Genomic DNA, 55,333 nt, shown 5'->3' on the forward strand with positions numbered 1-55,333 from the left:
CCGAGAAGCAGCTGGCCAGCCTGGGCGCCGGCAGCGACGCCAAGGAAAAGGAGCTGATCGCCCAGGTGCGCGACACCGAGCTCAAGTTCCTGGCCGCCGCCGCCAAGTTCCGCAAGGTGGCCGAGGCCGGCAATCCGGACGAGTCGCGCGAGAGCCTGATCACCGACGTGCGCCCCGCCCAGACCGCCTACCAGAACGGCCTGAAGGGGCTGGTCGATCTGCAGTTCGACAACGCCCGCAACCTGGCCGTCTCCGGCGGCGAACTGGCGCGCAACTCGGTGCTGGTGACCCTGGTGCTGGTGGTCGCGGCGGTGGCCATCGGCGGCGTCGGCGGCTTCACGATCGCCCGCTCCATCGTGCTGCCGGCCCGCAAGGCCCAGACCGCCGCCCAGGCGATCGCCGCGGGCGACCTGACCCAGCGCATCGAGGTCGAGGGCAGCGACGAGCTGTCGCAGATGCTGGCCGCGATGCGCGACATGCAGGTGGCGCTGTCGGGCGTGGTGCAGAGCGTCAGCTCGGCCGCCGGCGAGGTGGCGCACAACTCCGGCCTGATCGCCGGCAGCAACCAGGACCTGTCGGACCGCACCGCGCGCTCCGCCTCCAGCCTGCAGAACACCGCCGCCTCGGTGGAGCAGATCGCCTCGAACCTGAACGGCGCCAGCCAGCTGACCCGCAAGGCCGCCGGCATCGCCAACAAGGCGCGCCAGTCGGCCTCGGCCGGCGGCGCGGTGGTGACCGAGGTCGTCACCACGATGCAGGCGATCAGCCAGAGTTCCAAGAAGATCGGCGACATCATCGGCGTGATCGACGGCATCGCCTTCCAGACCAACATCCTGGCGCTGAACGCCGCGGTCGAGGCGGCGCGCGCCGGCGAGCATGGCAAGGGCTTCGCGGTCGTCGCCTCCGAGGTGCGCGCGCTGGCCTCGCGCAGCGCCCAGGCCGCCAAGGAGATCAAGGTGCTGATCCAGGAATCGTCCGTCAAGGTCGAGGCCGGCACCGAGCTGGTCAACAACGCCGGCGCGACGATCCGCTCGGTGGTCGACGAGGTCAACAACATGGGCCAGCTGATCGAGGAGATCTCGCATTCGGCCCAGGAGCAGGCCGCCGGCGTCGGCGTGGTCAACAGCGCGATGAACGAGCTGGACCAGACCACCCAGCAGAACACCACGCTGGTGGACGAGCTGAGCCGCTCGACCGACGAACTCAAGCAGAGCTCCTCGCGCCTGCTGGACGCGGTCGGCTTCTTCCGCGCCACGCCCACGTCCGCCTGAACCGACACCCCCGGATTTTTCATCGCACTCACGAGCTCCCGCATGAAACAACAGTTCTCCACGCTCAAGTTCCTGGCCGCCGCCGCGCTGGCCGTCGGCCTGGCCGCCCAGGCCTCGACGCCCAAGGTCGTCAAGAAGGTGCCGCCCGAGTTCCCGCGCGAGGCCGCGCAGCAGTCGATCACCAGCGGCGTGGTCAAGGCCAAGCTGTCGATCGACGGCGAAGGCAAGGTCACCGAGGTGGCCATCGTCGAAGCCGAGCCGCGCCGCGTGTTCGACAAGGCCGTGACCCGCGCGCTGATGGACTGGCGCTTCGAGGCCAGCGGCGAGAAGCAGACCCATGAGGTCAAGCTGGTGTTCCGCAACGAGGACTGACGCTCGGCACCGGCGTTCCGCCGGCAGGGCGGCGCCGAGCCCAGCCCTTTCACGAGGCCCGCCCATGGCGGGCTTCGTCGCTTTGCAACAAAAAGTATTTGTCGTGCCCCATGACGCGCCGCTATGCTCGCGCTGCGCATGCGATGGGCCACAGAGCCCGCATGCGCCACCGGACAGCTTTCGCCGCGCTCCGCGGTACGGCAACAGGGGGTGTCTTCATGCGCAACAATGGGCCCGTGACCCAGCGGGAGTTCCCGTTCCCGACCGGCGAGACCCTGGTCTCCACCACCGATCTGCAAGGGCGCATTCTTTACTGCAACAGCGCCTTCGTCGTGGTCAGCGGCTTCCCGCGTGACGAATTGCTGGGCCAGCCCCACAACATGATCCGCCACCCGGACATGCCGCCCGAAGCCTTCCGCGACATGTGGGAAACCATCCAGAGCGGCCAGCCCTGGTCGGCCATGGTGAAGAACCGGCGCAAGGACGGCGATCACTACTGGGTGCAGGCCAATGTGACGCCGCTGCTGGACGAGCGCGGCCAGCCCAACGGCTTCATGTCGGTGCGCACCGAGCCCGAGCGCCAGGACGTGGAGGCCGCCGAAGCGCTCTATGCGCGCATGCGCCAGCAGGGCGAACAGGGCGCGCTGAAGCTGCGCCAGGGTCAGTTGGTCGACGGCTCGCTGGGCGGCCGGCTGCGCGAGGCGCTGCGCCTGAGCCTGGGCACGCGCATGAGCTTGACCGTGCTGCTGGCCGGGCTGATGGGGCTGTCGCTGGGCCTGTGGCTGGCCGGTACGGGCTCCTGGGCCGTCGGTGCCGGCGCCCTGGGCCTGGCGGTGCTCGCCCTGCTGGGCGGCTGGTACCTGCGCGGCGCCGCGATCGCGCCGATCGAATCGCTGGTGCGCTTCGCCAACCGCATCGCCGCGGGCGATCTGACCCAGCACATCAAGAGCACGCGGCGCGACGAGATCGGCCGTGCCACCGCGGCGCTGGCCCAGCTCAACGTCAATCTGATGTCCATCGTGCGCGACGCCCGCATCGGCGTGATGCAGGTGCGCCAGGGCTCGCAGGCCATCTCGGCCGGCAACCAGGACCTGTCGGGCCGCACCGAGACCCAGGCCAGCAATCTGCAGCAGACCGCCTCCTCGATGGAGCAGATCACCAGCACCGTGCATGCCAGCACCGAGATGGCCGCCAATGCCGCCGCCCAGGCCGGCGCGGCGCGCGAGGTCAGCCAGCGCAGCGCCGCCGCGGTGCAGGCCGTCGCCGCCACCATGCAGAACATCAACGAGGCCTCGGCCCGCATCGCCGACATCATCCAGGTGGTCGACAGCATCGCCTTCCAGACCAACATCCTGGCGCTGAACGCCGCGGTGGAGGCGGCGCGCGCCGGCGAGCAGGGGCGCGGCTTCGCGGTCGTCGCGGCCGAGGTGCGCACGCTGGCGCAGCGCACCTCCGAGGCCGCCAAGGAGGTGCGCGGCCTGATCCAGGCCTCCAGCGAGCGCGTCTCCGAGGGCGGCACCCAGGTGCAGAACGCCAGCCGCGCGATGGGCGAGGTGCAGCATGCGGTGGAAGAGGTGCATGGCCTGATCACCCGCATCAGCCAGGGCATGAGCGAGCAGATGCAGGGCATGGACCAGATCAATACCGCGGTGGCCCAACTCGACAGCCTGACGCAGCAGAATGCCGCGCTGGTGGAGCAGGTGTCGGCCGCGGCCCTGGGGCTCAACGAGAAGGCGCAGGAGGTGGCCAACTCGGTCAGCGTGTTCCGTCTGCAGGGCCAGTCCAGCGACACCCCGCCCGACGCCGTGGCCCTGCGGCGCGCGGCGCGTCTGGCGCGCGGCTGAGGCCGGCGCGGCCAGAGGCCCGGCGACTCCTCCGGGGCCCGCACGCTGCGCGGGCCGCGCCGGACCCGCGCGGTGGTGCAACAAATTGCACACCGCTGCCGCGCAATGGAAACCGACTCGCCGATCGACACGCCAATTGCTGGCATGCTCGCGGCCGTGCTGAAAACGATCCCCACTCACCAGCTGCGCCTGGGCATGTTTCTCCACCAGCTGAGTGGCTCCTGGATAAGCCACCCCTTCTGGCGCTCCCGCTTCATGCTGCGCGACGCGCGCGACATCGAGCGCATCCGCGAGGCCGGCATCGCCGAGGTGGTGATCGACACCGACCAGGGCCTGGACGTGGCGCCCGAGCCCGCCGAGGCCACGCCGCCACCGCCGGGCAGCGCGGCCGCCCCCGCCGAGCCGGCCGCTGCGCTGCCACCGGCCCATCCCGCCATCGCCAGCGCCGGCCCGCAGTACAGCGCCGCGCTGGACGTCAGCCGGCGCTCGCTGGGCGCCGTGGTGGAGCTGTTCCAGCAGGCCCGCCTGGGCCAGGCCCTGGACGCCCGGACCTGCGTGCCGGTGGTCGAGGACGTGATGAGCTCGGTCAGCGACAAGCCCAGCGCGCTGATCAGCCTCGCACGGCTCAAGACCGTGGACGACTACACCTATATGCACGCGGTGGCCACCTGCGCGCTGATGGTGGGTCTGGCGCGCCAGATGGGCCTGCCCGACGACAAGGTGCGCGAGGCCGGCCTGGCGGGCCTGCTGCTGGACACCGGCAAGGCGGCCATCACCGCGGTCGCGCCCGAGCTGCTGAACAAGCCAGGCCGGCTGAACGACGAGGAAATGGCCCTGCTGCAGACCCATGCGCGGCGCGGCCACGAGATGCTGCTCAAGGAGGGCGGCTTCAGCGCCGCCGTGCTGGATGCCGTGCTGCACCACCACGAGCGCATGGATGGCAGCGGCTACCCCGACGCGCTGCCCGGCGCCAAGATCGCGCCGCTGGCGCGCATGGCGGCGATCTGCGATGTCTACGACGCCGTCACCTCGCGCCGCCCCTATCGCGCGCCCTGGGACCCGGGCGAGGCGATGCGCCATATGGCCCAGGCCAAGGGCCAGTTCGACGCCCAGATCTTCCAGCACTTCGTCAAGGCGGTCGGCATCTACCCGGTCGGCTCGCTGGTGCGGCTGCAGTCGGACCGGCTGGCGGTGATCGTCGCCCAGGGCAGCGCGTCGCTGCTCAAGCCCAGGGTCAAGGTGTTCTACACCGTCGAGGACCAGCACCGGCTCAGCCCGGCCTTCGAACTGGACCTGGCCGACCCGGCCGCGGCCGACAAGATCGTCGGCGTGGAGCCGCCGGCCTCCTGGCGCTTCCAGGACCTTGAGCAGCTGTGGCTGGATCGGTAGCCGCAAAGACAAAGGGCCCGCACTTGGTGCGAGCCCCTGACTTATAAAGTAAGTATCTACTTACTGTTCGGCGAAGGCACGTTCGATCACGAAGTCGCCAGGCTTCTGCGTCGAGCCTTCCTCGAAGCCGCGCGCTTCCAGCATCACCTTCAGGTCCTTCAGCATGCCGGGGCTGCCGCAGATCATCACGCGGTCGTTGGCCACGTCCAGCTTGGGCAGGCCCAGATCGGCCTCGATCTTGCCCTGCTCCAGCAAGGTCGTGATGCGGCCCTGGTTGCGGAAGGGCTCGCGGGTCACGGTCGGGTAGTACAGCAGCTGCTGGCTGGCGAACTCGCCCAGGAACTCGTGCTCGTGCAGCTCCTTGGTGATCAGGTCCTGGTAGGCCAGCTCGTCCACATGGCGGCAGCCATGCACCAGGATGACCTTCTCGAAGCGCTCATAGGTGGCCGGATCGCGGATCAGGCTCAGGAAGGGCGCCAGGCCGGTGCCGGTGGCCAGCAGCCAGAGGTTCTTGCCGGGGTGCAGGTAGTCGGTCAGCAGGGTGCCGGTGGGCTTGCGGCCGATCAGCAGCTTGTCGCCCGGCTGCAGATGCTGCAGGCGCGAGGTCAGCGGGCCGTCCGCCACCTTGATGCTGAAGAACTCCAGATGTTCCTCGTGATTGGCACTGGCCACGCTGTAGGCGCGCAGCAGCGGGCGACCCTCGACCTTCAGGCCCAGCATCGTGAAATGCCCGTTCTGGAAACGGAACGCGGTGTCGCGGGTGGTGGTGAAGCTGAACAGCCGGTCGGTCCAGTGACGGACGCTCAGCACCTGTTCTTCGTTGAAAGCACTCATGAGCGGGCCTTAAGTAATAACCCGCGATTTTAACGAAGCCCGCCGCGCCGCAGCAAATAGCCGCTTCTTATAACCTTAAGCCTTGATGTCGAGCAAAGTTCCGTCGGCCCGGATCTGAGTTTGCAATACGCGCAGATTGGCCACGAAGCTGTAGGTGGCGCTGCGCTGCTCCACCAGCTCCCGCTCGGCCGACACCTCGACCTGCTGCGCGCGTTCGGTACGGGTGGCCACGCCGCCCTCGTCCGGCAGGCTGCTGGCCGCCACGCGCTCCGACCGGAAGCCGGGCGTCTGCAGATTGGCCACATTGTGGGCCGAGGCGCGCAGCCGCTCTTGGGCGGCGGACATGCCGGACAAGGCGGTGGACAGGCTGATGGCCATGGCGAAAGCTCCGTGGTCGGCAGGCGGGATGCCCGGATTCTTGCCTCGATATCGGCCGCGCCGCGCCGAACTTGAGAAAAGAAGCCGCTTCCCAGCCCAATTTCACACGCCGGGCCGGGGACAATCGGCGCTTTCCTATCCCAGCCGAGCAGACAGACGATGGCCATCCAGTGGTTCCCGGGTCATATGAATTCGACCCGTTACGCGATCAAGGACCGCATGAAGGCGGGGCTGGACGTGGTGATCGAGCTGCTGGACGCCCGCCTGCCCGGCTCCAGCCGCAACCCGCTGCTGGCCCAACTGACCGAGGGCAAGCCCAGCCTGAAGCTCTTGAACAAGCAGGACCTGGCCGATCCGGCGCGCACGGCCGAGTGGCTGGTCTACTACAACGCCCTGCCCGCGACCCGCGCGATCGGGCTGGACGCCAGCATCGTCGCGCCCGCCAAGGCCCTGATGAGCGCCTGCCGCGAGCTGGCGCCGAACCGCGGCGGCATGGCCAAGCCGCTGCGCGTGCTGATCTGCGGCATCCCCAATGTCGGCAAGTCCACCCTGATCAACACCCTGATGGGCAAGCGCGCCACCAAGACCGGCGACGAGCCCGGCATCACCAAGGTCGAGCAGAAACTGGTGCTGGAGAACGACTTCTACCTGTTCGACACGCCCGGCATGCTGTGGCCCAAGATCACCGTACCCCAGGTCGGCTTCAACCTGGCCGCCAGCGGCGCGGTGGGCCGCAACGCCTTCGTCGAGGAGGAAGTGGCGGTGGAACTGCTGGCCTATCTGCGCCGGCATTACGCGCCGCTGCTGCTGGAGCGCTACAAACTGGAGGTCGACCCGGCCTGGGCCGACGAGGAACTGCTGGAGCAGCTGGGCAGGAAGCGCGGCGCCGTGCTCAGCGGCGGCCGGGTCAATCTGCAGAAGGCGGCCGAGATTCTGATGTACGAGTTCCGCCAGGGCACGCTGGGCCGCATCACGATCGAGACGCCCGAGGAGTTTGCCGCCTGGAGCGCCGCCGGAGAGCTGGCCGAGGCCCAGCGCCTGGAAGAGCAGAAGGCGCGCAAGGCGGCGCGCAAATCCGGCCGCTAGTTCAGCCCCAGCAGCGCACGCGCCTCGGCCGGGTTGGCGACCGCGCGCCCGGCACGGCGCGCGCAGGCCGCCAGGGCCTCGATCAGCTCGCCATTGCCGCGCGCGCGTTCGCCGTCCGGCAGATAGAAGCTGTCCTCCAGGCCCGTGCGCAGCATGCCGCCCAGCTCGGCGGTCTTCTGGTGCACCGGCCAGATCTCGGCGCGGCCGATCAATGTCGTCTGCCAGACCGCGCCGGGCGCCAGCCAGCGCGGCAAGAGGGCCAGCAACTCCGCATCGCAGGGCATGCCCGAGGCCACGCCCATCACGAAGTTGTACTCGGGCACGCCCGCGAACATCCCCGCCTTCAGGTACATACCCACCGAGCGCAGGATGCCCAGGTCGAAGCATTCGAACTCGGGATGCGTGCCGCACTCGGCCATCACATCCAGAAAGGCCTGCACCTTGTCCACCGGGTTGTCGAACACCATCGGCGGCCAGGCCCAGCGGCCATCGTCCTTTAGCTTCAGATAGTTGAGGCTGCCGGCATTGCAGGCGGCGATCTCTGGCCGCACGCGCCGGATGCAGGCGGCCGGGCCGGCGATGTCGGCGCCGATTACGCCGGTCGTCAGGTTGATGATGACGCCGGGGCAGGCGGCGCGGATCGCAGCGACCACGGCCTCGGCCAGGTCCGGGTCCCAGCTGGGCAGATGACCCATGCCCTCCTCCTGGCGGCGCAGATGCACATGCATCACCGCGGCGCCGGCCTCGAAGGCGGCGCGCGCCTCGGCCGCCATCTGGGCCGGCGTCACCGGCACCGGATGCTGGCGCGGGTCGGTCAGAACGCCGGTCAGCGCGCAAGTCAGGATCGCCTTGTCCATGCCTGTCAGTCCTCAAGTTCGACCAGCAGCGCGCCGGCCGCGACCGCGTCGCGCGGGCCGACATGCACGGCCCTGACGCGGCCGGCGCGGCCCGCTGTCAGCCACATCTCCATCTTCATCGCCTCGACGCTAAGCAAGGCCTGGCCCTCGGCCACGGTGTCGCCCACCCGCACCATCAGCTGGGCCACCAGGCCGGCCACCGGCGCCCGCGCACGGCCGGGATCGGCGGCGCCGCGGGTCCCGGGACAGGCCGAGGGCTCGCTGAAGACGAAGACCGCAGCATCCGCGGCGGCCAGATGCAGCTCGCCCGTGCGGCGCAGCGCGACGCGCTTGCAGTGCAGCCCGTCCAGCGCCAGGATCTGCCGGCCCTCGGCGTCCCGGCCGAGCAGCTCGACCCGGTGCGTCCGCCCCTGCGCCACCAGCGTGACCATGCGGCCCGCCGTGCTGGCGCGCCAGCGGCGCCGCTCATCGCCGCAGCACAGCACCAAGTCGTGAAACGCGACCCCCGCCGGCCGCGCCACGGCCGGCGCATCGCCGGGCAGGGCCAGCAGCGCCGCCGCGATCAGCCAGTCTTCCGCGCCGGGCCGCGGCGCCCGCAGGATGCCCGTCTCGGCCCATTCGTCCAGGCTGCGCGTGTGCAGGCGCGCCGCGCGGAAGTCCGGATGCAGCAGTAGCTCGCGCAGGAAGTGGCCGTTGCTGGCCACACCCAGCAGCGGAGCATCCTCCAGCACGGCAACCAGCCGGCGGACGGCATCCGCCCGATCACAGCCATGGACGATCAGCTTGGCCACCATCGCGTCGTAGCAGGGCGTGACCTCGTCGCCCTCGGCGACACCATGATCGATGCGCACGCCGGGCCGGCACGCGGCGATCTCGGGCCGCCACCAGGCGATGCGGCCGGTCTGCGGCGCGAAGCCTGCATAGGGGTCCTCGGCATAAAGCCGTGCCTCGATCGCATGGCCCATGAAACGGACCTCGTCCTGCTGCAGGGGCAGCGGCTCGCCGGCCGCGACGCGCAGCTGCCACTCGACCAGGTCCAGGCCCGTCAGCGCCTCGGTCACCGGATGCTCGACCTGCAGCCGCGTATTCATCTCCAGAAAGAAATGCGCGCCACTGTCCGCGTCGAGGATGAATTCCACCGTGCCGGCGCCACGGTAGTCAACCGCCCTGGCCGCCGCTACCGCATCGCGTCCCAGCGCCTCGCGCTGCGCGGCGCTCAAGCCCGGCGCGGGCGCCTCCTCGATCACCTTCTGGCGCCGGCGCTGGCTCGTGCAGTCGCGCTCGCCGAGATGGACGATATGGCCATGCGCGTCGGCGAAGACCTGGACCTCGACATGCCGGCCGCGCGTGATCAGGCGCTCCAGCATCAGGCGGCCGTCGCCGAAGGCGCGTTCGGCTTCGAGGCGAGCATCCCGCAGCGCCGCCGGCAGCTCCTCGGCCCCCTGCACCAGTCGCATGCCGCGCCCGCCGCCACCGGCCACCGCCTTGACCAGCAGCGGAAATCCGACCGCCCCTGCCTGCGCCGGGTCCTCGCTGCCCGGCACGCAGGGCACGCCGGCTGCCTGCATCAGGCGCTTGGCGCGCGCCTTGTCGCCCATCGCCGCGATGCTGGCGGCGGCTGGCCCGATGAAGACGAGGCCCTTCTCGACGCAGGCTGCCGCAAAGTCGGAGCGCTCCGACAGGAAGCCATAGCCCGGATGGAGCGCATCGGCAGCACTGCGCCTGGCGGCCTCCAGGATCGCGCCGATGTCCAGATAGGACTGCGCGGCCGGCGCCGCGCCGATGCACAGCGCCTCGTCGGCCAGGGTCACATGGGGCGCCCGGGCATCGGCTTCGCTGAATACCGCCACCGTGCGATAGCCCAGCGCCCGCGCCGTGCGGATCACGCGGCAGGCGATCTCGCCCCTGTTGGCAATCAGGATCTTGTGAAACATGACCCGCCCGTCATCATTCAATGCCCACCCTTGGGCAGGGTGCCCTCGAGCTTGCAGATGATCGAGAGCATCACCTCGTCCGCCCCGGCGCCGATCGACACCAGGCGGCCGTCGCGGAAGCTCCGGCCGATCGGGTTGTCGCGGGTATAGCCCATGCCGCCCCAGTACTGCAGGCAGCTGTCCGCCACCTCGCGGGACAGGCGTCCGCACTTCAGCTTGGCCATCGAGGCCAGCTTGGTGACGTCCTGGCCGGCCACATAGGCCTCCACCGCGCGGTAGCTCAGCGCGCGCAGCGCCTCCACCTCGGTGCGCAGCTCGGCCAGGCGGAAATGCACGACCTGGTTGTCGAGGATGGCCTTGCCGAAGGCCCGGCGCTCGCGCGCGTAGGCGATCGTCAGGTCGATCAGCCGGTCCAGGTTCGCCAAGGTCGAGGCCGTGCCCCACAGCCGCTCCTCCTGGAACTGCAGCATCTGCAGGCCGAAGCCCTGCCCCTCCCGGCCGATCAGATGGCGCCGCGGCACGCGCACATTGTCGAAGAACAGCTGGGCCGTGTCCGACGCGTTCATGCCGATCTTGTGGATTTTCTGCCGCGTGATGCCCGGCGCATCCAGCGGCACGATGATCAGGCTCTTGTTCTGGTGCACCGGGCCTTCGGAGGTATTGGCCAGCAGGCAGCACCAGTCGGCCTGCATGCCGTTGGTGATCCACATCTTCGTGCCGTTGATCAGGTAGTCGCCGCCGTCCTGCGTCGCCCGGGTCTTGACGGCCGCCACGTCCGAGCCGCCGCCGGGCTCGGAGACGCCCAGGCAGCCCACATAGTCGCCGGCGATCGACGGGGCCAGGAACTCGCGCCGCAGTTCGTCCGAGCCGAAGCGGGCCAGCGCCGGCGTGCACATGTCGGTGTGCACGCCGATGCCCATCGGCACGCCGGCGCAGTCGCAGGTTCCCAGGGCCTCGGCCATCACCATCGAGTAGCCGAAGTCCAGGCCCTGGCCGCCGTATTCCGCCGGGTACTTCAAGCCCAGGAGGCCCAGGTCGCCGAGCTTCCTGAAGACCTCATGGGCCGGGAACTGCTCGGCCAGCTCCCAGGCCGGCACATGGGGATTCAGCTCCTTGGCGACGAACTTCGCCACCATGTCGTAGAGCGCTCGATGTTCTGCGGTCCATTGCATGATGCCTGCCTCCTTGTTCCTTACAGCCGGGCCACGCCGAAGCTGTTGGGCCTGAGATCCCGCGCCGCCGCCTCGCGCGCCAGCGTGAGGCACAGGGCCAGCAGCGCGCGCGTGTCGCGCGGGTCGATCACGCCGTCGTCCCACAATCGCGCGGTGCCGAACAGCACATGGGATTCGCGCTCGATGCGCGCGCGCAGCTGTTCGCTCTGCGCGGCCAGGGCCGCCAGCGACGCATCGGCGACCGGCAGGCCCTGCCTCTCCAGCTTGCTGCGGTTGACGATCTCCATCACCTGGGCCGCCTGGGCCCCGCCCATCACCGCGGTGCGGGCCGAGGGCCAGCTGAAGATGAAGCGCGGATCGAAGCCGCGGCCGCACATGCCGTAGTTGCCGGCGCCGAAGCTGCCGCCGACGACGATGCTGAACTTGGGCACCCGCGCATTGGCCACCGCCTGGATCATCTTGGCGCCATGCTTGATCGCGCCCTGGGCTTCGGCCTCGCGGCCCACCATATAGCCGGTGGTGTTCTGCAAGAAGACGAGGGGCAGGCCGGCCTGATCGCAGAGCTGGATGAACTGCGCGGCCTTGGTCGAGCCCTGCGGCTGGATCGGGCCGTTGTTGGCCACGATGCCCACCGCCTGGCCCTCGATGCGGGCATGGCCGCAGAGCGTGTCCGCGCCGTACAGCGCCTTGAACTCCAGCCAGTCCGAGCCGTCCACCAGGCGGGCGATGATCTCGCGCGCGTCGTAGGGCTCGCGCTCGTCCTGCGGCACCACGCCCAGCAACTCCTCGGCCGGGTACAAAGGAGCCGGCGCCGCAGGCGCCGGCGCGGCGCAATCCCAGGGCAGCTTGTCCAGCAGCTCGCGGGCCAGCGCGATCGCGTGCGCGTCGTCCTCGGCCAGGTACTCGCCCAGGCCGGTGATGCGCGCGTGCAGCTCGGCGCCGCCCAACTCCTCGTCCGTCGCCGCCTCGCCGATCGCGGCCTTCACCAGCGGCGGGCCGGCCAGATAGATGCTGGAGCGCCCCTTGACCAGGATCACGTAGTCCGACAGCCCCGGCAGGTAGGCGCCGCCCGCGGTGGAGGAGCCATGCACCACCGCGATCTGCGGGATGCCGGCGGCCGACAGCCGCGCCTGGTTGGCGAAGCTGCGCCCGCCCTCGACGAACATCTCGGCCTGGTACAGCAGATTGGCGCCGCCGCTCTCGACCAGGTAGATCAGCGGCAGACGGTTCTCCAGCGCGATCTGCTGGGCGCGCAGGGCCTTCCTCAGGCCCATCGGCGGCACCGTGCCGCCCTTGATCGCGCTGTCGCTGGCCGAGACCAGCACGCGCTTGCCCGCCACCAGACCGATGCCGACGATGGCACCGCCGCCCTGCACGGACACCCTGCCGTCGTCGTCGTGCATGCCCAGCCCCGCCAGGCTGGACAGCTCCAGGAAGCCGCTGCCGCGGTCCAGCAGCCGCGCGACGCGCTCGCGCGGCAGGAGCTGGCCCTTGGCCTCGAACTTGTCGCGCTTGCGCTCCGATTCGGCGACGACCTTGGCCTCCAGCGCCCGCACTTCGGCCAGGCGCTCGGCCATGCGCCGCGCATTGGCCTGGAAGGCGGCAGACTTCGGGTTCAGGCTGGAGGCGATCACGCTCACTTCAGCACCTCGGGCGTCACGGCGCGGTGGAAGCCCTCGAAGGGCCGGGAGCGCTGATGGTCCTGCGATGGAAACACCGCGCTCGCCAGCGCGGCGCCGCCGTCGATCTGCAGCGTGACACCGGTGATGAAGGCCGCCGCCGGCGAGAGCAGGAAGACGATGGCCGCGCTGATCTCGGCCTCGCCGGCCAGGCGGCGCAGCGGCACATGGTCCTTCAGCCGGCGGATCATCGGCCGCAGCGCCTCGCCATAGCTGTCCATGCCGCTGGACGCCACCCAGCCCGGCGCCACCGCATTGACCCGCACACCGCTGGCCGCCCATTCGACCGCCGCGCTCATCGTCAGATTGCTCATGCCGGCGCGCGCCGCGCCGCTGTGCGCCATGCCGGGCATGCCGTTGCGGAAGGCGGCCGTCATGTTGACGATGGCGCCGCCCTGCGCCTGCAGGCATTGCGTGAACAGCTCGCGCATCATCAGGAAGCCGCCGGTCAGGTTGCTCGCGACCACGGCCTCGAAACCGCGCTTGCTGATCGCCGCCAGCGGCGCGGGGAACTGGCCGCCGGCGTTGTTCACGAGCCCCGTGATCGGCCCGCCCCGCGCCAGCGCGGCGGCGACATTGGCCTTCACCGCCTCCTCGTCGCGGATGTCGAAGGCACGCCATTCGCAGCTGCCGCCATCCTCGGCAATCTCGGCCGCCACGCGTTCCAGCTTGTCGGCGCTGCGCCCCGAGATCAGCACCCGCGCGCCCAGGGCCGCCAGCTCATGCGCGACGCAGCGGCCTATCCCCGAGCCGCCGCCGGTGACCCAGAGGCGCCGACCGGCGAACAGGCCCGGCTTGAACACGCTGCGGTACCGCTCAAGATCCATGCCGGCTCCTGATTGCCCTTCGTGGCCTCGAGCTTCCGTTAACGTCACCTTGCTTTCATATTGGTGAATACCAGCAGGACGGCGCTCGCGGCCGCGGCCTAGCATGGCGGCCAACAGACCAAGCAAGCGGGGAACCCTCATGGACATGCAAGCCATCACCGAAGCCATTCGCAGCAAGGTCGGCGAGGACAGCGGCCTGGACGCCGTGCTGAAGTTCGACTGCGGCAGCGACGGCGTGGTCGTGGTCGATGCCAAGGCCGCGCCCAACCAGGTCGGCAACGCCGACCGCGAGGCCGACTGCACCGTGGCCATCACGCGCGCGAACCTGGCCGCGCTGCTGCAGGGCGAGCTCAACCCGATGAACGCCTTCATGATGGGCAAGATCAGGGTGTCGGGCGATATGGGCATCGCGATGAAGCTGCAGCGGGTGGTGTGATGGCCCACTCCCTACGCGCTGCGCGCGCCCCCTCAAGGGGGCACGCCCGAAGGCCCGGCAGAGCCGGATCCTCGGGCGCCGCTGGATTGAACGGCTTCCCCGCGCCGCAGGAGCCGCGAAGCGTCGTGGAGAACTGAGATGGATAGAAGAGCCAAGGCCGCGGCGCTGGAGATGCTGGCTTCGACCAGCGCCAGCGCGCCGCAGGAGCAGCTCTACGGCATCACCGAGCTCTGCGCCGAGTTCGGCCTGTCGCCGCGCGCGATCCGTTTCTACGAGGACAAGCAGCTGCTGCAGCCGCGCCGGGTCAACGGCGCGCGGGTCTACACGCAGCGCGACCGCGCGCGGCTGAAGATCATCCTGCGCGCCAAGGCCATCGGCTCCAGCCTGGCCGAGATCAAGCATTACCTGGATCTCTACGGCGCCCATGGCGAGGGCCGCGCCAGGCAGCTGCAATGGACCTTGGAGCGCACCGATGCCGCGATCGCCGAGCTGGAGGAAAAGCGCGCCCATATCGACGCCACCCTGGCCGAGCTGCGCCTGATCAACCAGACCGTGCGCCAGCAGCTGGCCGCACAGGAGCACAAACGATGAGCCTGCCGCTGTTTCCTTCCAGCTGGATGAACGACGAGCACCGCATGCTGCAGGACGCGGTGGCGCGCTTCTTCAGGCAGCGCTGGGTGCCGCGCGCGGCCGAGTGGCGCGAGGCCGGCATGATGGGCCGCGACACCTGGCTGGAGGCCGGCGCCAACGGCCTGCTGTGCGCCTCGATGCCCGAGCGGTACGGCGGCGGGGGCGGCGACTTCGGCCATGACGCGGTGATCCTCTTGGAGCAGGCCAAGGCCAACCTGAGCGGCTTCGGCGGCGGCCTGCATTCGGCCATCGTCGCGCCCTACATCCTGCATTACGGCAGCGAGGAACAGAAGGCCCGCTGGTTGCCGCGCATGGCCAAGGGCGAGCTGGTCGGCGCGATCGCGATGACCGAGCCCGGCACCGGCAGCGATTTGCAGAGCGTGCGCACCACGGCCAGGCATGTGACGGACGGGGAAGGCGATCACTATCTGCTCTCCGGCCAGAAGGTCTTCATCACCAACGGCCAGAACGCCAACCTCATCATCGTGGTCTGCAAGACCGGCGGCGAGGAAACAAAGGGCGCCAAGGGCATCTCGCTGATCGTCGCCGAGGTGGAGAACGCGGACGGCAGCCTGGTCGAGGGCTACCGGCGCGGCCGCAATCTGGACAAGATCGGCATGAAGGCGCAGGACACCTCGGAGCTGTTCTTCGACAAGGTCAAGGTGCCGGCCGCCAATCTGCTGGGTGGTGACACAGGTCTGGAGGGGCAGGGCTTCTTCCAGCTGATGCAGGAGCTGCCCCAGGAGCGCCTGATCATCGCGGTCAGCGCGGTGGGCGCGATGGAGCGGGCGCTGGAGGAAACCATCGCCTATACCAAGGAGCGCAAGGCCTTCGGCAAGAGCGTCTGGGAGTTCCAGAACACCCGCTTCAAGCTGGCCGAGGTGCAGGGCCAGCTGCTGGCCGCGCGCGCCTTCGTCGACGCCTGCATGGCCGCGCATCTGAAGGGCGAGCTGGATGCGGCGCGCGCCGCGCTGGCCAAGGCCTGGAGCACCGAGCTGGCCTGCCAGGTGATGGACGAATGCCTGCAGCTGTTCGGCGGCTACGGCTACATGATGGAGTACCCGATCGCCGAGCTCTATGCCGACGCGAGAGTCGCGCGCATCTATGGCGGCACCAACGAGATCATGAAGGAACTGGCCTCACGCTTTATGTAAGGGCCGTTCAAGGAGACCAAGACATGTTCGACGCCTATCTGTATGAGCACGTGCGGACGCCGCGCGGCAAGGGCAAGAAGGACGGCGGCCTGCACCAGGCCAGCCCCAGCTGGCTGCTGCGCGGCCTGCTGCAGGCGCTGCAGCAGCGTCAGGACCTGGACACGGCCCTGGTGGACGACGTGGTGCTGGGCTGCGTGACGCCGGTCGGCGAACAGGGCGCCGACATCGCCCGCACCGCGGTGCTGGACGCCGGCTGGGCCGAGACGGTGGGCGGCGTCACCCAGTCGCGCTTCTGCGCCTCCGGCCTGGAGTCGATCAACCTGGCCGCGGCCAAGGTGGCCAGCGGCTTCGAGCAGCTGGTGGTCGCGGGCGGCGTCGAAGCTATGAGCCGCTGGCCCATGGGCAGCGACGGCGGCGCCTGGTTTATGGACCCGCGGGTCAACGAGCGCCTGGGCTTCATCCCGCAGGGCATCAGCGCCGACCTGATCGCCACCCTGGAGGGTTTCGACCGCGCCGCGGTCGATGCCTATGCCAGCGAATCGCACCGCCGCGCCGCGGCCGCGCGCGCGGCGGGCTTCTTCGAGCGCTCCATCGTGCCGGTGCTGGACATCGCCGGCCTCCCCCTGCTGGCCCAGGACGAAACCATCCGAGCCGGCACCACACCGGAAACGCTCGCCAAGCTGGAGCCTTCGTTCGCCATGATGGGCGGCATGGGTTTCGACGCCACCGCGCTGCGCAAGTACACGACGGTGGAGCGCATCCAGCATGTGCACCATGCCGGCAACTCCTCGGGCATCGTCGACGGCGCGGCCCTGATGCTGGTCGGCTCCAAGGCCGGCGGCGCGGCGGCGGGGCTGAAGGCCCGCGCGCGCATCCGCGCCGCGGCCGTGATCGGCTCCGAGCCCACCATCATGCTGACCGGCCCGACCCCGGCCTGCCGCAAGGCCCTGAAACAGGCCGGCATGAGCGCGGCCGATATCGACCTCTGGGAAATCAACGAGGCCTTCGCCGTGGTGCCGATGAAGACCGCGCGCGACCTGGGCGTGGACCTGGAGCGCGTCAACGTCAACGGCGGCGCGATCGCGCTGGGCCATCCGCTCGGCGCCACCGGCTGCATCATCCTCGGCACCCTGCTGGACGAGCTGGAACGCCGCGACCTGAGCACCGGCTGCGCGACGCTCTGCGTCGGCGGCGGCATGGGCATCGCGACGATTATTGAACGGGTCTGACGACCCGCCCCCCTACGCGCTTCGCGCGCCCCCTCAGGGGGCGAGCCCGCAGGCCCGGCAAAGCCGGATCCTCGGGCTCCACTCGATCAGACCGAGTCAGTGCCGCAGCTGCAGCACAGGCTCAGCAAGGAGAACAGACATGAGCAGCAGCACTGCGCTGAAGATCGAACGAGGCGAGGACGGTGTCGTCGTCGCCACGATGGACCTGCCCGGCCATTCGATGAACATCCTCAACGAGGAACTGGCCCGCCCGCTGGCGGGGCTGGCCGATCTGCTGGAGGACGCCACGGTCACCGGCCTGATCCTGCGCTCCGGCAAGAAGGATTTCCTGGCCGGCGCCGACATCGACCGCCTGCGTGCGCTGGCAACGGCGCAGCAGGCCTTCGACGCCTCGATGGCGCTGAAGCGCTTCATCCGCCGCTTCGAGAAATGCGGCAAGCCGGTCGTCGCGATCCTCAACGGCCAGTGCAAGGGCGGCGGCCTGGAGATCGCGATGGGCTGCCATTGGCGCATCGTCATCGACGACGGACGGGCCCGCCTGGGCCTGCCCGAGGTCAAGCTGGGCTTGCTGCCCGGCGGCGGCGGCACGCAGCGCCTGCCGCGCCTGGTGGGCATGCAGCAGGCCCTGCAATGGATGGGCGAGGGCTCGGACATCAGGGCGGCGCAGGCGCTGTCCAGCGGCCTGGTCAACGAGCTGGCCGCCGATGCCGACACGGCCCTGGCCCGGGCGCGCGCCTGGATCGCGGCGAACCGCAAGCCGGTGCAGCCCTGGGACGCGCCGAAGTTCCGCTACCCCGGCGGCGATTCGCGCGCGCCGGCCGTGGCCCAACTGTTCTCGATCGCACCCTCGATGGCCTCCGCCAAGAGTTTCGGCAACTACCCGGCCCTGACCCACATCATGTCCAGCGTGTTCGAGGGCGGGCTGACCGACATCGACCGCGCGCTGGAGATCGAGTCGCGCTACTTCGCCGCCTGCGTGGTCAGCCCGGCCTCGCGCAATCTGATCGGCACGCTCTGGTACCAGCTGAACGCGATCAAGAAGGGCGCCTCGCGGCCCGCGGGCGTGCCGAAATCCCAGATCAGGAAGCTGGGCATCCTGGGCGCCGGCATGATGGGCGCCGGCATCGCCCATGTCTCGGCCAAGGCCGGCATCCAGGTCGTGCTGCTGGATGTCTCGCCCGAGGCGGCCGAGAAGGGCAAGCGCCATTCGCAGGAGCTGCTGGACCGCGAGGTCAAGAAGGGCCGCAGCACGCCCGAGCAGCGCGAGGCCCTGCTCGCGCGCATCCATCCCACCGCCGACTACGCGGCCCTGGCCGGCTGCGAGCTGGTGATCGAGGCCGTGTTCGAGGACCGCGCGATCAAGGCCGAGGTGACACGGAAGGCGGAAGCCCGGCTGGCCGCCGGCGCCGTGTTCGCCTCCAACACCTCGACCCTGCCGATCACCGGCCTGGCCCAGGCCAGCAGCCGTCCGGTCAATTTCATCGGCCTGCATTTCTTCTCGCCGGTGGACAAGATGCCCCTGGTCGAGATCATCGTCGGCGCCAAGACCTCGCCCGAGACCCTGGCCCTGGGCTTCGACTATGTGCAGCAGATCGCCAAGACGCCCATCGTCGTCAACGATGCGCGCGGCTTCTACACCAGCCGGGTCTTTGCCACCTATGTGATGGAAGGCATCGCGATGCTGAAGGAGGGCGTGCATCCGCGTTCCATCGAGGTGGCCGGCCTGCAGGCCGGCATGCCGATGCCGCCGCTGGCCTTGCAGGACGAGGTCAGCCTGAGCCTCGCGGTGCATGTCTCGGACCAGGCCCGCAAGGACCTGGCGGCCGCAGGCTTGCCCTACCGCGAGCACCCGGGCGAGAGCGTGCTGCGCCAGCTCTGCGAGATCGGCCGCGTCGGCAAGAAGGCCGGCAAGGGCTTCTACGACTGGACCTCATCGCATGAAGGGGGCGACAAGAGCCTGTGGCCCGAGCTGAGCCGCCACTACCCGGTGGCGGTCGAGCAGCCGGCGCAGCAGGAGCTGATCGACCGCCTGATGTTCGCCCAGGCCAACGAGGCGGCGCGCTGCCTGGAGGAAGGCGTGCTGCGCTCGGTGGCCGATGCCAATATCGGCTCGATCTTCGGCTGGGGCTTCGCCCCCTTCCAGGGCGGTGCGCTGCAGTTCATCAACGGCCACGGGCTGCCGGCCTTCGTCGCGCGGGCCCGCGAACTGGCGGCGGCCCATGGCGAGCGTTTCGCGCCGGCCGCGCTGCTGGTGGGCATGGCCGAGCGCGGCGAGCGCTTCCCCGAGCAGTAGGAGCGGCCGAGGTCTGGCCGGCCGGCTACTGACGCGCCCTCTTCTGGCCGCCGCCCTGCTTGCGTCGGGCCTCGTAGGCCTTGATCTCCTCGCTCGAGGGGACATCGTCCCGATTGCCGTCCGCCGCGTCAAAGGCGGCCATGCGGGCGCTGACCACTTCCTTGAAGGAGAGGCGGCCGTCGCCGTCGGCAGCGGCCCCGGCGGCGCCCGGCGCCAGCGGCAGACACAGCCAGGGACGGATGGTCGTCGTCGTGCACTTCGTCATTGCCGGCTCCCCGCTTCGATTCACCACCACCAGCGCCGGTCCCCTTAAGCGGAACCCGACCGTAGTTCCAAACCCCGGGGGCACGAACGACGCAAGGCGCCGGTTCTACGCTCCATGGGAGGGAGTGCCGGGGCTCATGGCGGCCGCTCGTTCGCCCGCCTCGCGGACCGCCATCGGTCCACCAATCGCACAAACATCGGCCAGGCATTTAAGTCCCGGCGCGCCGGCGTCGCCAGCAATCGATGTAACGACTCTTCAGCCATGGCCAGCAATCGCAGCAACTCGCCCGGCATCAGCCGCGCCGCGCTCAAGTCCGGCTCCCCGCGCCCCAGCGCGCGACGGGATGAGCCGGCGCCACGCGCCGCGCCGCCGGCCCCGGTGGTCGTGGTGCAGCCGCCATCCGCGCTGGGGGAGTTCCTGGAGATCGTCGGCGGCGTGGCCATCGTCGTGGGCGGCCTGGCGGTGTTGCTGACCGCCCTGCACCTGATGCGCGACAGCATGTCGGTCGGCAGGCACCTGGCCGAGGCCAAGAACCAGCGCAGCACCCTGATCTGCAAGGATGGCCGCATGGTGCGCGGCGACGGCTCGCTGCGCGACATCCTGCTGGAAACCGCCTACTTCGTCTGCACCGACTGGCGCACCCTGCAGAGCATCGAGATCGAGGAATCGAAGGGGCGCTGACGCGGTCCCCGGCGCCGGCTCACAGGCCTGCCGGCTGCGGCGGGTGCTCCTTGAACCATTGCACGATGTCGGGCATGGCCGGCTCGAAGGCGCCGGGAATCGACAGGTTCAGGACACCGGCGCGCACGGCGCCGCGGTTCTCGAAATCATGCCTCACGCCGCCCGGCACCAGCACGAACGAGCCGCGTACCGCATGCGTCCATTGCTCGCCGACGAGCACGCTCATCGTGCCCTCGATGACGTAGAAGATGTCGTCCTCGGGATGGGAATGAGCGCCCGGTCCCTGGGTATTCGGCTCCAGCCACCATTCCGAGATCGAATAGCGCGATTCGGTCTCGGCACCGTCGGCCTTGAACAGGGCCGCGATCCGGCCCATCGGGTAGGCGCGTCCCTCGCCGGGGCCGAGCACCACCGGCTTGCGAGGCGATGAATCCTTGGCCATGCCCAAGCTCCCCGACGGCTAGCCGCACTGCCCCACATAGCCGCAGGCGGTGCAGAAGTCGCAGCCGTCCTTGTGGATCATCGTCGCGTTGCCGCATTCCGGGCAGGGCCGGCCGGCCATGGCCTGCACCGTCGCGCCGACCGCCGCCTGGGCCCCCGGCGCCGCCTGCAGCAGGCCCATATCGACCAGCGGCTGGCCTTCCTCGCTGAGCACGCCCAGCATCGCGTAGCGGTGGATGATCAGCCGCGCCACATAGGCCACGGTCGAAGGCCAGACCTGCTGACGCCGCTCGCCGGCAAGACTTGGCACCGGTGCCATGAAATGCGCCAGCGGCTCGCCGACGTTCAAGAGCTTCCTGAGCTTCATGCCGATCCAGGCCGGATCCATCACCCGCATGTCCAGCGACAGCAGGCGCGCCAGCCCGTCCAGCGCCTTCGGGTAGTTGCCCGAGAAGCCCAAAGCGCAGGGCCGCGTGATATGCGTGCCTTCGGGGGTCGGCAGGCTGACCTCCTTCAGGGTCACGGTGAACTGCTCGCCGGTGGCCGGGTTGTCCACGTCCACCGCCCAGGCCAACGTGCCGGACACCGTGGTGCGCGGCTCCTCGATGCTGAACATCGCGTCCATCACCGGCGTCGGCCCGCCCTCCTGCAGCGCACCGAGCTGCTCGCAGCGCCAGCGGATCACCGCGGCGGTGGCCGCCACCACGCCGGGGAACAGGCGCGGCTCGCCACCGGGCGGCACCGGCATCTGGAAGGCGCGCTCCTCGGCCACCGTGGCCAGCGCGTCGAGCTTCAGGCGCAGCCAGGCCGCGTCGTTGGCGCGCAGGTCCATCGACAGGGTCTTGGCCAGCGCCGACAGGCCGCGCGGCTGCTCGGCGCCGTTGACCCAGACCTCGAAGGGCAGGTTCTTGCCGAACAGGCCGGCGTCCGGCCCCTCGGCCGGCAGTTCGCCGACGAACAGCGCGAAGTCGCCATGCGGATGCCGGATCATGTAGCTCCAGGCCGGGTTGCCGCCGGGCAGTTCGGGCCGGCTGGGCCAGCGCAGCGAGGCCAGCACGGCCTTGGGCAGGCGCTCCAACCGCAGCCGCGCGTTGCTGGCATCCACCGGCTGCAGCGGCTCGACCTTGACGGCCGGCGCCGCCTCCACGCTCAGCACCGAGCCCAGCACGCTGTTGGGCCGGTAGGTCGCGAGGCCCTTCAGCCCGCTCTTCCAGGCCTGGGTGTAGAGGTCCTGGAAGTCGGCATAGGGATAGTCGGCCGGCACATTGACCGTCTTCGAGATCGATGTGTCGATATAGGGCGCCACCGCCGCGACCATCGCCGCATGGTCGGCCGCGCTCAGCTCCAGCGCGGTGACGAAGGCCGGCGTCAGCGCCGCCTCGCTGCCGTACATATGGCGATAGAGGCGCCAGGCATGGTCCTCGACCTGGTATTCCTTGAAGCCGCCGCCCTCGGCCTGGCCGATGCGCTTCTTGCGCGTGTAGGCCCAGCTGAAGGCCGGCTCGATGCCGTTGCTCGCGTTGTCGGCGAAGGCCAGGCTGATGGTGCCGGTGGGGGCGATCGACAGCAGGTGCGAGTTGCGCAGGCCCTGGGCGCGGATCTTGTCCTTCAGCCCCTGCGGCAGGCGCGAGGCGAAATTGCCGCCGGAGAGATACAGGTCGGCATTGAAGAGCGGGAAGGCGCCCTTCTCGGCCGCCAGGTCCGCGGAGGCGCCGTAGGCCGCGTCGCGCATGATCTCGCTGATGCGGCGTGCCTGGGCGCGCGCGGCCTCGCTGTCGTAACGCAGGTTCAGCATCACCAGCGTGTCGCCCAGGCCGGTGAAGCCGAGGCCGACGCGGCGCTTGTTGCGCGCCTCCTGGGCCTGTGCCGGCAGCGGCCAGGGCGTCACGTCCAGCACGTTGTCCAGCATGCGGGTGGCCACCGCGCAGACCTCGGCGAAGCCGGTCTCGTCGAAGCCGGCGTCCGGCCCGAAGGGATCGCGCACGAACAGCGCCAGGTTCACCGAGCCCAGGCAGCAGCAGCCATAGGGCGGCAGCGGCTGCTCGGCGCAGGGGTTGGTGGCCTCGATGCTCTCGCAGTAGTAGAGGTTGTTGTCGTTGTTGATGCGGTCCAGGAACAGCACGCCGGGCTCGGCATGGTCATAGGTGCTGCGCATGATCTGGTCCCACAGGGCGCGCGCCGGCGTCTTGCGGTAGACCCACAGCCCGTCGCCGCGCTGGTAGGCGCCGGCCGCGCGCTGCGCCTCGCCGGGCTCGGCCTTGTGCACCAACTCCACCGCCGAGCCGGCCAGCACGGCCTCCATGAAGACATCGGTCACGCCCACCGAGATGTTGAAGTTGCGCAGGTCGCCCTGGTCCTTGGCGTGGATGAATTCCTCGATGTCCGGGTGGTCGCAGCGCAGCACGCCCATCTGCGCGCCGCGCCGCGCGCCGGCGCTTTCCACCGTCTCGCAGCTGCGGTCGAACACGCGCATATAGCTGACCGGCCCCGACGCATGGCTGCGGGTCGAGCCTACCCAGGCGCCTTTGGGCCGGATGCGCGAAAAGTCATAGCCGACACCGCCGCCGCGGCGCATGGTCTCGGCCGCATCCGTCAGGGCGGCATAGATGCCCGGATGGCCATCCTCGACGGTGGCGATCGAATCGCCCACCGGCTGCACGAAGCAGTTGATCAGGGTCGCCGCCAGGTCGGTGCCGGCGGCCGAGAGGATGCGCCCGGCCGGGATGAAGCCGCGCCGCTGCGCGTCGAGAAAGCGCGCGGTCCAGGCCTGGCGCTGCTCGGGCGCCTCGGCCTCGGCCAGCGCGCGCGCCACCCGCAGGCGCAGCTCGTCCAGGGTCTGTTCCTCGCCCTTCGCATATTTCTCCAGCAGCACCTCGGCGCTGATGTCCTGCGCCGGCAGCGAGGCCGGCGAGGCGATGACGGTGTCGGCGCAAGGAGGGTCGAACGGGGATGCGGGCATGGCGGGGGGCTCCAAGGACGGGGCAAACGAGGCGGGGATCGAGGCGAGGATCTTCGACCCATCTTAGCCAGCACGCTTTGATCCCGCGCATCGAATAACCCCCCTTGACGCAGAGCGTTACGCGTAGCATCCGCCGCCCATGCGGATTCTGGTATCGGGCGGTACGCGCCGCGTCGGCCGCCCTGTCGTCGAGCCCCTGCCGACCCGGGCGCGCGCCGGAAATATTTGAAACACAGGGGCCCGCCACCGGAAACCCTGCTGATACCCACCGCGGCCACAGTGGCGGCTCGACATCAGGAGTCCGCCATGCAGCAAGACCCTCGTATCCCCGCGATCCCCGCGATCTGGCCCGCCTGCGAGCGCCTGCTGGAGCCCCAGATCACGCTTCGCATCCAGCAGCATGCCGCGCTGCAGCGCGCCGAGGAGCGCACCCGGCTGCGCCTGCGCGAACTGCGCTATGTCGACACCCGCCCGGCGCTGATCCGCAGCGAGGCCTTCGCCGAGGATCTGGTGGAACTGCTGGGGCCATCGGCCGATGCCGAACTGGGCGAGGCGGTGTTGCGGGGTTTGGCCGGTGTCGTTTGAGGAATCCGGCTGGCATGATGGCGAAGCCCGCCATCCCGAAGAGCGCCCCACCATGAGCCCGTCCTTGCTGCTGGTCGACGACGAAGCCGAGTTGCGTGAGCTGCTGGCCGAATATTTCACGCGCCAGGGCTTCGCCGTGCGCGCCGCCGCCGATGCCGCCCAGGCGCGCAGCCTGCTGGCCGAGCGCCGGCCCGAGCTGGCCCTGCTGGACCTGAACATGCCGGGCGAAAACGGCCTGTCGCTGGCGCGCTGGCTGCGCGAAGCCCATCCGCAGGTGGCCATCCTGATGCTCACCACCGCCAGCGACGCGGTGGACCGCGTGGTCGGCCTGGAGCTGGGCGCCGATGACTATGTGGCCAAGCCCTTCGACCTGCGCGAGCTGCTGGCGCGCGTGCGCGCCGTGCTGCGCCGCACCCAGGCCGGCAACGGCCCCGGCGCGGGCCTGCCCGCCAAACCCATGGCCGAACCCGGCCGGCGCATCGCCTTCGGCGCCTGCGCGCTGGACCTGGACGAGCGCAAGCTCTGGGACGGCAGCGGCCAGGAGGTGCCGATCACCGCGGCCGAGTTCGACCTGCTGGCCCTGTTCGCCCGCAATCCCAACCGGCCGCTGAACCGCGACCAGATCATGGAGCAGGCCCACAACCGGGGCTGGGACGTGTTCGACCGCTCGATCGATCTGCGCATCATGCGGCTGCGCCGCAAGGTCGAGCGCAACCCCGACAAGCCCGAGGTCCTGAAGACCGTCCGCAACGTAGGCTACGTCTTCGTCTCGGCCTGATGAGGCCGGCGCGCCCCAGCGATCCGGCCCTGCGTCAGCTGGTGGCCACGCGCCGCCTGATGGCCTGGTTCGCCGCGCCGCTGGCCCTGCTGCTGCTGGTGCTCAGCGGCCTGCAATACCGCCAGCGCATGGCCGAGGCCGAGGCCGAGCTGCAACGCGCGGCCCAGCAGCATGCGCAGGACCTGCAGCTGCTCGCCCGTCCGGCGATGGACCATGTGCAGGATCTGCGCCGCCTGATGGAAGCCCTCTGGGAGACGCCACCCGACCCCGGTCCCGCGCTGGTCACCGCCCTGCGGCCGCAGCGGCGCGCCGGCCGGCCCGACGGCGTGGACATCGCCGACAACGGCCCCGACACCGGCCAGCGCTGGGGTCAGGTCTGGTGGTCCGCGGCCGACGGTCGCCCCTTCGAAACCGCCTGGCTGCGGCGCGCGGCCGCCTTCGTCACCCAGGCGCGCGTCGCCCACCAGCGCGCGCCCGGCTTCGAGGCCACCTGGTTCGCCGGCATCGACGTCAACACCTCCTTCGGCTACCCCTGGATCGCCACCGACAGCATCCTGCAGAGCATGGGCCTGGCCAGCATGCGCGAGCTGGCGCCGCAGCGCGCGCTGGCCTCGCAGCGCACCCGCGCGCGGCTGGCGCGCGCGCCGGCCGACTCGAACTGGGGCTCGCCCTATGCCAGCCAGCTGGCCGGTCACCTGGTGGTCTCGCACACCGCACCGGTTTATGCCGGCGGCGAGCTGGTCGGCGAGGTCTCGCTGGACTTCCGGCTCGACGGCCTGCAGGCCAGCGTCGCGCGCTGGGCGCGCCCCGGCGAGCAGGCCTGGATCGTCGACAGCGCCGGCCATGTGCTGGCCGATTCGGCCCAGCCGCTGCAGGGCCCCGATGGCCCCGGCCATGGCGACGAGCATGTGAAAAGACGCTGGCGCGAGCGCGTGCCACCCGAGCTGGCCGCCGCGCTCGATCCGGAGCTGGCCGACGGGCTGCCGCGCCATGCCGGCGACTGGGTGCTGGTGGCGGCGGGGCGGGCCGACGCGCCCTGGCGCTATGTCTCGGCGACGCCGAGCGCCGAGCTGCGCCGGCGCATCCTGCCCAGCCTGCTGCCCAATGCCGCGCTGGCGCTGGCCCTGCTGGCCGGCCTGCTGGCCGCGCAATGGCTGCTGGCGCGCCGCTTCGTGCAGCCGGCCAGCCGGCTGCTGGGCTATCTGCGCGCGCTCTCGCTGGACCCGCATGCGCCGCCGCCGGCGCTGGGGCCGCGCTGGCAGCTCTGGGTGGACAGCCTGCGCGAGACCTTCGCGCGCCAACTCGAGCTGCTGCAGCGCGAGCGCCTCAGCGAGGCGCGCAAGTCGGCCATCCTCGACCATGCGCTGGAAGCCATGGTGTCCACCGACGCCGAGGGCCGCGTCGTCGAATTCAACCCGGCCGCCGAGGCCATGTTCGGCCGCACGCTGGCCGAGGTGCGCGGCGCCGACGTGGCCGAGCTGATCATCCCGCCGCGCTTTCGCGCCGCCCATCGCGCCGGCCTGGCCCGCCTGCATCAGGGCGAAGGCGGCGCCATGCTGGGCCGGCGCCTGGAGATGCAGGCGCTGCGCCGCGACGGCGAGGAGTTCGCGGTCGAGATGGTGCTGTGGCGCAGCGAGGTCGGCGGCGCGGTGAACTACACCGCCTCGCTGGTCGACGTGTCGGAGCGGCTGCAGGCGCGCCAGGAGATCGAGCGTCAGCGCGAATCGCTGCGCCAGACCGAGAAGCTCGGCGCCATGGGCAGCCTGCTGGCCGGCGTGGCCCACGAGCTGAACAACCCGCTGTCCATCGTGATGGGGCGCGCCGACCTGCTGGAGGACAAGCTGCAGGGCAGCCCGCTGCGCGATGACGCGCAGCGCATCCGCGAGGCCGCCGAGCGCTGCGGCCGCATCGTGCGCACCTTCCTGAACATGGCGCGCGCCAGACCCACGCGGCGCGCGCCGCTGATGCTCAACGACATCGTGCGCGCGGCCGCCGACATGCTGGGCTACACCCTGCGCAGCCACGGCATCGCGCTGGAGCTGCGCCTGGACCCCGAGCTGCCGCAGCTGATGGGCGATGCCGACCAGCTGGGCCAGGTGCTGCTGAACCTGCTGGTCAATGCCCAGCAGGCACTGGCGCTGCGGACCGCCGGCGAGGCGGCCCGCCGCATCGTCGTGACCACCGGCGTGGAGACGCGCCGCCCGGTGCCGGCCTCGCGCGAGCCGCGCGTCTGGCTGCGCGTGCAGGACAACGGCCCGGGCGTCCCGCCCGAGGTGCGCGCCCAGCTGTTCCAGCCCTTCTTCACCACCAAGGCCGACGGCCTGGGCACCGGCCTCGGGCTGTCGGTGTCGCGCTCGCTGGTGCGCGAGCATGGCGGCGATCTGATGCTGGAGACGCACAGCCCCGAACGCGGCGCCAGCTTCCGCCTGAGCCTGCCGATCAGCGGCTTTCCCGAGGCCGGCGGCGCCCCGGCCGAGGCGGCGCCCGCCCCGACCGAGCCGATGCCGCTGCGCCTGCTGGTGGTGGACGACGAGGCCGAGCTGGCCGAGGTGATGCGCGAGACGCTGGAGGGCGCCGGCTACGAGGTGGCCACCGCCGAGAACGGGGCCGTCGGCCTGGCCCTGCTGATGGAGGCGCGCTTCGACGCCATCGTCAGCGATCTGCGCATGCCCGAGGTCGACGGCGCCGAGCTGTGGCGCGCGGTCCGGGCCCTGCAGCCCTCGCTGGCGGCGCGCATGCTGTTCGTCACCGGCGACATCCTCTCCCCGGCCGCCGAGGAGTTCCTGCGCGAATGCGCCTGCGCGGCGCTGGAGAAGCCCTTCCAACCCCATGACCTGCTGGCCGCGGTACGCCGCCTGGCCCGCCAGGACAGCCCGGAGGAGGCCCATGGCCCTCGCCCCTGAGCCCGTCGACCTGCATGCCAGCGCCGCCGCGCTGGTGCGGCGCTACCACGGCCTGCTGTGGCTGATCAGCCTGCCCCTGCTGCTGCTGGTGCTGCTGCTGGCGCTGGGCCAGGGCCTGTCGGCGCACCGCAATGCGGTGGCCGAGCTGGAACGCGGTGCGGCGCGCCAGCGTGCCGCGCTGCAGCTGATCGCGCGCGGCGCCGAGGAGCATGTGCAGGACCTGCGCCGCTTCGCCGAGCGCGAGCTGATCACGGCGGCGCGCGCGCCCGACGCGCTGCTGGCCGATGCGCTGCGCCGCGACGCCCAGGGCCACACGCTGGACGAGCTGCCCCAGCTGCTGCAGCCCGGCCTGGCCCAGCTGCTGTGGCCCGGCCGGGAGCGCCCCGACGAGGCCGTGCTGTGGCGGCTGCAGGCCTTCGCGGCGCTGGCCGAGCAGGTTCACAACCGCCAGGCCGACCTGGCGCGCTCCTACTACCTGGCCTGGCCCGAGGCGCATGTGCTGCTCTACCCTTGGCTGCCCAGTTCCGAGGTGGCGCGGGGTCTGGGCCAGGCGGACTGGGGCCGGGCCTTGCCCGCCTGGTACCGTCGCCCCGAATTCCTGGCCGCAGGCCCCGAGGCCAACGGCGCCCAGCGCGCGTTCTGGCGTTGGCGGCCGGGCGAGGCCCTGGTGGTGCACGCTGCGCCGGTCTATGCCGGCGAGCTGTTCCGCGGCATGGTGGCCACCGAGCTGCGGCTCAACCAGCTGGCGCGCGCGGCCGCCCAGGCGGCACCGGCCGCGGCGCAATGGTGGCTGCTCGGCGAACGCGGCGAAGTCCTGGCCCAGGCGGGCCCGGGCGCGGCGCCGCAGGAGGCGGCCCTGGAGGCGGCGCGCACCGCCGCCGGCCATGCGCTGTCCGATGGCGACCGCCGCCTGCTGGCCCTGCCGCTGCAAAGCGCCCCCTGGACCCTGGTGCTGGCGCAGAGCGAGGCCAGCCTGCTGGCGCAGATCGCGCCCGAGCTGCTGCCCTTCGGCCTGATCGCCTGCGGCCTGCTGGCCCTGGTGCTGCTGGGCCAATGGCTGCTGCGCCATCGCATCATCGAGCCGGCGCTGGCGGTGATGGCCTATCTGTCCGGCAAATCGCGCAACCCGGCGCTGCCCGAGCCGCAACTGAGCGCCCGCTGGCAGCCCTGGGCCCGCGTCATCAGCGCCACCTTCGCCGCCCAGCGCGAGGCGCGCGAGCGCGAGCGCCGCAGCGAGGCCACCAAGTCGGCCATCGTCGACCATGCGCTGTCCGCCATCATCACGACGGACGAGCAGGGCCGGGTGGTCGAATGGAATCCGGCCGCCGGCGCGATGTTCGGCCACGAGCGCGCGCAGGCGCTGGGCCGGCCGGTCAGCGCGCTGATCATCCCGGAACGCTTGCGCGCCGCCCACCAGGCCGGCCTGGCGCGCGCGCAGGGCGCCGGCGGCCTGGTGCGCGCCGGCCGGCGCCTGGAGCTGCAGGGCCTGCGCGCCGACGCCAGCGAGTTCCCGATCGAGATGGTGCTGGCGCGCACCGACGTGGATGGCAGCCATCACTACACCGCCTTCATCAACGACATCAGCGCCCAGCGCCAGGCCCAGGCCGAGATCGAACGCCAGCGCGAGGCGCTGCGCCAGAGCGAGAAGCTGACCGCGATGGGCAGCCTGCTGGCCGGCGTCGCCCATGAGCTGAACAACCCGCTGTCCATCGTGCTGGGCCGCGCCGCCCTGCTGGAGGGCAAGGCGGCCGGCCAGGCCGGCCTGGCCGACGACGCGCGGCGCATCCGCGAGGCCGCCGAGCGCTGCGGCCGCATCGTGCGCACCTTCCTGAACATGGCGCGCGCCAAGCCCGAGACACGCCAGGCGGTGCCGCTCAACGAGCTGGTGCGCGCCGCGGTCGAGCTGCTGGGCTACGGTCTGCGCTCCAACGGCATCCGCCTGGAGCTGGCGCTGGGCGACGCGCTGCCGGAGGTGCCCGCCGACCCGGACCGGCTCGGCCAGCTGGTGATGAACCTGATCGTCAATGCCCAGCAGGCCATGTCCGGCCTGGAGGGCGAGCGCCGGCTGCGCATCGCCAGCGGCCTGGCCGCCGACGGCGCCTGGCTGTGGCTGCGCGTCGCCGACAACGGACCCGGCATCGCGCCGGCCCTGCGCGAACGCATTTTCACGCCCTTCTTCACCACCAAGGGCGACGGCATCGGCGAGCTGCAGGGCACCGGCCTCGGACTGGCGGTGGCGCGCGGCGTGGCGCGCGAGCATGGCGGCGAACTGCTGCTGGAGGACGTGCCGCAGGGCGCCAGCTTCCTGCTGCGCCTGCCGCTGGCCGGCGGCGGCCCGGCCGCGCCGGGGCCGGCACCCGCGCCGATCGCCAATCCGCCGCGCCAGCTGCGCGTGCTGGTGGTGGACGACGAGACCGAGCTGGCGGCCATGCTGCGCGAGACCCTGGAATATGCCGGCTACGAGGTGGCCACGGCCGAGTCGGGCCTGGTGGCGCTGGAGCTGCTGGGCCAGGCCCGCTTCGAGGCCATCGTCAGCGATCTGCGCATGCCGGGCATGGATGGTGCGGCGCTGTGGCGCGCGGTGCGCGAGCGCTGGCCGGCCCTGGCCACGCGCATGCTGATCATCACCGGCGACACCCTGAGCCCGGGGGCGGCCGAGTTCCTGCGCGAGACCGGCTGTGCGCTGCTGGAAAAGCCCTTCACGCCGGCCGAACTGGTGGCGCGGGTCAAGACCCTCACCGAAGCTCAGTAGCCCGGCCGACCCTGGCCCAGGTCCAAGCGGCCGCCGCCGATCCGGCTTTGCCGGGTGGCCGGCGGCGCCCCCTTGAGGGGACGCGCGCAGCGCGTCGGGGGTGGGTCACAGCTGCGATAGCGGGATGCCCGCGGCGCGCGCATCGGCGCCCAGCACCGTGATCAGCCGGCCCAGGTCCTGGTCCAGCCGGTCCAGGGTGGCGGGATCGAGGTTCTGCAGGGCCAGCGGCAGCACGCCCTCCACCGGGCCGGGTGCGCGCCTGAGCAGGCGCGCCGCCGTGGGCTGCAGGTGGAGCTGCACGGTGCGGCGGTCCGGGCCGTTCCTCGTGGCCAGCAGCAGCTCGCGCTGCACCAGGCCCTTGACCAGATTGCTGGCGGTGGACTGGTGCACGTCCATCAGGCGCGCCAGCTCGCCCACGCCGATGCCGGGCTGCTGCTTGATCAGCGACAGGGCCCACAGCTGAGCCCCGCCCAGGCCGGTGCGCTTTTCGATCTGGGCGAAATGGCTGCGCACCGCGTTGAAGACCTGGCGAAAACGCCGCAGCACCTGGTTCGGTGTGGCCGCGGAGTGGGAAAGGGTGCTCATGGTTCTGGATTCGGGAGACTGAGGGCCTGCTGTATTTTCTCCAAGAGCGCGGCCATCTCGGCGTGCGAGGCGAGGAAAAACATCGCCTGGCTGCCGCCGGGCTCGGGCCCGATGCGCACCGTCAGCCAGTCCGGGCGGGCCCGCTCGAACACCGCCTCGTCGTTGACGTCGTCGCCGACGAAGAGCACGGTGGCGCAGCCGCTGTGATGCAGCAGGGTTTCGACCGCCACGCCCTTGTCCGGCGCGGCGCGCTGCACCACGTTGACCACGCATTTGCCGCCGAAGCTGAGCAGTTCGGACGGCAGCCCGTCCAGCAGCTCCGCGATCAGGCCCTGGGCGGCGGTGCGGTCGCGCGCCAGCCGGTAATGCAGGGCCAGCGACAGGCCCTTGTCCTCCAGCTGCACCCCGGCCGCCTGCAGGGCCGGCGCCTGCTGCAGCAGTTGCTCGCGCAGCTGCTGCAGCGCCAGGCCGTCGGAGCGCCAGGCCAGGCCCTCGGCACCATGGTTGCCGATCAGGTAGGTGGGTTCGAAGCCCAGGCGCGGCCGCGCATCGGCCACGCTGCGCCCGGTGATCACGGCCACCGGGCATTGGCGCACCAGATCCGCCAGGCGGCGCTGCACCGCGATCGGCGCATGGGCGTCGTCGGGGCGCGCCACGATGGGCGCCAGGGTGCCATCGAAATCGAAGGCCAGCAGCACGCGCTGGCGCATCAGCTGCAACAGGGCGCGTTCGCCGGCCGGGCTGAAAAGATAACGCATCGGCACTGTCTCCTTTTATGACTGCTACTACTCTTCTTCGCTGGTGTGGCTCAGCACACGCGCCTCGACACGCTCGCGCAGGCGCCAGCGCGCCGCGTCGGCCAGCATGCGGCCGGCCCAGCGGAACACGTTGTCATCTCGCACCGTCATGCGCAGATTGGCCATGCGCTCGTGCTGCTCGGCGGGCGGCATGGTGATGGCGCGGAACAGCGCGTCGGCGCAGTCCTCGACGTGATAGGGGTTCACGATCAGCGCCTCCGTGAGCTCGGCCGCGGCGCCGGCGAAGCGGCTCAGCACCAGCACGCCCTGCTCGTCGTCGCGCGCCGCGATGAACTCCTTGCTGACCAGGTTCATGCCGTCGTGCAGGCTGGTGACCACACAGACATCGGCGGCGCGGTAGAGCTTGTTGACGGCGGCCTGATCATGGTGTTCGGCCAGCAGATGGATCGGCAGATAGCCCTCGCGGCCGAAGCGCGCGTTGATGCGCTCGGTCACCCGGTGGATGCGCAGCTGGAAGGCCTGGTACTCGTCCAGCTCGCTGCGCGAGGGCGCGGCCACCTGCACGAGGCTGAAACGCCCCACCCATTCGGGATGCTTCTCGAGCAGGCGCTCGACCGCGTGGATGCGCTCCAGAATGCCCTTGGTGTAGTCGAAGCGATCGACCCCGACCGCCAGCTTGTGGTCGCTCGCCAGGCCCAGGCGCTCGCACACCTCGGCGCGGCATTGCGCCACGCTGAGCCAGCGCAGGCGTTCCGCATCCTCGGGCCAGGCGATCGAGATCGGATAGCTCTCGACCAGGGTGCTCTGCTTGTTGGCGGTCACGGTGGAATGCTCGTGCTCGATGCGCGCCTCCAGATAGCGGTCCACCGTTTCCAGGAAATTCTTGCAGTGGTAGCGCGTGTGGAAGCCGACGATGGTGCTGCCCAGCAGCCCTTCCAGCAGTTCGGCGCGCCAGGGGCAGATGCCGAAGGACTCGGGATTCGGCCAGGGGATGTGCCAGAAGGTCAGGATGGTGGCCCGCGGCAGGCGCTGGCGGATCAGCGCGGGCAGCAGCGCGAAGTGATAGTCCTGCACCAGCACCACCGGGTCCTCGCTGCGCGCCTCGGCCACCACCGCGTCGGCGAAACGCTCGTTGATCAGCTTGTAGGCCTGCCAGTCGGACTCGCGGAACACCGGCCGCACATGGGCCACATGGCACAAGGGCCACAGGCCTTCGTTGGCGAAGCCGAAGTAATAGCCCTGCTCCTCCTCCTCGGTGAGCCAGATGCGGCGCAGGGTGTAATCCTGGCTGCCGGGCGGCACCTTGACCCGGTCCCTGCCGTCCACCACCTTGCGATCGGCGCCGCCGCTGCCATGCGCGATCCAGGTGCCCGAGCAGGCCCGCATGACCGGCTCCACCGCGGTCACCAGGCCCGAGGCCGGGCGCTTGCACAGCACGCCCTCCGGCCCCTGCTCGTGGATATAGGGTTCGCGGTTGGAGACCACGATCAGTTCGTCGCCGCGCAGCTGGGCGCGCAGCATCGCGCGCAGGCGCTCGGCATCCCAATGGTCGTCGCGGTCCAGCGAGCGCCGATAGGCATCCTCCAGGTCGCGCAGGCGCTCGCGGAAGTCGGCCGCCAGGGGCGCCAGCTCGCTGCGGCTGAGCACCGGCGTCAGCAGGCCCTCGCCGCGCAGCAGCGCGCGCGCGCCCGTCACCCAGCCGCGCCAGCTCAGCTGCGCCACCAGCATCGTGATGAAGGCGATCACCACGCCCAGCAGGGTGATGAAGGCGATCAGGTACTTCTGCGTGTCCTGGCTGCGCCGCTCGACGAAGCTGAGATCGTGCAGCAGCACCAGATCGGCCACATGCGAGCCCTCCACCTGCACCGGATGCACCGCCACATGCAGCGCGCCGCTGGGCTGGGGCAGCTTGGGCACGTCCTGCACCGAGAGATTGCGCGCCTCGGCGCAGCTCAGGTCGGCCGGGAAGGCCGCGGTGCGCTGCACCAGCTTGTCCTGCAGATTGCACAGCCCCAGCGCGAACAGGCGTTCGTCGCGCACCGCCCGCGTGAAGAAGGTCTGCAGCCGCGGATCCTGACCGCCGATCAGGGCCTCGCCCAGCGAGTCGGACAGGGTGTTGGTGATGGCCACGCCGCGCAGGTTCAGGTCGCGCGAGAACCAGCGCAGCGTGAGACTGTCCAACAGCGGCAAGGCCAGGTAGGCTGCCAGTGCCAGGGTCAGGACCAAGGGCACCAGGAAACGGATCTGCAGGCGTAAGGTGTTCAGCATGATGCGGGCGCGCCGTTCGCCAGGAGCCCGTCGACAGGGTCTCTTCCTGTAACGCGATCAATATACATTTGTCCAAATGTACGTCGAATAGAGTTCCAGTAAAGTTACCGTCCGCTACAGGGCGTAGGAGGTTTCCGACCATGACGACCCCAAGTGATGCCAGCCTGGCGCTGGCGCTGATCGGCAATTGCGCCGTCAACGCGCTCGTCGACGCGCAGGCGCGCATCGTCTGGTGCTGCATGCCGCGGCCCGACGCCGATCCGGTGTTCCACGCCCTGCTCGACTCGGCCGACGGCATCGGCGCGGACGGCTGCTTCGCGGTGGAACTGGAGGGCATGGTGCAGAGCACGCAGCAGTACGTGCCGGGCACGGCCATCGTACGCACCTGCATGTTCGACGCCAAGGGCAACGGCATCGAGGTGAGCGACTTCGCACCGCGCTACCGCAGCCGCGACCGCATGTTCCGCCCGGCCCAGTTGGTGCGCCGCGTGCGGCCGCTGTCCGGCCATCCGCGCGTGCGTTTCATCGTGCGGCCGCGGGCCGACTGGGGCGCCAGCGTGCCGCAGCTCACGCGCGGCAGCAACCACCTGCGCTTCGTCACCGGCGACTGGACCTGGCGCCTGAACACCAACGTCCCGCTGACCTATCTGATGGACGAGACCTGGTTCACCTTGCATGGCCCGGCGAGCCTGCTGTTCGGGCCGGACGAGTCGCTCAGCGGCGGCATCGAGGACACCGCGCGCCTGTTCGAGGAAGAGACCCTGTCCTATTGGCGCCACTGGACCTCGCGCCTGGCCCTGCCGCTGGAATGGCAGGAGGCGGTGATCCGCGCCGCCATCACGCTCAAGCTCTGCCAGTTCGAGGAGACCGGCGCCATCATCGCGGCCGTCACCACCAGCATCCCCGAGGCGCCCCACACGCAGCGCAACTGGGACTACCGCTACTGCTGGCTGCGCGACGCCTTCTTCGTGGTGCGCGCGCTCAACAGCCTGTCCGAAATCGGCACGATGGAGGACTATCTGCGCTGGCTGCAGGACGTGGTGCGCAACGCCCAGGGCCATGTGCAGCCGCTCTACGGCATCGGCCTGGAGGCCGCCCTGCCCGAGCGCCTGCTGGACGGACCGGGGGCGCCGAGCGGCTATCGCGGCATGGGGCCGGTGCGCGTGGGCAACCAGGCGCACGAGCATTTCCAGCACGATGTCTACGGCAATATCGTGCTGGGCGCCTCGCAGGCCTTCCACGACCACCGACTCTCCAGACGCGCCGACGCCGGCGACTTCGCGATGCTGGAGCGCGCCGGCGAGCAGGCCTGGCTGCTGCACGAGCAGCCCGACGCCGGCATGTGGGAGCTGCGCACGCGCTCGCGCATCCATACCTCGTCCTCGCTGATGTGCTGGGCGGCCTGCGACCGGTTGATGAAGATCGCCCATGCGCTGGGCCTGGCCGAGCGCGCGCAGCTCTGGGGCGAGCGGGCGAGCACCATCCGCGAGAAGATCCTCGCGCTGTCATGGAACGAGCAGCGCGGCGCCTTCGCCGAGAGCTTCGGCGGCCAGGACCTGGACGCCAGCGTGCTGCTGATGTGCGAGGTGGGCTTCATCAACCCACGCGACCCGCGCTTCGTCAGCACCGTCGAGGTGCTGGAGAAGCATCTGTGCGACGGCCCCTTCATGCGCCGCTACGAGGCGCCGGACGATTTCGGCCGGCCCGAGACCGCCTTCAATGTCTGCTCCTTCTGGCGCATCGACGCGCTGGCGCGCATCGGCCGCACCGACGAGGCGCGCCAGCTCTTCGAGACCCTGCTGCAGCAGCGCAACCATGTGGGCCTGCTGTCCGAGGACCTGGCGCCGGCCACGGGCGAGCTGTGGGGCAACTTCCCCCAGACCTATTCGATGGTCGGCATCATCAACGGCGCGATGCGCCTGTCCAAGCCCTGGGATCTGGTGGTCTGAGGCGCTGTCGCCTCAGCGGTGCCGGCCCTCGACCAGCCGATCCGGCACGATATTGGCCACCACCAGGCCGCCCTGCTCCTGCACCACATAGATGGTGAACGGACGCGGCTCGCCGCCCTCGGCACGCAGCAGCCACATGTAGAAGGCGAAGCCCGCCTGCCCGGCGGCATCGGTGGTGCGCGTGATGGTGGTGCTGCGGCCCAGGCCGCGGCCCTGGGCGAAGAAGGGCAGGATCTGGGCATCGAGCGCGCGCCGGATCGCGCCCTCGCCGCTGCGCAGCAACAGGGCGCGGCTGAGCATGGCCTGCACCGCGTTCGCATCGCCGGCCATCGCATGGGCCACGAAGGTCTCGGCGGTGCGGCGGAAGCGCTCGCTGTCGGCCGCCATCTGCAGGTCGGCGGCGACCTCGTCGTGGCGCGCGGCGGCCGCGGCGGAACCCAGCGAGGCCAGGCAGATCAGGGCGGCCAGGATTCGGGCGGGCAAGCTCATCATGATCATGTGCTCCCGCTCAGGCCGCCAGGGGCTGGGGCTGCTCGGCCGCCTGCATCGTGCGGCGGACCAGCTCATAGACGGCCAGCCAGGCGGCGCGCGTGGCGGGCGTGAACGCCGGCCCCAGGGCCTGCTCCAGCGTCTGGATCAGCGCTGCTCCGACGCTGGCGTAATGCTCGTCCTTCACGCCATAGCCCTGGTGGCGGGCGCCCAGCTTGCCCAGCACCGGCAGCAGCTGCTCGGGGCGGTCGAGCAGGGCGACGGCGGCGCCGATCATCTGCATCAGCCGGGCGCCCTGCGCCCGCATGTCACCGCGGAACAGCGCACGCAGCTTGGGGTCGACCCGGAACAGATGGGCATAGAACATCGCGGCGGCCTGGGGCGCGATGGGCTCGACCCGGGCAAAGCTGCTGCGGACCAGGGCGATCTCGGTGGGACCAAAGGACATGGGGAGGCTCCGTGAGGATTGCTGAGCCCTGATGCTCGGGCGCGCCGGTATCACGCCCGTTGCCGCGCGCCGCGCCGCATGTTGCAGTTGTTGTTTCGCGCTATCCTCCCGTCTGTGTGACAGCCCCGACACCCACCCGCCAATGCAAGCGCTCACGCCTGCTCAGATCGAAGCGAGCACTGACATGGAAGCCACTCTGACGGCGGCCGACAAGGCCCTGTCCGACGGCGACGCGCAGCGCTGCGCGGCGCTGGTCGAAGCCCTTGCGCCCCGCGCACAAGCGGCCCACCGGCCATTGCTGGCCCAGCTGTTCGAGCGCCTGAGCCGGCATTGCGAAGCGCTCGGCGAGCATGCCCAGGCCCTGCAGCATTACCGGCATTTCCACCGGCTGGTGGTCGAGGACCTGCAGTCCCGCCTGGCCGGCCCCGGCGAGACCGAGGGCGAGCGACAGGATGCGCTGACCGGCCTGGCCAAGCCCGAGACCTTGCAGACGCGGGTGCCGGCGATGGTGGAGCAGGCCCTGGCCACCAAGCGCGGCCTGTGCCTGGTCCGCATGGAGCTGGACCCGCTGCTGCCGGCGCGCCTGAGCCTGAGCCCCGGCCTCGGCGACGCGGTGCTGCGCGAGATCGGCGCCCTGCTGCGCGCCCACAGCCGCGCCAAGGACCTGGCGCTGCGCCATGTCGGCGAATCGCTGGTGCTGGTGCTCAGCGATGTCGAACTGTCCAGCGCGCGCATGATCTGCGAGCGCATCCGCCGCGCCGCGCAGGCCCATGACTGGCAGCCGCTGCACGAGGAGCTGCGCGTCAGCCTCAGCATGGGCCTGACCGCGCTGCGCAGCGGCGACGACGTCAAGCAGCTGCTGGCGCGCGCCGAGGCGGGCCTGGCGAGCGCCCGCCGCGACGGCCGCAACTGCGTGCGCACCGGCGTGCTCGGGGCCTGAGCCCCGCGCCGGGCGCCCCTGCTCCTTCAGCCCCGGCGGCGGCGCGCCACCCAGCCCACGGCCGCCAGGCCGGCCAGCATCAGCGCATAGCTTTCGGGTTCGGGCACGGCCACCGTGATGCTGAAGACATCGCCGACCTGATGGCCGGCCAGGTCCAGCGTCCAGTCCGTCGCGCCGGGCTGGACCAGCGGATTGCCGATATAGAACTCGGTGGTCACACCGGGCTGGCCGAAACCGGCCCACAGGCCCTGGCTGTTGCTGCCGAACTGCTGCACGCCCTGGAAGCCGTCGCTCGTCACGCTGCCGGCCGGCAGCGCGAAACGCACGCCGTCGAGCCTGACGCTGAGGTTCTCGAAGCCCAGGCCGGAGAGGTTGCGCACCAGGGCATTGAAGCTCAGCGTGCCCGCGCCCAGGTCCTGCGCCTCGACGCTGAAATTCAGCGTGGCGCTGCTCCGGCTGCTGAAGTCCAGGTCGAAGGCCAGCTGGCCGGCGCCGGAATAGTCGGTGACGGCAACGCCCTGGCCGCTGAAGCCGGTGTACTGGGCGGCCTGGGCCTGGGCTGCGGCCAGCGCCAGCAGGGCGGCGGCCAGCAGAGGTTTCTTGGTCATGATGTTCATGTGCTGGGTTCCTTGGTTCAGAGCTGACCCTTGGCCCAGGGGCCGGTGATCGCGAAGGTGATGCCGGGGGTCTGCAGGTTGACGAACAGATAGCGGCCGGTCGGGTCGAAGCAGGCACCGCAGAACTCGGTGCCGCGGCGGTCGCCGGCCAGGCTCGTGCGCTTGCCCGCGGCGGCCAGCTGCTCGGCCGTCAGGTTGTAGTTGTTCTTCGCGAAGATGTAGGCGTCGCCCTCGGCGCTCAGGCCCATCAGGCGCTCGCCGAAGCCGAACATGTCGGTGACGCCGCCGCCGTCCTCGCAGATCAAGAGGCCGCCGCGCGGGCTGACCGTCAGGTTGTCGCCCATATTGCCGACCGTGGTGGAGGCGGTGGAGTAGATGCAGCTCAGCGTCTGCGTGGCCAGCTCCAGCTCCCAGATAGCGCCGCGGTTGATGCTGCCGCCCGAGGTGTCCATCACGTACATCTTGCCGGCGAAGTACCAGATGCCTTCGCCGCGGTTCATGCGCAGGCCGCCCTGGGTCCAGCCCTGCACAAAGGGGCCGGAGGCGTTGCTGATGGCCGCACCCTCGGGGCCGGTGGCGTTGCCGCGGTTCTGGTCGGGGTTGGCGATGTCCAGCCATTCCAGCTCATGGGCCTCGTCCAGCTGGGCCGGCGCGATGTTGAGGTTGTTGCGACCCTTGACCTTGGCCATCTGCAGCCGGCCGCCCTGGGCCAGCGAGCCGAGCGCGCCCGGCAGCACCTCGGGGATGTAGCGGTAGAAGCCGGACTTGCCCGAGCTGTCCTCGGTCAGGTAGGCGATGCCGGTGGCCGGGTCGATCGCGACCGCCTCGTGTGCGAAGCGGCCCATGCCGACGATCGGCTGGCCGCTGGTCTGGGCCGGGTCGGCCGCGCATTCGAACACATAGCCATGCTTGCGGCCGGCGCTGCTGATCGAGTCGGAGCCGACCTCCTCGCAGCTCAGCCAGCTGCCCCAGGGCGTGATGCCGCCGGCGCAGTTGGTGCGGGTGCCACCGAGGTTGGCGTCGATGCGCATGAAGGCGCCATCGCGGAACACCAGGTTGGTGGTGCCGCCGTTGGAGAAACTGCTGCCGCTGGTGCCGGCGTCGTAGACGGCCGGCGCGCCGAAATGACTGGCATCGCTGCCGGTGCCGACCTCGTGGTTGCGCACCAGCACGATCTCGGTGCTGCGGCCCACCTTGCGGGTTGCGACCACGCCCATGCCGTCATGCGCGGCCGGGCAGGGCCTGCCGTTGCTCATCGCATCGCCGGTCCAGCCGAAGCTCTTGTAGCTGAAGCCGGGCGGCAGCTGCAGCAGCGGCAGGCCGGTCGTCAGGTCGTTGACCGGCGCGATCGGGCCGTAGAGGCTGTCGGCCAGGGCGGTGTTGCCGGCGGCCAGGGCCTCGCGGGTCTGCAGGGCGCCGAGCGAGGCGACGAAGGGCAGCGCGGCGGCGGCCGAGGCATTCCTCAGCAGGCCGCGGCGCGCGGGCGAGAAATCGGGGGAGAAGTCGGGGGGCAGGTCTTGCTGGCTCATCGGTCACTCCAGGGTTGGCGGTCTGCTGCGGCGATGCAGCACAGCGCAGTCTCTGGAGCGACGATGTCAGGGGCTTGTGCGGCGTCCCCTGCCGGTCGGACTATCGGGACGCCGGGCTCAGAAGGGGTTGAGACTCTTCTCGCGCCGGTAGTGCAGATAGCCGACGCTGACTCCGGCGCGCAGTCCCACGCCCAGGCGTATCGGCGCCAGCGTGATGCCGTTCAGGCGCTGGTAGTTGATGCCGGCGCCGCCGATGTAGTAGGCGCTGCCGTCCACGCCGGGAAAGCGCTGGTAGATGGCGCTGGCCTTGGGCAGCTTGTAGACCAGGGTGAAGACCTTGGAGGCATTGGCGCCGGCGTCGAAGCCGATCGACGGGCCGGCCCAGAACACCGGTGCCGTGGCGCCGCCCTTCATCACCAGCTGCCCCTCGCCATAGCGCAGGCCCACGGTCAGCGCGGCGCCGGCTTCCTCGCCCTTGATATAGGCATTGGGCCGGCCCTGCTCCTTGAAGGCCTTCTCGATCACCTTGGCCAGACCCTCGGTGGTCTGGCCGAAGAAGTCGGTGGCGGCCTTGAGGATGGAGTCCTCGTCATAGGTGCCGTTGTCGTCGGCCGCCCGCGCGCCCAGCGCCGGACTGCCCAGGGCCGCCAAGGCGGCCAGACGCGCCAGGGCGGCGCGGCGGGTGTCGTTGGAACTCATGGCTTGATCTCCTTGTGGTCGGAACCTTAGCGCAGCCGGCCCCCCGATCGGAGGCCGGGCCCGCGCGGCTTGTAAGCAAACTGGTCACCGCAGACCAAGCCTAGCTCATTGCGGGCGCGGCGGCTCCAGGGCGGCATAACGGCCCAGGAACATGTCGACGCTATCGTCCAGCACGCGCCGCTGTTCGGCCGGCGTCAGCATCGCCTGGCCCATGGCCAGCTGGGGCCAGAAGGCAAAGGCTTTCAAGAGCCCTTGCAGCTGTGCCGCCGCATAGGCCGGGTCGGCCGGACGCAGCCGGCCGTCCGCCTGGGCCGCGCGGATCCAGCCCGCCAGCCCCTCCTCCTTCTCGGCCAGGCGCGCCACCATCGCGCGGGCCCGCTCCGGCGTATGCATCATCTCGGCCAGCGCCACGCGGCTCAGATCCATGAAGCTCGCGTCGTTCAGCAGGGCCATCTTCTGCGCCAGCAGCTCCCGCAGTTGCTCGCGCAAGGGGCGCTGCGGCGCATAGGCCAGGCCGACCAGGGCATGGCTGCGCTCGAACAGCTGCCAGAGGATGGCGGCGAACAGCTCGTCCTTGCTGGGGAAATGGTTATAGACCGTGCGCTTGGACACGCCGGCCGCCGCGGCCAGCCGGTCCATGCTAGTACCCGCGAAGCCATGCTCGCGGAACTCGGCAATGGCGGCCTGCACGATGGCCTCGCGCTTGCGGTCGGTCAGGCGGGCGGGAGCGTCTGGAACGGTGGACATTTGAAAAATTTTACACCGCATGGTTTACTTTTTAGAATTGGATACTACACTGTGTAGTGTAATTTCCATCGAGAGCCGCATGCCGCGCCTGCTCCAGCCCCGCCTCCTCCTACCCCTCCTGCTGATCATCCTCATGGCCACGCTTCTTTCCTGCAGCCCCGACCTGTCGGCCGAGGGCTACCCGTCGTCCAGCCGGTTCGCGGACGGCAAGTTCCACAACACCCGGCCGCCGCGCGAGCCGGGCATCGCCAAGACCCTGCAGATCCTCTGGCGCTTCATGACGGACAAGCCGGCCGATGCCACGCCCCGCCAGGCCCTCGAGGTCCTGCCGCTGACGCGCGCCGAACTGCTGGCCGCGCCCGATCTGAGCCTGTGGCGGCTGGGCCATTCGACCCTGCTGTTCAAGCTGGACGGCAAGTTCTGGCTCACCGATCCGGTGTTCTCCGAGCGCGCCTCGCCCTTCTCCTTCCTGGGCCCGAAGCGCTTCCACGCCCCGCCGCTGGATATTGCCGAGTTGCCCGAGATCGAGGCCGTGATCCTCTCGCACGACCATTACGACCACCTGGACCATGCGGCGGTGCGCGCCCTGGCGCCCAAGGTCAGGCAGTTCCTGACCCCGCTGGGCGTGGGCGAGCGCCTGATCGCCTGGGGCATCCCCGCGGCCAAGGTGCAGCAGTTCGACTGGTGGCAGGGCACGCAGATCGGCGCGCTGCGGCTGGTCGCCACGCCGGCCCAGCATTTCTCGGGCCGCGGCCTGTCCGACCGCAACCGCACGCTCTGGGCGTCCTGGGTGCTGATCGCCCCCGAGGCGCGCCTCTTCTTCAGCGGCGACAGCGGTTACTTCGACGGCTTCAAGGCGATCGGCGAACGCTTCGGCCCCTTCGACCTGACCCTGGTCGAGACCGGCGCCTACAACGAGGACTGGCCCGATGTGCACATGCTGCCCGAGCAAAGCCTGCAGGCCCACCTGGACCTGGGCGGCCGCCGCATGCTGCCCATCCACAACGGCACCTTCGACCTGGCCCTGCACCCCTGGACCGAGCCCTTCGAGCGCATCGAGGCCCTGGCCGCCGAGCGCGGCGTGGCATTGAGCACGCCGCGCATGGGCGAGCGCCTGGACCTGCGCGCGCCGGCCCCGGGCAGCGCCTGGTGGCGCTGAGCCCGCCCGGCGCGATTCTTCACCCCCAGGATTGCCCCACCAAAGGGTGATCCCGGGCCACGCCGCGCCGGCTTGCCTCTACACTTGCGCCCACCTTGCCGGCCTGGCGCCGGCCTCACCGCCCGGGGAGACCGATCGATCATGCAAGCCGTCCCGCGCCGCCAACGGCGCCGCCCCTCATGAATCCGCAGGGCGATCTGCCCAAGCTGGCGCTCGCGCTGGAATACGTGGACCTGGGCGCCGCGCTCTACCTGGCCGGCGGCAGCGACCATGCCGCGCGCCTGCTGGCCGCGGCCGCCGAGCGGCTGCTGGGCGACCTGTGCCGCCTGCTCGGCGAGCAGGAGCAGACCGACGAACTGCAGGCCCTGCTGCAGCGCGTGGCCGAGCGCTACGCCGCGCCGCGCTTCGAGGGCGCCGGGCATGTCCAGGCGCGCGGCGACCAGCAGTCCCTGTCGCGCGCCGGCGAACTCGGCGGCCTGCTGGCCGACAAGGCACGCCAGGAGACCGAGGCCCTGCTGCGCGCGGCCTGGTATCTGCTCGAGTCGATCGGCCTGGAGGCCGCCGCGCCGCTGCGCCTGCAGGAGGCCATCGAGGTGAGCACGATCCACGCGCACGGCGATTTCTAGGTGCTAGCATGGGCCGCATCACCGATGCAGGGAGTCCATCATCACCGCCGAACGCCGTCACTTCGCCCGCGTCGCCTTTGATGCCGAGGCCCAGCTGACCACCACGAGCCAGCGCCTGGCCGTCAAGGTGCTGGACCTCTCGCTGAAGGGCGCGCTGCTGCGCCTGCCCGCCGGCCAGCAGGTGAAACCCGGGGATCCCTGCCTGCTCAGCGTCACGCTGTCGCAGATGGGGGTGGGCATCGCCATGGCCGGCGAGATCGCCCATGTGGAGCTGGAAGGCACGCGCGTGGGCCTGCTGTGCCGCAGCATCGACCTCGAGAGCATCACGCATCTGCGCCGCCTGCTGGAGGTCAACCTGGGCGACGCCCAGCTGCTGGAGCGCGAGCTCAAGGCCCTGATCGCTGCTTCAAACTAGGGGCGAGCCTCGCCCCAGGCCCGCGCTAGTCCGTTCGGACTACAACTTCCTCCCTGCATGGCATCGAAGCTTCATCGAAGCGCTCGATCATCAAGCCATCCCGAGAGGAGCAAGCCATGCAACGCAAGATCACGCTGCCCGCGCTGGCGGTCGCCCTGCTGCTGTCGGCCGTCGCACCGGCCGCCCTGGCCTGGAACACGCTGGACGGCCAGAAACCCCTGATCATTGCCCATCGCGGTGCCTCCGGCTATCTGCCCGAGCACACGCTGGAAGGCTATGCCAAGGCCATCGAGCTGGGTGCCAACTACATCGAACCCGACCTGGTGATGACCAAGGACGGCATGCTGGTGGCGCGCCACGAGCCGACCATCGGCACCACCACCAATGTGGCGAGCATCGCCGCCTTCGCCAATCGCAGGACCACCAAGACGGTGGACGGCGTCGCCACCACGGACTGGTTCGTCGAGGACTTCACCTTGGCCGAACTGAAGACGCTGCGCGCCGTGCAGCCGCGCGCCAACCGGCCGCAGCAGTACAACGGCCAGTTCGAGATTCCCACCTTGGACGAGGTGATCGCGCTGGCCAAGGCCAAGAGTCTGGCAACCGGCCGCACCATCGGCATCTATCCCGAGCTCAAGCATTCGACCTATATGCAGGGCGTGTCGCAGAGCCTGGGTTTCTCGAAGACCTATTTCGAGGACAAGCTGCTCAGCACCCTGCATGCCGCCTACGGCAACACGGGCCATGCGCCGGTCTTCATCCAGAGCTTCGAGGTCGGCAATCTGCAGTATCTGAACACCCGCACCGACATCAAGCTGGTGCAACTGGTCGATGCCAATGACGTGCGGGCCGATGGCTCGCTCGAGCTGCTCGCGCCCTATGCGCAGCCGGCCGACGTGGTGGCGGCCGGCGGCAAGCTGAGCTTCGCCGACATGGTCAGCAATGTGGGCCTGTCCTTCGTGGCCACCTATGCCGACGGCATCGGCCCCTGGAAGCCCTATCTGCTGAAGACGGTGGACGACGGCGTCGACCGCAACGGCGACGGCGCCGTCAACGGCCTGGACCGGCTGGTGCTCGGCAGCACCGGCGTGATCGAGGCGGCGCACGAGCGCGGCCTGCTGGTCCACACCTGGACCATGCGCGACGACGCCGGCATCCTCGGCTTCGCCAACGGCCAGGCCGAGATCGAGGCCTATCTGAAGCTCGGCGTGGACGGCGTGTTCACCGACTTCACCGACACCGGCGTGGCTGCTTTGACTGCGCTGGCCGTGCCCGAGCCCGCGAGCTATGCGCTGATGACGGCCGGCCTGGCCCTGCTCTGGGCGGCCAAGCGCCGCCGCGACCAGAAGAAATGAGCTCCGCTCAGGCGAGCAGGAACTCCCTCAGGATGGCATAAGCCTCCTGCGGCTTGTCGCGCCAGGTGCCGTGGCCGGCACCCGGCACCTCGACATAGCGGCTCAGATGCGCGGGCAGCGCCGCCGCGATCTCGCGCGCATCCTCGGCCGGGCAGACCGGGTCTTCCGCGCCGGCCAGCACCAGCACCGGGCATTGCGCGCGCGCCAGTCCCGGCAGCAAATCCAGGCCCTGCTTCTCGCCGGCGACGAAGTGCAGCAGGATCTCGATATTGGCCAGGGTGCGCGCGCCGGCCTGCGGGTCGAGCGGCTCGCGGGTGTTGTAGAGCCGGCGGCAGAGGCTCCAGTAGGCCTCCCAGGTCTGCGGGCTCGGCCGCGTCCAGAAGGCCTCGGTGCGCTCGCGCGCCAGCGCCCCGCCCAGGCGCTCGAACATCGCCAGCTTGCGCGCGAGCCCCATGTGGTGCGAGGTGCTGGACAGGATCACCTTGGCCGCATGGCCCGGGTGGCGCTCGATGTAGCGCTGCGCGACGAAGCCGCCGAAGCTCTGGCCCAGCACGATGGGCCGCTCGATCCCCAGCGCATCGGAAAGGCGCACGATGTCGTCGGCCCAGGTGTCCAGCGTCCATTCCGCGCGCGGCCGCGGGTCGCTGCGGCCATGGCCGCGGTGGTCGTAGTAGACGATCTGGGCGATGTCGGCCAGCGCCGAGAAGCCGGGCTTGAAGGCGCTGTGGTCGAAGCCGGGGCCGCCGTGCAGGCAGATCAGCGTGGGCTTCGCGCGCATCGCCGCGCCATCCGGCACCAGGCCCGGGCCTTCCACGTCCACGAACAGGCGCACGCCGGCGCCGATGTCGATCCTCATGCCTCTCTCCTTGTCGAGACCCGCAGTATGCAGGGCAGAATCCGCCCATCCCGGCAATCCTGGAGCGTCCCGTGATTGATCGCATCGCCGCCGCCCTGGTCCTGGCCGCCCTGCTCGCCGCCCCGGCGCGGGCCCAGGAGCCCGGCCGGGAACTGCTGTTCGCGGTGGAGATCCGCACCGGCGCGGCCTGGGATGCCGCCAAGCCGCCGAACGCCCAGCTCAACTTCCGCGCCCATTCCGAGCATCTGGCCCGGCTGCGCGCCGAGGGCCGCATCGCGATGGGTGCGCGCTACGGCGAGAAGGGCCTGCTGGTGCTGAAGGCCGCCGGCCGCGACGAGGCCCAGGCCCTGATGGACGCCGACCCCTCGATGCAGAGCCGCACCTTCGCCTTCGAGCTGCACGAGATGCGGGTGTTCCAGCCCGGCTGGGTGGGGCCGGCGCCGACCCAGCCCTGATTCGTCCGGCCCAGCCCGATTTCGTCGCAAGCCCTGGCGGCGCCCCGCCCCCGGCGCGAGAATCCGCCCATGCAGCCCACCCCCGCACAGGCCTTCCTGCAGATCTTCAATCTGCGCGCCATCGCTGCCGTCTACTACTTCTGCCTGCTGGTGGCGCTGTCGCGCGCGCTGTCCTGGTATATGGAGGACCAGCAGCTCGCCGAATGGCTGCATTCGCTGGTGCGCTTCACCCGCCAGACCCTGATCACCGGCCTGCTGATGCTGCTGGCGGCGGCGCTGGCCGAGGCCTGGCTGGCCGGCCCGCGGCGCGCAAGGCCCACCGCGGTGCGGGCGCTGGCGGTGTTCGCCGGCGCCGCGCTCAGCACGCTGGCGCGGCATTCGGTGGCCAATTTCGGCGACCCGACGGCCGAATGGAAATGGAGCTGGGCGATCTCGACCACCCTGCTGTGGGCGCTGCTGGGTGGCGTGGCCTACGGCCTGCTGCAGGCCGCCCGGGCCGAGCGGGCCGCGCGCCAGCAGCTGCTGGCCACCGCGCGCCAGCACGAGGTCCTGCAGGCCCAGCAGCTGGAGGCCCAGCTCTCGGCGCTGAACGCCCAGATCGAGCCGCATTTCCTGTTCAACACGCTGGCCAACGTCAAGCGCCTGTACGAGACCGCGCCGGAGCGCGGCCGCGACATGCTGGTGAGCCTGATCGCCTATCTGCGCGCCGCCCTGCCCAGCATGCGCCGCAGCGAGTCCACGCTGGGCCAGGAGCTGGAGCTGGTGCGCAGCTATCTGACCATCCTGCAGATGCGTATGGGCGCGCGCCTGGCCTTCGAGATCGAGGCCGAGCCGGCCCTGCTGGATGCCAAGCTGCCGCCGATGGTGCTGCCCACCCTGGTCGAGAACGCGATCAAGCATGGCCTGTCGCCGCTGCCCGAGGGCGGCCGCATCACCATCAGCGCCCAGCAGCACAGCGGCGAGCTGGCGGTCGAGGTGCGCGACGACGGCCAGGGCTTTGCAGCCAGCGGCGGCTCGGGCGTCGGCCTGGCCAACACGCGCGCCCGGCTGGCCGCGCTGTTCGGCAGCCGGGCCGCGCTGGAGCTGGAGGCGGCGCTGCCGCGCGGCGTAGTGGCGCGGGTGCGGCTGCCGCTGGCGGGAGGCCTCGCGTGAGCGCCGTCCTGCCGGCCGCCGCGGCACCGGCCCCCTCGTCCGCCCTTGGCCATCTGTGGGCCTCCTGGCGCTCGCTGCGCCTGCGGGAGCTGGGCTGGTTCACGCTGATGGGCCTGCTCTACGGTCTGATCGATCTCAGCGCGATGGTCTATGTGGGCGACGATCCCCAGTGGCTGCATGCGCTGACGCGGCAGCTGTTCTCGCCGGTCATCGTCACCCTGATCCTGATGCTGTTCTGGCTGCCGGTGGCGCGCAGCGCCTGGGAGCATCCGCAGCGTCTCTGGCGGCTGGGACTGGCCACCCTGCTGGGCTCGCTTGCCGCGATGCTGCTCCTGTGGGGGCTGGTGGGCTGGCTGGACTGGCCGTCGGTCGGCGATCTGATGCGGCTCAAGAAGGGCGAGGCCATGCGCCACACGATGCGCTGGACCAGCTACCTGGGCGACAGCCTCTCGGCCTTCATCCCCTCGATGCTGACCGTCGCGCTGTTCGAGCTGCTGGAGCGCCGCGAACGCACGCGTGCGCGCCTGCAGCAGATGCTGCACGAGCAGAGCGTGATGGCGCGCCGCGCGATGGCCTCGCGCCTGGCCGCGATGCAGGCCCAGGTGGAGCCGCAGTTCCTGTTCGACACCCTGGTCGACGTGGAGCAATGCTATGCCCGCTCGGATCCCGAGGCGCCGGCTCAGATGGAACGCCTGATCCGCCATCTGCGCGTCGCCCTGCCGCGGCTGCGCGAGAGCGGCGGCACGCTGGAGAGCGAGGCCGAGCTGCTGGAGAGCTATCTGGCCGTGGTGGCCGGCCGGCGCAAGGCCGCCGTGCGCTTCAGCGCGCATTGGCCCGAGGCGCTGCGCGGCGCGGCGCTGCCGCCGATGCTGCTGCTGCCGCTGCTGCAGCGCGTGCTGCGCCTGGCCGCACCGGCGCTGCCGGGGCATTGCAGCCTGAGCGCCGAGCCGCTGGACGACGGCCTGCGCCTGCTGCTCGCCTTCGACCGGCCGGGCCTGTGCGGCGACGACGCCGAGCTGCAGACCCTGTCGCAGCGCCTGCAGGCCTTGTCCGGCGGCCCCGCGGAGCTGCATTGCCGCAGCAGCGAGGACACCACCCTGTTCACCCTGGAGCTCAAGCCATGCGAAGCCTGATCGCCCCGACCGCCGTGGTGGCCGAGGACGAGGCCACCCTGCGCCAAGAACTGATCGAGCGCCTCGCCCAGCTGTGGCCCGAGCTGAGCATCGTCGGCGAGGCGGCCGACGGCGTGCAGGCGCTGCGCCTGCTCGACGAGCATCGGCCCGACGTGCTCTTTCTCGACATCCAGATGCCCGGCGCCACCGGGCTGGACGTGGCCCGTCAGGTGGGCGGCCGTGCCCATGTGGTGTTCGTCACCGCCTACGACCAGTACGCGGTGGCCGCCTTCGACCAGGGCGCGGTGGACTACGTGCTGAAACCGCTGCAGGCCTCGCGCCTGTTCACCGCGATCGGCCGCGTCAAGCAGCGCCTGGCCCAGCCGCCGGCCGACTACACGCTGGCGATGGGCGGCGTACTGAACCAGCTGGCCGCACAGCCCGCCGGCGGCGCAGCGGGCCGCAGCTTCCTGCGCTGGATCAATGCCTCGGTGGGCCAGACCCTGAAGCTGATCACGGTGGACGAGGTGCTGTACTTCCAGTCCGACAACAAGTACACCCGCGTCGCCACGCGCGACAGCGAGGCCCTGATCCGCAAGCCGCTGAAGGAGCTGGCCGACGAACTGGACCCGCAGCAGTTCTGGCAGATCCACCGCTCCACCCTGGTCAACGCCGGCGCGGTGGCCGGCGTCACGCGCGACTTCCGCGGCCGCATGCAGGTCAAGCTGAAGGAAAGCGCCGACACCCTGCTGGTGGCCGAGAGCTACGCCCATCTGTTCAAGCAGATGTGACGCATGATGCGTCCATGCATGCCGACCCGCCCCGCTCGATGATCCAGCAGCTGCGCGGTGCCGGTCGCCTGGCCGTCGAGGCCACCCACGGCCTGACCGACCTTGTCGAGGCCATGCACTCCGGCATGGCGCGAACACCGGGTCGGGCGCCGGTGGCGCGCCGCGGCGGCATCGGCGGCCTGGTCTATCGCGGCGTGCATGGCGTCACCCGCCTGGTCGGTGGCGGCATCGACGTGGCGCTGCAGGGCCTGGAACCCCTGCTGGGCTCGCCGCGGCCGAACTCGCCCGGCCACGAGGCCCTGCTGGCGATCTTGAACGGCCTGCTGGGCGACTATCTGGCCGCGACCGACAACCCGCTGGCCATCACGATGCAGCTGCGCCGGCAGGGCCGGGCGCTGGCGAGCCCGCCGCCGGACGCCGGACCGCGCCCGCTGCTGCTGATCCACGGCCTTTGCATGAACGATCTGCAATGGCAGCGCGGCGACCTGGCCGAGGGCCTGGCGACGCTGGGCTACACACCGCTGCACCTGCACTACAACAGCGGCCAGCACATCAGTGACAACGGCCGCCGGCTGGCCCTGCTGCTGGAGCGACTGCTGCAGGCCTGGCCCGTGCCCTTGCAGGACCTGACTCTGCTGGGCCACAGCATGGGCGGCCTGCTGGCACGCAGCGCGGTGCACCACGCCCAGGCCGACGGCCTGCAATGGCCGCGGCGGCTGCGCCGCATGGTCAGCCTGGGCACGCCGCACCTGGGCGCGCCGCTGGAACAGGGCGGCCAGCAGCTGCAGCTGCTGCTGGGGCTGAGCGCCTACGCCAGGCCGCTGATCGCGCTGACGCGGCGCCGCAGCGCCGGCATCCAGGACCTGCGCTGGGCCTCGCTGCGCGAACAGGACTGGGGCCTGCGTCGCAGGCTGCCGCTGCCGGCGGGCGTGGCTTGCTATGCAATCGCCGCCACCACCGCCCAGAACCCCGCCGGCCTGCCGGCGCGCCTGCTGGGCGACGGCCTGGTGCCGCTGGCCAGCGCGCTGGGCCGGCATCGCGAGGCCGCCTGGCGCCTGGATTTCCCGCCCGAGCACCAATGGGTGCTGGCTGGCGCAGGCCATCTGGCCCTGCAGAGCCATCCGGCGGTGCAGGACAAGCTGCGCGAGTGGCTGGGCTGATGCGCCGCATCGCCGGCATCGGCATCATGTTGCCGTGCGCCCTGCCGGGAGTTCCGTTGCGGGCGCAGCCCGCGCCGCCCAATCTGGTGGCGATCTACCTGGCGCCCTCCAGCGTGCCGGATGCCGTGCGCGAGGAACCCGATATCGTGGCGGCCCAGGGGCTGCAGTCCCTTCATCTGCCGATCCGCTTCGACAGCCCGAGCGCGGCGGACTTCGAGGCCTTCTGAGCTGGTCGTTCGGACCTGTCACCTAGATGACCTGCGAGCTCATCGCCCGCCGCGCACAATCGGCGCACAGTGCCGCAAAGGCCAATCGCTGCAGACCAGCATGGAGACCCGCATGGAAGACGCGACGACGAACAGCAGCCAGCGCCACTACCGCATCTGCCCGCTGTGCGAGGCCTGCTGCGGCCTGGAAGTGCAGACCCGGGATGGCAAGGTGCTCGGCATCCGCGGCGCCGCGCAGGACGTTTTCAGCCGCGGCTACATCTGCCCCAAGGGTGTCTCGCTGAAGGACCTGCATGAGGACCCCGACCGGCTGCGCCGGCCGCTGATCAAGAACAGCGCCGGCGTCTTCGTCGAGGCCGGCTGGGACGAGGCCTTCGAGGAGATCGCGCGCCGCCTGCTGCCCATTCTCCAGACCCATGGCCGCGACGCGGTGGCCGTGGTGATCGGCAACCCGAGCGCGCACAAGGTCGGCCTGCTGAGCTACTTCCCGCGTCTGCTACGGGCCCTGGGCACGCGCAATGTGTTCTCGGCCTCGACCCTGGACCAGATGCCCAAGCAGCTTTCCAGCGGCCTGCTGTTCGGCCACTGGCTGTCCATTCCGGTACCGGACATCGAGCGCTGCGACTGGCTGCTGATGCTGGGCGCGAACCCGATGGTCAGCAACGGCAGCCTCTGGACCGTGCCCGACTACCGGGGCAAGGCCAAGGCCATGCGCGCGCGCGGCGGCCGCATCCTGGTGGCGGACCCGCGCCGCAGCGAAACGGCCGCGGCGGCCGACGAGCATCTGCCGATCCGGCCCGGCGGCGACGTGTTCCTGCTGCTGGGCATGGTGCACGCGCTGTTCGACGAGGGGCTGGTGAAGCTCGGCCGGCTGGCCGAGTGGGCGCAGGGTGTCGAGGCGGTGCAGCAGGCCGTGGCGCCCTATGCGCCCGAGCGCATGGCGGGCGGCTGCGGCATCGACGCGGCGACGATCCGGCGCCTGGCGCGCGAGCTGGCCATGGCCGAACGCGCCGCCGTCTATGGCCGCATCGGCACCTGCACCCAGCGCTTCGGCACGCTCAACAGCTGGCTCATCGACCTGCTGAACATCCTGACCGGGCATCTGGATGCGCCCGGCGGCGCGATGTTCCCGAAGGCGGCCGCCTTCGCGGCCAACACGATGGGCCAGCCCGGCCGCGGCAAGGGCATCGCCACCGGCCGCAAGACCAGCCGCGTCAGCGGCGCGCCCGAGGTGTTCGGCGAGCTGCCGATCACCCTGTTGGCCGAGGAAATTGAGACGCCCGCCGGACCCGAGGGCGGCCAGGTGCGGGCGCTGATCGCCATGGCCGCCAACCCGGTGCTGTCGGCGCCGGGCGGCCCGCGCATCGCCAGGGCCCTGGACGGGCTGGATTTCATGCTGAGCATGGACATCTACCTGAACGAGACCAGCCGCCATGCCGACGTGATCCTGCCCGGTCTGTCGCCGCTGGAGGACCTGCATTACGACGTGGCCTTCCCGCAGCTTTCGCACCGCAACCATGCGCGCTTCTCCGCGCCGGTGTTCGAGAAGCCGGCCGAGATGCCGGAGGAATGGGAGACCCTGCTGCGCCTGGCCGCGATGGTCGAGGGCAGGGAGGACTGGCGCGGCGACATGCGGGCGCTGGACGATGCCGCGATCGCCGCCGATGTGCAGCGCTTCGCCGGCGCGCAGTCCGCGGCGGTGCTGGCCGCATTGCAGCCGCTGCACGGGCCCGAGCGGCTGGTGGACCTGGCCCTGCGCACCGGCCCCTATGGCGACGGTTTCGGCCGAAACCCGCAAGGCCTGACCCTCGCGAAGATCAAGGCCGCGCCGGGCGGCATCGACCTCGGGCCGCTGCAGCCGCGCATCCCGGAGCTGCTGCGCACGCCCTCCGGCCGGATCGAGCTGGCGCCGCCGGCACTGCTGGCCGATCTGCCGGCGGTCGACGCCGCGCTGGCCGAGCCGCCGGCCGAACTGCTGCTGATCGGCCGGCGCGACATGCGCTCGGGCAACAGCTGGATGCATAACCTGCCGCTGCTGGCCAAGGGCCCGGAGCGCTGCATCCTGCTGGTCCACCCGGCGGACGCGGCGCGCCACGGCCTCAGCGATGGCGGCCGGGCGCGCCTGAGCAGCGCCAACGGCTCCCTGCTTGCCAAGGTGGCGCTGAGCCCGGACCTGTGCCCCGGGGTTGTCAGCCTGCCCCATGGCTGGGGCCACGATCTGCCCGGCAGCCGGCTTGCGCTGGCGGCCGAGCGGCCGGGCGTCAATATGAATGAGCTGCTGGACGACCGGCTGCGCGACCCGCTGTCGGGCAATGCGGTACTGAGCGGGGTGCCGGTGCGGTTGGCGCCGGCCTGAGTGCTGGAGCCTGGCTGCCGGGGCCACCGTTGTTTCAAGCGGGAAGCGCGTATCCGAGGGGCTCACCTGGCTGCGGGCGGCACGTCAGAGCGCCCGCGGCTTGGCCATCAGCGCCCCATACCCGCGCATTGAATGGGGGCAACGCCGGCACATGGGGCCCGGGACTAGACTGGGCCGCCAGTTCCCTAACTGCTAATCCACTGCCGAATTGGAGATGCGCATGAAGCTACGTTCCTACTTCGCCGCGGCTGCCCTGATGGCTTCGAGCGCGGCGTTTGCTTTTCACTGCCCCGCCGACATGAAGAAGATCGACGAGGCGCTGGCCAAGAGCCCGAAGCTCAGCGCCGAGCAGATGGCCGACGTGAAGAAACTGCGCGCCGAAGGCGAAGTGCTTCACAAGGCCGGCAAGCACCAGGAGTCGGTCGACACGCTGGCCCAGGCCATGAAGATCCTCGACATCAAGTAGGACAGTTCGCCCTGGCTGCGCGCTCGCCGCGATCGGGATCGGCCCCAAGCCGGTCGGCCGATCCAGGTCAGCCCCAGGTCAGCCATATGAGTTCACGGACCGCGACGCGGCAGCCCTTGCTGCGCGGTGGGCGAGCGCCCGTCACCGCAGCCCATCACCATGTGCCGCCGTAATGCGCCACCAGACCGCGCCACAGGGCATCGGCCTCGCGGGCCAGGCTGGTCTGGCCGGCGCGCGCGGTGGCGTTCGCCGCGGTATGCACCATCACCAGCTTGAGCTGCGGGTCGACGAAGACCATCTGGCCGTAGACGCCCAGTAGCGCGAAGCGCCGCCGACTGCCCGGAAACAGCCAGAATTGGTAGCCGTAGCCGAAGTAGGGTGTGGCCTGGCCGGGCTGGAAGGCGCGCGGCTGGCGCTGCCAGTCGGTGGCCTCGATCAGGAAGTCGCGCGGCAGCACCTGCACACCGGTGTCGGGCCGCAGGCCGTCATGCGCCAGCAGATGACCGAGGCGCGCATAGTCGCGCAGGGTCGCGTTGAAATTGCCGCCCGCCGCTTCCAGGCCGCTGCGGTCGCTCCACCAGTAGGCGCTGCACTCGGCGCCCATCGCCTGCCAGAGCCGGCTCTGCAGATACTCGCTGAGCGACAGCCCGGTGGCGCCGCGCAACGCGGCCGCCAGCATCGGCGTCTCGGCGCTGGCGTAATTGAAGCGCTGGCCCTGCGGCGCCACGCGCTCGCCGATCAGCGCGGCCGCGCTCTCCAGGTCGCTGCGCAACACCGCCGCACCAAAGCGGGCCAGGTCGTCATGGCCGTCGTAGCGCTCCTCGAAGCGCGCGCCCGAGGCCATGCGCAACAGGTTGCGCAGGCTGGTCTCGCCGTAGAGCGTGCCGGCCAGGCGCGGTGCATAGGCATCGGCACGATCATCCAGCGAGCGCAGCCGCCCCTCTTGCAAGGCCAGGCCCACGGCGAGCGCCACGATGGACTTGGCCATCGAGTTGGACAGGAAGCGGTGCTCCGGCCCGCGGCCGTACTGGTAGCGCTCGACCTGGATCTCGCCGTCCTTCAGGATCAGCAGGCCCATCACGCGCTGGCGCGCCAGGTAGTCGTCCAGGTCCAGTTCGCGGCCGTCGAGGCGCCAGCGGAAGGCCGGCTCCCGGGACGCGCGCGGCAGCGGCAGCGGCGTCACGCTGCCGGCCAGCATATGGGGGCGACCCTGGAGCAGACCGCGAATCTCGGCCTGGTGCGTGAAGGAACCGACCCGCACCGCCTCGTCGTGGAACCAGGTCTCGGCCGTGCCGACCGGATAGCCCTGGTCGCGGCCCAGGCGCTCCTCGTCGGGCGCGGCCGGTGACGGCACGGGCAGGAGGAGCAGCAACAGCAGGGCGGCAGGCTTCACGATGGCAGGCGGGAGCGAGGTGCAAGGATGCG

General features: G+C 70.7%; 50 protein-coding genes (1 of these 50 running past the window's edge). 29 read left to right on the forward strand and 21 right to left on the reverse strand.

The genetic code is table 11. The features are described from left to right. The 4 genes from AC07OQ_RS08675 to AC07OQ_RS08690 form a co-directional block, all read left to right on the forward strand. On the forward strand, positions 1–1,271 hold the 3' portion of the coding sequence (locus AC07OQ_RS08675) for a methyl-accepting chemotaxis protein (protein WP_495052706.1). 286 nt of this gene lie to the left of the window's left edge; only the last 1,271 of its 1,557 coding nucleotides appear in the window; the start codon falls outside the window, past its left edge; the stop codon is at positions 1,269–1,271. Between the two features lie 42 nt (positions 1,272–1,313). Beyond that, a complete protein-coding gene (locus tag AC07OQ_RS08680) occupies positions 1,314–1,643 on the forward strand; it encodes an energy transducer TonB (protein ID WP_495052707.1) in 330 nt (109 codons plus the stop codon). 236 nt (positions 1,644–1,879) lie between these two features. Further along, positions 1,880–3,487 carry a methyl-accepting chemotaxis protein gene (locus tag AC07OQ_RS08685; protein WP_495052708.1) on the forward strand — a complete coding sequence of 536 codons (1,608 nt, stop codon included), beginning with the start codon at positions 1,880–1,882 and terminating at the stop codon, positions 3,485–3,487. A 156-nt stretch (positions 3,488–3,643) separates the two neighbouring features. Beyond that, the gene (locus tag AC07OQ_RS08690) at positions 3,644–4,876 is read left to right on the forward strand and encodes an HD-GYP domain-containing protein (protein WP_495052709.1); all 1,233 of its coding nucleotides are present in this window, start codon (positions 3,644–3,646) and stop codon (positions 4,874–4,876) included. A 60-nt stretch (positions 4,877–4,936) separates the two neighbouring features. Here AC07OQ_RS08690 and AC07OQ_RS08695 read toward each other — a convergent pair whose 3' ends face one another. After that, on the reverse strand, positions 4,937–5,710 hold the full coding sequence (locus AC07OQ_RS08695) for a ferredoxin--NADP reductase (RefSeq protein WP_495052710.1): 774 nt from the start codon (positions 5,708–5,710) through the stop codon (positions 4,937–4,939). 75 nt (positions 5,711–5,785) lie between these two features. After that, complete coding sequence (locus AC07OQ_RS08700; protein WP_495052711.1) at positions 5,786–6,088, reverse strand: flagellar basal body protein; 303 nt, start codon at positions 6,086–6,088, stop codon at positions 5,786–5,788. A 159-nt stretch (positions 6,089–6,247) separates the two neighbouring features. Between AC07OQ_RS08700 and ylqF the strand changes: the two genes are divergently transcribed. Then, positions 6,248–7,174 carry a ribosome biogenesis GTPase YlqF gene (ylqF, locus tag AC07OQ_RS08705; RefSeq protein ID WP_495052712.1) on the forward strand — a complete coding sequence of 309 codons (927 nt, stop codon included), beginning with the start codon at positions 6,248–6,250 and terminating at the stop codon, positions 7,172–7,174. On the opposite strand, the gene AC07OQ_RS08710 is transcribed toward ylqF, so the two are convergent. From AC07OQ_RS08710 to AC07OQ_RS08730, 5 genes are read right to left on the reverse strand one after another with little or no spacing between them, the layout of a single operon-like run. Continuing rightward, positions 7,171–8,031 carry a beta-keto acid cleavage family enzyme gene (locus AC07OQ_RS08710; protein ID WP_495052713.1) on the reverse strand — a complete coding sequence of 287 codons (861 nt, stop codon included), beginning with the start codon at positions 8,029–8,031 and terminating at the stop codon, positions 7,171–7,173. The genes ylqF and AC07OQ_RS08710 overlap by 4 nt on opposite strands. Positions 8,032–8,036: 5 nt before the next feature. Continuing rightward, entirely contained in the window at positions 8,037–9,965 is a 1,929-nt protein-coding gene (locus AC07OQ_RS08715) for an acetyl/propionyl/methylcrotonyl-CoA carboxylase subunit alpha (RefSeq protein WP_495052714.1), read from the reverse strand. Between the two features lie 17 nt (positions 9,966–9,982). Beyond that, a complete protein-coding gene (locus AC07OQ_RS08720) occupies positions 9,983–11,137 on the reverse strand; it encodes an acyl-CoA dehydrogenase family protein (RefSeq protein ID WP_495052715.1) in 1,155 nt (384 codons plus the stop codon). 20 nt (positions 11,138–11,157) lie between these two features. Beyond that, positions 11,158–12,777: an acyl-CoA carboxylase subunit beta gene (locus AC07OQ_RS08725; RefSeq protein ID WP_495052716.1), complete on the reverse strand. Its 1,620-nt coding sequence runs from the start codon at positions 12,775–12,777 to the stop codon at positions 11,158–11,160. Then, positions 12,774–13,643, reverse strand: a complete 870-nt coding sequence (locus AC07OQ_RS08730; RefSeq protein ID WP_495052717.1) for an SDR family oxidoreductase — start codon at positions 13,641–13,643, stop codon at positions 12,774–12,776. The genes AC07OQ_RS08725 and AC07OQ_RS08730 overlap by 4 nt, the downstream gene beginning before the upstream one ends. 139 nt (positions 13,644–13,782) lie before the next feature. Between AC07OQ_RS08730 and AC07OQ_RS08735 the strand changes: the two genes are divergently transcribed. From AC07OQ_RS08735 to AC07OQ_RS08755, 5 genes are all read left to right on the forward strand, one after another. Further along, positions 13,783–14,079: an SCP2 sterol-binding domain-containing protein gene (locus AC07OQ_RS08735; protein ID WP_495052718.1), complete on the forward strand. Its 297-nt coding sequence runs from the start codon at positions 13,783–13,785 to the stop codon at positions 14,077–14,079. A 138-nt stretch (positions 14,080–14,217) separates the two neighbouring features. After that, positions 14,218–14,670: a MerR family transcriptional regulator gene (locus tag AC07OQ_RS08740; RefSeq protein ID WP_495052719.1), complete on the forward strand. Its 453-nt coding sequence runs from the start codon at positions 14,218–14,220 to the stop codon at positions 14,668–14,670. Beyond that, positions 14,667–15,863 carry an acyl-CoA dehydrogenase family protein gene (locus AC07OQ_RS08745; protein ID WP_495052720.1) on the forward strand — a complete coding sequence of 399 codons (1,197 nt, stop codon included), beginning with the start codon at positions 14,667–14,669 and terminating at the stop codon, positions 15,861–15,863. The genes AC07OQ_RS08740 and AC07OQ_RS08745 overlap by 4 nt, the downstream gene beginning before the upstream one ends. A 23-nt stretch (positions 15,864–15,886) precedes the next feature. Beyond that, positions 15,887–17,092 carry an acetyl-CoA C-acetyltransferase gene (locus AC07OQ_RS08750; RefSeq protein ID WP_495052721.1) on the forward strand — a complete coding sequence of 402 codons (1,206 nt, stop codon included), beginning with the start codon at positions 15,887–15,889 and terminating at the stop codon, positions 17,090–17,092. A 139-nt stretch (positions 17,093–17,231) separates the two neighbouring features. Continuing rightward, positions 17,232–19,385, forward strand: coding sequence for a 3-hydroxyacyl-CoA dehydrogenase NAD-binding domain-containing protein (locus tag AC07OQ_RS08755; protein WP_495052722.1), 2,154 nt, complete (start codon positions 17,232–17,234; stop codon positions 19,383–19,385). A 25-nt stretch (positions 19,386–19,410) separates the two neighbouring features. Here AC07OQ_RS08755 and AC07OQ_RS08760 read toward each other — a convergent pair whose 3' ends face one another. Then, on the reverse strand, positions 19,411–19,650 hold the full coding sequence (locus AC07OQ_RS08760) for a hypothetical protein (protein ID WP_495052723.1): 240 nt from the start codon (positions 19,648–19,650) through the stop codon (positions 19,411–19,413). A gap of 261 nt (positions 19,651–19,911) precedes the next feature. Between AC07OQ_RS08760 and AC07OQ_RS08765 the strand changes: the two genes are divergently transcribed. Next, positions 19,912–20,331, forward strand: a complete 420-nt coding sequence (locus AC07OQ_RS08765; protein ID WP_495052724.1) for a hypothetical protein — start codon at positions 19,912–19,914, stop codon at positions 20,329–20,331. A gap of 19 nt (positions 20,332–20,350) precedes the next feature. Here AC07OQ_RS08765 and AC07OQ_RS08770 read toward each other — a convergent pair whose 3' ends face one another. Next, positions 20,351–20,773, reverse strand: a complete 423-nt coding sequence (locus AC07OQ_RS08770) for a cupin domain-containing protein (protein ID WP_495052725.1) — start codon at positions 20,771–20,773, stop codon at positions 20,351–20,353. An 18-nt stretch (positions 20,774–20,791) separates the two neighbouring features. After that, positions 20,792–23,731: an adenosylcobalamin-dependent ribonucleoside-diphosphate reductase gene (locus AC07OQ_RS08775; protein WP_495052726.1), complete on the reverse strand. Its 2,940-nt coding sequence runs from the start codon at positions 23,729–23,731 to the stop codon at positions 20,792–20,794. A gap of 306 nt (positions 23,732–24,037) precedes the next feature. On the opposite strand from AC07OQ_RS08775, the gene AC07OQ_RS08780 reads away from it, so the two are divergent. Genes AC07OQ_RS08780 through AC07OQ_RS08795 form a run of 4 tightly spaced genes read left to right on the forward strand, consistent with a single transcriptional unit; the run spans position 24,038 to position 30,749 of the window. Then, on the forward strand, positions 24,038–24,316 hold the full coding sequence (locus tag AC07OQ_RS08780; protein WP_495052727.1) for a hypothetical protein: 279 nt from the start codon (positions 24,038–24,040) through the stop codon (positions 24,314–24,316). A 52-nt stretch (positions 24,317–24,368) separates the two neighbouring features. Beyond that, positions 24,369–25,094 carry a response regulator gene (locus AC07OQ_RS08785; protein WP_495052728.1) on the forward strand — a complete coding sequence of 242 codons (726 nt, stop codon included), beginning with the start codon at positions 24,369–24,371 and terminating at the stop codon, positions 25,092–25,094. Further along, the gene (locus AC07OQ_RS08790) at positions 25,094–27,997 is read left to right on the forward strand and encodes a hybrid sensor histidine kinase/response regulator (protein ID WP_495052729.1); all 2,904 of its coding nucleotides are present in this window, start codon (positions 25,094–25,096) and stop codon (positions 27,995–27,997) included. The genes AC07OQ_RS08785 and AC07OQ_RS08790 overlap by 1 nt, the downstream gene beginning before the upstream one ends. Continuing rightward, the gene (locus AC07OQ_RS08795; RefSeq protein ID WP_495052730.1) at positions 27,981–30,749 is read left to right on the forward strand and encodes a hybrid sensor histidine kinase/response regulator; all 2,769 of its coding nucleotides are present in this window, start codon (positions 27,981–27,983) and stop codon (positions 30,747–30,749) included. Before AC07OQ_RS08790 ends, AC07OQ_RS08795 begins: the two co-directional genes overlap by 17 nt. A 105-nt stretch (positions 30,750–30,854) precedes the next feature. On the opposite strand, the gene AC07OQ_RS08800 is transcribed toward AC07OQ_RS08795, so the two are convergent. From AC07OQ_RS08800 to AC07OQ_RS08810, 3 genes are read right to left on the reverse strand one after another with little or no spacing between them, the layout of a single operon-like run. After that, complete coding sequence (locus AC07OQ_RS08800; protein ID WP_495052731.1) at positions 30,855–31,334, reverse strand: MarR family winged helix-turn-helix transcriptional regulator; 480 nt, start codon at positions 31,332–31,334, stop codon at positions 30,855–30,857. Continuing rightward, the gene (otsB, locus tag AC07OQ_RS08805; protein ID WP_495052732.1) at positions 31,331–32,092 is read right to left on the reverse strand and encodes a trehalose-phosphatase; all 762 of its coding nucleotides are present in this window, start codon (positions 32,090–32,092) and stop codon (positions 31,331–31,333) included. Before otsB ends, AC07OQ_RS08800 begins: the two co-directional genes overlap by 4 nt. A gap of 27 nt (positions 32,093–32,119) precedes the next feature. Beyond that, entirely contained in the window at positions 32,120–34,360 is a 2,241-nt protein-coding gene (locus AC07OQ_RS08810) for an alpha,alpha-trehalose-phosphate synthase (UDP-forming) (protein ID WP_495052733.1), read from the reverse strand. 140 nt (positions 34,361–34,500) lie between these two features. Between AC07OQ_RS08810 and AC07OQ_RS08815 the strand changes: the two genes are divergently transcribed. After that, on the forward strand, positions 34,501–36,309 hold the full coding sequence (locus AC07OQ_RS08815; RefSeq protein ID WP_495052734.1) for a glycoside hydrolase family 15 protein: 1,809 nt from the start codon (positions 34,501–34,503) through the stop codon (positions 36,307–36,309). A 12-nt stretch (positions 36,310–36,321) separates the two neighbouring features. Here the strand turns inward: AC07OQ_RS08815 and AC07OQ_RS08820 are convergent, their stop codons facing one another. Next, entirely contained in the window at positions 36,322–36,801 is a 480-nt protein-coding gene (locus AC07OQ_RS08820; protein ID WP_495052735.1) for a hypothetical protein, read from the reverse strand. Positions 36,802–36,817: 16 nt separating this feature from the next. After that, a complete protein-coding gene (locus AC07OQ_RS08825; RefSeq protein WP_495052736.1) occupies positions 36,818–37,246 on the reverse strand; it encodes a globin family protein in 429 nt (142 codons plus the stop codon). Between the two features lie 184 nt (positions 37,247–37,430). Here AC07OQ_RS08825 and AC07OQ_RS08830 point away from each other — a divergent pair, with 184 nt between their 5' ends. Continuing rightward, positions 37,431–38,186 (forward strand): GGDEF domain-containing protein, encoded by a 756-nt coding sequence (locus AC07OQ_RS08830; RefSeq protein WP_495052737.1) that lies wholly within the window; start codon positions 37,431–37,433, stop codon positions 38,184–38,186. Between the two features lie 26 nt (positions 38,187–38,212). On the opposite strand, the gene AC07OQ_RS08835 is transcribed toward AC07OQ_RS08830, so the two are convergent. The 4 genes from AC07OQ_RS08835 to AC07OQ_RS08850 all read right to left on the reverse strand — a co-directional run bounded on the left by AC07OQ_RS08835 (position 38,213) and on the right by AC07OQ_RS08850 (position 41,778). After that, positions 38,213–38,803, reverse strand: coding sequence for a PEP-CTERM sorting domain-containing protein (locus tag AC07OQ_RS08835; RefSeq protein ID WP_495052738.1), 591 nt, complete (start codon positions 38,801–38,803; stop codon positions 38,213–38,215). Between the two features lie 17 nt (positions 38,804–38,820). Then, positions 38,821–40,332, reverse strand: coding sequence for a PhoX family protein (locus tag AC07OQ_RS08840; protein WP_495052739.1), 1,512 nt, complete (start codon positions 40,330–40,332; stop codon positions 38,821–38,823). Positions 40,333–40,449: 117 nt separating this feature from the next. Beyond that, the gene (locus AC07OQ_RS08845; RefSeq protein WP_495052740.1) at positions 40,450–41,031 is read right to left on the reverse strand and encodes a DUF1134 domain-containing protein; all 582 of its coding nucleotides are present in this window, start codon (positions 41,029–41,031) and stop codon (positions 40,450–40,452) included. 105 nt (positions 41,032–41,136) lie between these two features. Further along, on the reverse strand, positions 41,137–41,778 hold the full coding sequence (locus AC07OQ_RS08850; RefSeq protein ID WP_495052741.1) for a TetR/AcrR family transcriptional regulator: 642 nt from the start codon (positions 41,776–41,778) through the stop codon (positions 41,137–41,139). Between the two features lie 133 nt (positions 41,779–41,911). On the opposite strand from AC07OQ_RS08850, the gene AC07OQ_RS08855 reads away from it, so the two are divergent. The 4 genes from AC07OQ_RS08855 to AC07OQ_RS08870 all read left to right on the forward strand — a co-directional run bounded on the left by AC07OQ_RS08855 (position 41,912) and on the right by AC07OQ_RS08870 (position 45,333). Next, a complete protein-coding gene (locus AC07OQ_RS08855) occupies positions 41,912–42,937 on the forward strand; it encodes an MBL fold metallo-hydrolase (RefSeq protein WP_495052742.1) in 1,026 nt (341 codons plus the stop codon). Between the two features lie 179 nt (positions 42,938–43,116). Beyond that, the gene (locus AC07OQ_RS08860; protein ID WP_495052743.1) at positions 43,117–43,563 is read left to right on the forward strand and encodes a hypothetical protein; all 447 of its coding nucleotides are present in this window, start codon (positions 43,117–43,119) and stop codon (positions 43,561–43,563) included. Positions 43,564–43,603: 40 nt separating this feature from the next. Next, the gene (locus AC07OQ_RS08865) at positions 43,604–43,978 is read left to right on the forward strand and encodes a PilZ domain-containing protein (RefSeq protein WP_495052792.1); all 375 of its coding nucleotides are present in this window, start codon (positions 43,604–43,606) and stop codon (positions 43,976–43,978) included. 116 nt (positions 43,979–44,094) lie between these two features. Then, positions 44,095–45,333, forward strand: a complete 1,239-nt coding sequence (locus AC07OQ_RS08870; RefSeq protein WP_495052744.1) for a glycerophosphodiester phosphodiesterase — start codon at positions 44,095–44,097, stop codon at positions 45,331–45,333. Positions 45,334–45,340: 7 nt separating this feature from the next. On the opposite strand, the gene AC07OQ_RS08875 is transcribed toward AC07OQ_RS08870, so the two are convergent. Next, positions 45,341–46,189 carry an alpha/beta fold hydrolase gene (locus AC07OQ_RS08875; RefSeq protein WP_495052745.1) on the reverse strand — a complete coding sequence of 283 codons (849 nt, stop codon included), beginning with the start codon at positions 46,187–46,189 and terminating at the stop codon, positions 45,341–45,343. A gap of 71 nt (positions 46,190–46,260) precedes the next feature. Here AC07OQ_RS08875 and AC07OQ_RS08880 point away from each other — a divergent pair, with 71 nt between their 5' ends. The 8 genes from AC07OQ_RS08880 to AC07OQ_RS08915 all read left to right on the forward strand — a co-directional run bounded on the left by AC07OQ_RS08880 (position 46,261) and on the right by AC07OQ_RS08915 (position 53,908). After that, complete coding sequence (locus tag AC07OQ_RS08880; protein ID WP_495052746.1) at positions 46,261–46,644, forward strand: YciI family protein; 384 nt, start codon at positions 46,261–46,263, stop codon at positions 46,642–46,644. A gap of 69 nt (positions 46,645–46,713) precedes the next feature. After that, positions 46,714–47,796: a sensor histidine kinase gene (locus tag AC07OQ_RS08885; RefSeq protein WP_495052747.1), complete on the forward strand. Its 1,083-nt coding sequence runs from the start codon at positions 46,714–46,716 to the stop codon at positions 47,794–47,796. After that, positions 47,793–48,929 (forward strand): histidine kinase, encoded by a 1,137-nt coding sequence (locus AC07OQ_RS08890; RefSeq protein WP_495052748.1) that lies wholly within the window; start codon positions 47,793–47,795, stop codon positions 48,927–48,929. The genes AC07OQ_RS08885 and AC07OQ_RS08890 overlap by 4 nt, the downstream gene beginning before the upstream one ends. After that, positions 48,917–49,699, forward strand: coding sequence for a LytR/AlgR family response regulator transcription factor (locus tag AC07OQ_RS08895; protein WP_495052749.1), 783 nt, complete (start codon positions 48,917–48,919; stop codon positions 49,697–49,699). The genes AC07OQ_RS08890 and AC07OQ_RS08895 overlap by 13 nt, the downstream gene beginning before the upstream one ends. A 14-nt stretch (positions 49,700–49,713) precedes the next feature. Then, positions 49,714–50,859: an esterase/lipase family protein gene (locus tag AC07OQ_RS08900; protein ID WP_495052750.1), complete on the forward strand. Its 1,146-nt coding sequence runs from the start codon at positions 49,714–49,716 to the stop codon at positions 50,857–50,859. Positions 50,860–50,885: 26 nt separating this feature from the next. Then, positions 50,886–51,086 carry a protein-tyrosine phosphatase family protein gene (locus AC07OQ_RS08905; protein ID WP_495052751.1) on the forward strand — a complete coding sequence of 67 codons (201 nt, stop codon included), beginning with the start codon at positions 50,886–50,888 and terminating at the stop codon, positions 51,084–51,086. 112 nt (positions 51,087–51,198) lie between these two features. Then, positions 51,199–53,442: a molybdopterin-dependent oxidoreductase gene (locus AC07OQ_RS08910; RefSeq protein WP_495052752.1), complete on the forward strand. Its 2,244-nt coding sequence runs from the start codon at positions 51,199–51,201 to the stop codon at positions 53,440–53,442. 220 nt (positions 53,443–53,662) lie between these two features. Then, on the forward strand, positions 53,663–53,908 hold the full coding sequence (locus tag AC07OQ_RS08915) for a PA2433 domain-containing protein (RefSeq protein WP_495052753.1): 246 nt from the start codon (positions 53,663–53,665) through the stop codon (positions 53,906–53,908). A gap of 154 nt (positions 53,909–54,062) precedes the next feature. Here the strand turns inward: AC07OQ_RS08915 and AC07OQ_RS08920 are convergent, their stop codons facing one another. After that, positions 54,063–55,301 carry a serine hydrolase domain-containing protein gene (locus AC07OQ_RS08920; RefSeq protein ID WP_495052754.1) on the reverse strand — a complete coding sequence of 413 codons (1,239 nt, stop codon included), beginning with the start codon at positions 55,299–55,301 and terminating at the stop codon, positions 54,063–54,065. Between the last annotated feature and the right edge of the window lie 32 nt (positions 55,302–55,333).

The organism is Roseateles sp. GW821-FHT09B06 (assembly GCF_059418245.1).

Bases quoted from the DNA above. Each gene is read 5' to 3' on its own strand.
- AC07OQ_RS08680 (WP_495052707.1), top strand. From the start codon at position 1,314: ATGAAACAACAGTTCTCCACGCTCAAGTTCCTGGCCGCCGCCGCGCTG.
- AC07OQ_RS08695 (WP_495052710.1), bottom strand. From the start codon at position 5,710: ATGAGTGCTTTCAACGAAGAACAGGTGCTGAGCGTCCGTCACTGGACC.
- AC07OQ_RS08700 (WP_495052711.1), bottom strand. From the start codon at position 6,088: ATGGCCATCAGCCTGTCCACCGCCTTGTCCGGCATGTCCGCCGCCCAA.
- ylqF (WP_495052712.1), top strand. From the start codon at position 6,248: ATGGCCATCCAGTGGTTCCCGGGTCATATGAATTCGACCCGTTACGCG.
- AC07OQ_RS08710 (WP_495052713.1), bottom strand. From the start codon at position 8,031: ATGGACAAGGCGATCCTGACTTGCGCGCTGACCGGCGTTCTGACCGAC.
- AC07OQ_RS08715 (WP_495052714.1), bottom strand. From the start codon at position 9,965: ATGTTTCACAAGATCCTGATTGCCAACAGGGGCGAGATCGCCTGCCGC.
- AC07OQ_RS08720 (WP_495052715.1), bottom strand. From the start codon at position 11,137: ATGCAATGGACCGCAGAACATCGAGCGCTCTACGACATGGTGGCGAAG.
- AC07OQ_RS08730 (WP_495052717.1), bottom strand. From the start codon at position 13,643: ATGGATCTTGAGCGGTACCGCAGCGTGTTCAAGCCGGGCCTGTTCGCC.
- AC07OQ_RS08735 (WP_495052718.1), top strand. From the start codon at position 13,783: ATGGACATGCAAGCCATCACCGAAGCCATTCGCAGCAAGGTCGGCGAG.
- AC07OQ_RS08740 (WP_495052719.1), top strand. From the start codon at position 14,218: ATGGATAGAAGAGCCAAGGCCGCGGCGCTGGAGATGCTGGCTTCGACC.
- AC07OQ_RS08745 (WP_495052720.1), top strand. From the start codon at position 14,667: ATGAGCCTGCCGCTGTTTCCTTCCAGCTGGATGAACGACGAGCACCGC.
- AC07OQ_RS08750 (WP_495052721.1), top strand. From the start codon at position 15,887: ATGTTCGACGCCTATCTGTATGAGCACGTGCGGACGCCGCGCGGCAAG.
- AC07OQ_RS08755 (WP_495052722.1), top strand. From the start codon at position 17,232: ATGAGCAGCAGCACTGCGCTGAAGATCGAACGAGGCGAGGACGGTGTC.
- AC07OQ_RS08760 (WP_495052723.1), bottom strand. From the start codon at position 19,650: ATGACGAAGTGCACGACGACGACCATCCGTCCCTGGCTGTGTCTGCCG.
- AC07OQ_RS08765 (WP_495052724.1), top strand. From the start codon at position 19,912: ATGGCCAGCAATCGCAGCAACTCGCCCGGCATCAGCCGCGCCGCGCTC.
- AC07OQ_RS08770 (WP_495052725.1), bottom strand. From the start codon at position 20,773: ATGGCCAAGGATTCATCGCCTCGCAAGCCGGTGGTGCTCGGCCCCGGC.
- AC07OQ_RS08775 (WP_495052726.1), bottom strand. From the start codon at position 23,731: ATGCCCGCATCCCCGTTCGACCCTCCTTGCGCCGACACCGTCATCGCC.
- AC07OQ_RS08780 (WP_495052727.1), top strand. From the start codon at position 24,038: ATGCAGCAAGACCCTCGTATCCCCGCGATCCCCGCGATCTGGCCCGCC.
- AC07OQ_RS08785 (WP_495052728.1), top strand. From the start codon at position 24,369: ATGAGCCCGTCCTTGCTGCTGGTCGACGACGAAGCCGAGTTGCGTGAG.
- AC07OQ_RS08790 (WP_495052729.1), top strand. From the start codon at position 25,094: ATGAGGCCGGCGCGCCCCAGCGATCCGGCCCTGCGTCAGCTGGTGGCC.
- AC07OQ_RS08795 (WP_495052730.1), top strand. From the start codon at position 27,981: ATGGCCCTCGCCCCTGAGCCCGTCGACCTGCATGCCAGCGCCGCCGCG.
- AC07OQ_RS08800 (WP_495052731.1), bottom strand. From the start codon at position 31,334: ATGAGCACCCTTTCCCACTCCGCGGCCACACCGAACCAGGTGCTGCGG.
- otsB (WP_495052732.1), bottom strand. From the start codon at position 32,092: ATGCGTTATCTTTTCAGCCCGGCCGGCGAACGCGCCCTGTTGCAGCTG.
- AC07OQ_RS08810 (WP_495052733.1), bottom strand. From the start codon at position 34,360: ATGCTGAACACCTTACGCCTGCAGATCCGTTTCCTGGTGCCCTTGGTC.
- AC07OQ_RS08815 (WP_495052734.1), top strand. From the start codon at position 34,501: ATGACGACCCCAAGTGATGCCAGCCTGGCGCTGGCGCTGATCGGCAAT.
- AC07OQ_RS08820 (WP_495052735.1), bottom strand. From the start codon at position 36,801: ATGATGAGCTTGCCCGCCCGAATCCTGGCCGCCCTGATCTGCCTGGCC.
- AC07OQ_RS08825 (WP_495052736.1), bottom strand. From the start codon at position 37,246: ATGTCCTTTGGTCCCACCGAGATCGCCCTGGTCCGCAGCAGCTTTGCC.
- AC07OQ_RS08830 (WP_495052737.1), top strand. From the start codon at position 37,431: ATGGAAGCCACTCTGACGGCGGCCGACAAGGCCCTGTCCGACGGCGAC.
- AC07OQ_RS08835 (WP_495052738.1), bottom strand. From the start codon at position 38,803: ATGAACATCATGACCAAGAAACCTCTGCTGGCCGCCGCCCTGCTGGCG.
- AC07OQ_RS08840 (WP_495052739.1), bottom strand. From the start codon at position 40,332: ATGAGCCAGCAAGACCTGCCCCCCGACTTCTCCCCCGATTTCTCGCCC.
- AC07OQ_RS08845 (WP_495052740.1), bottom strand. From the start codon at position 41,031: ATGAGTTCCAACGACACCCGCCGCGCCGCCCTGGCGCGTCTGGCCGCC.
- AC07OQ_RS08850 (WP_495052741.1), bottom strand. From the start codon at position 41,778: ATGTCCACCGTTCCAGACGCTCCCGCCCGCCTGACCGACCGCAAGCGC.
- AC07OQ_RS08855 (WP_495052742.1), top strand. From the start codon at position 41,912: ATGGCCACGCTTCTTTCCTGCAGCCCCGACCTGTCGGCCGAGGGCTAC.
- AC07OQ_RS08860 (WP_495052743.1), top strand. From the start codon at position 43,117: ATGAATCCGCAGGGCGATCTGCCCAAGCTGGCGCTCGCGCTGGAATAC.
- AC07OQ_RS08870 (WP_495052744.1), top strand. From the start codon at position 44,095: ATGCAACGCAAGATCACGCTGCCCGCGCTGGCGGTCGCCCTGCTGCTG.
- AC07OQ_RS08875 (WP_495052745.1), bottom strand. From the start codon at position 46,189: ATGAGGATCGACATCGGCGCCGGCGTGCGCCTGTTCGTGGACGTGGAA.
- AC07OQ_RS08885 (WP_495052747.1), top strand. From the start codon at position 46,714: ATGCAGCCCACCCCCGCACAGGCCTTCCTGCAGATCTTCAATCTGCGC.
- AC07OQ_RS08895 (WP_495052749.1), top strand. From the start codon at position 48,917: ATGCGAAGCCTGATCGCCCCGACCGCCGTGGTGGCCGAGGACGAGGCC.
- AC07OQ_RS08900 (WP_495052750.1), top strand. From the start codon at position 49,714: ATGCATGCCGACCCGCCCCGCTCGATGATCCAGCAGCTGCGCGGTGCC.
- AC07OQ_RS08905 (WP_495052751.1), top strand. From the start codon at position 50,886: ATGTTGCCGTGCGCCCTGCCGGGAGTTCCGTTGCGGGCGCAGCCCGCG.
- AC07OQ_RS08910 (WP_495052752.1), top strand. From the start codon at position 51,199: ATGGAAGACGCGACGACGAACAGCAGCCAGCGCCACTACCGCATCTGC.
- AC07OQ_RS08915 (WP_495052753.1), top strand. From the start codon at position 53,663: ATGAAGCTACGTTCCTACTTCGCCGCGGCTGCCCTGATGGCTTCGAGC.